The 57,671-nt window shown below is 37.3% G+C and carries 56 protein-coding genes and 1 other annotated feature (1 of these 57 running past the window's edge); of the genes, 51 read left to right on the top strand and 5 right to left on the bottom strand.

Features of this window, described 5'->3' with window-relative positions; all coding sequences use genetic code 11:
- Positions 1-182: the beginning of a YueI family protein gene (locus AC6UD0_RS03975; protein ID WP_500694368.1), read on the bottom strand. It extends 277 nt beyond the left edge of the window; the window shows 182 of its 459 coding nt (coding positions 1-182); it begins with the start codon at positions 180-182; the stop codon falls past the left edge of the window.
- A 108-nt stretch (positions 183-290) separates the two neighbouring features.
- Positions 291-896, bottom strand: coding sequence for a 30S ribosomal protein S4 (gene rpsD, locus AC6UD0_RS03970; RefSeq protein WP_039144319.1), 606 nt, complete (start codon positions 894-896; stop codon positions 291-293).
- A gap of 329 nt (positions 897-1,225) precedes the next feature.
- Between rpsD and ezrA the strand changes: the two genes are divergently transcribed.
- The 33 genes from ezrA (at position 1,226) to trxA (ending at position 39,889) form a co-directional block, all read left to right on the top strand.
- A complete protein-coding gene (ezrA, locus tag AC6UD0_RS03965; protein WP_500708198.1) occupies positions 1,226-2,944 on the top strand; it encodes a septation ring formation regulator EzrA in 1,719 nt (572 codons plus the stop codon).
- Positions 2,945-3,057: 113 nt separating this feature from the next.
- Positions 3,058-4,203 (top strand): cysteine desulfurase family protein, encoded by a 1,146-nt coding sequence (locus tag AC6UD0_RS03960; protein ID WP_500694370.1) that lies wholly within the window; start codon positions 3,058-3,060, stop codon positions 4,201-4,203.
- A gap of 33 nt (positions 4,204-4,236) precedes the next feature.
- Positions 4,237-5,460, top strand: a complete 1,224-nt coding sequence (thiI, locus tag AC6UD0_RS03955; RefSeq protein WP_500708196.1) for a tRNA uracil 4-sulfurtransferase ThiI — start codon at positions 4,237-4,239, stop codon at positions 5,458-5,460.
- Positions 5,461-5,502: 42 nt separating this feature from the next.
- Positions 5,503-5,706, top strand: a binding site (T-box leader).
- Positions 5,707-5,742: 36 nt separating this feature from the next.
- Positions 5,743-8,409 (top strand): valine--tRNA ligase, encoded by a 2,667-nt coding sequence (locus tag AC6UD0_RS03950; RefSeq protein WP_500708194.1) that lies wholly within the window; start codon positions 5,743-5,745, stop codon positions 8,407-8,409.
- Positions 8,410-8,458: 49 nt separating this feature from the next.
- Positions 8,459-9,802 (top strand): bifunctional folylpolyglutamate synthase/dihydrofolate synthase, encoded by a 1,344-nt coding sequence (locus AC6UD0_RS03945; RefSeq protein WP_500708192.1) that lies wholly within the window; start codon positions 8,459-8,461, stop codon positions 9,800-9,802.
- Positions 9,803-9,909: 107 nt separating this feature from the next.
- A complete protein-coding gene (locus AC6UD0_RS03940) occupies positions 9,910-10,914 on the top strand; it encodes a rod shape-determining protein (RefSeq protein WP_500694426.1) in 1,005 nt (334 codons plus the stop codon).
- A 59-nt stretch (positions 10,915-10,973) separates the two neighbouring features.
- Positions 10,974-11,822 carry a rod shape-determining protein MreC gene (mreC, locus tag AC6UD0_RS03935; protein ID WP_500696076.1) on the top strand — a complete coding sequence of 283 codons (849 nt, stop codon included), beginning with the start codon at positions 10,974-10,976 and terminating at the stop codon, positions 11,820-11,822.
- The gene (gene mreD, locus AC6UD0_RS03930) at positions 11,806-12,354 is read left to right on the top strand and encodes a rod shape-determining protein MreD (RefSeq protein WP_500696077.1); all 549 of its coding nucleotides are present in this window, start codon (positions 11,806-11,808) and stop codon (positions 12,352-12,354) included. The genes mreC and mreD overlap by 17 nt, the downstream gene beginning before the upstream one ends.
- 18 nt (positions 12,355-12,372) lie before the next feature.
- The gene (locus AC6UD0_RS03925) at positions 12,373-13,053 is read left to right on the top strand and encodes a septum site-determining protein MinC (protein ID WP_500696078.1); all 681 of its coding nucleotides are present in this window, start codon (positions 12,373-12,375) and stop codon (positions 13,051-13,053) included.
- Entirely contained in the window at positions 13,053-13,856 is an 804-nt protein-coding gene (gene minD / locus AC6UD0_RS03920; RefSeq protein ID WP_500694377.1) for a septum site-determining protein MinD, read from the top strand. The genes AC6UD0_RS03925 and minD overlap by 1 nt, the downstream gene beginning before the upstream one ends.
- 67 nt (positions 13,857-13,923) lie before the next feature.
- Positions 13,924-15,186: an EF-P 5-aminopentanol modification-associated protein YfmF gene (gene yfmF / locus AC6UD0_RS03915; RefSeq protein ID WP_500708190.1), complete on the top strand. Its 1,263-nt coding sequence runs from the start codon at positions 13,924-13,926 to the stop codon at positions 15,184-15,186.
- Entirely contained in the window at positions 15,179-16,465 is a 1,287-nt protein-coding gene (yfmH, locus tag AC6UD0_RS03910; RefSeq protein WP_500696080.1) for an EF-P 5-aminopentanol modification-associated protein YfmH, read from the top strand. The genes yfmF and yfmH overlap by 8 nt, the downstream gene beginning before the upstream one ends.
- A gap of 71 nt (positions 16,466-16,536) precedes the next feature.
- Positions 16,537-17,502: a helix-turn-helix domain-containing protein gene (locus AC6UD0_RS03905; RefSeq protein ID WP_500694380.1), complete on the top strand. Its 966-nt coding sequence runs from the start codon at positions 16,537-16,539 to the stop codon at positions 17,500-17,502.
- A 73-nt stretch (positions 17,503-17,575) separates the two neighbouring features.
- Positions 17,576-18,157 (top strand): CDP-diacylglycerol--glycerol-3-phosphate 3-phosphatidyltransferase, encoded by a 582-nt coding sequence (gene pgsA / locus AC6UD0_RS03900; protein WP_500708188.1) that lies wholly within the window; start codon positions 17,576-17,578, stop codon positions 18,155-18,157.
- 23 nt (positions 18,158-18,180) lie between these two features.
- Entirely contained in the window at positions 18,181-19,419 is a 1,239-nt protein-coding gene (locus AC6UD0_RS03895; protein WP_500708187.1) for a competence/damage-inducible protein A, read from the top strand.
- A gap of 139 nt (positions 19,420-19,558) precedes the next feature.
- Entirely contained in the window at positions 19,559-21,115 is a 1,557-nt protein-coding gene (gene rny / locus AC6UD0_RS03890) for a ribonuclease Y (RefSeq protein ID WP_500696083.1), read from the top strand.
- A gap of 83 nt (positions 21,116-21,198) precedes the next feature.
- Positions 21,199-22,008 (top strand): TIGR00282 family metallophosphoesterase, encoded by an 810-nt coding sequence (locus tag AC6UD0_RS03885; protein WP_500699824.1) that lies wholly within the window; start codon positions 21,199-21,201, stop codon positions 22,006-22,008.
- A 15-nt stretch (positions 22,009-22,023) separates the two neighbouring features.
- Positions 22,024-24,672, top strand: a complete 2,649-nt coding sequence (mutS, locus tag AC6UD0_RS03880) for a DNA mismatch repair protein MutS (protein ID WP_500708186.1) — start codon at positions 22,024-22,026, stop codon at positions 24,670-24,672.
- A gap of 12 nt (positions 24,673-24,684) precedes the next feature.
- Positions 24,685-26,601, top strand: a complete 1,917-nt coding sequence (gene mutL, locus AC6UD0_RS03875; RefSeq protein ID WP_500708185.1) for a DNA mismatch repair endonuclease MutL — start codon at positions 24,685-24,687, stop codon at positions 26,599-26,601.
- A 24-nt stretch (positions 26,602-26,625) separates the two neighbouring features.
- Positions 26,626-27,222 (top strand): Holliday junction branch migration protein RuvA, encoded by a 597-nt coding sequence (ruvA, locus tag AC6UD0_RS03870; RefSeq protein WP_500708184.1) that lies wholly within the window; start codon positions 26,626-26,628, stop codon positions 27,220-27,222.
- 15 nt (positions 27,223-27,237) lie between these two features.
- Entirely contained in the window at positions 27,238-28,251 is a 1,014-nt protein-coding gene (gene ruvB, locus AC6UD0_RS03865) for a Holliday junction branch migration DNA helicase RuvB (protein ID WP_500708183.1), read from the top strand.
- Positions 28,252-28,314: 63 nt separating this feature from the next.
- Complete coding sequence (yajC, locus tag AC6UD0_RS03860; protein ID WP_500706850.1) at positions 28,315-28,692, top strand: preprotein translocase subunit YajC; 378 nt, start codon at positions 28,315-28,317, stop codon at positions 28,690-28,692.
- Between the two features lie 73 nt (positions 28,693-28,765).
- Positions 28,766-29,887, top strand: coding sequence for a DNA polymerase IV (gene dinB, locus AC6UD0_RS03855; protein WP_500694390.1), 1,122 nt, complete (start codon positions 28,766-28,768; stop codon positions 29,885-29,887).
- A gap of 55 nt (positions 29,888-29,942) precedes the next feature.
- Complete coding sequence (locus AC6UD0_RS03850) at positions 29,943-30,899, top strand: DHH family phosphoesterase (RefSeq protein WP_500706851.1); 957 nt, start codon at positions 29,943-29,945, stop codon at positions 30,897-30,899.
- The gene (locus AC6UD0_RS03845; protein ID WP_500708182.1) at positions 30,899-32,260 is read left to right on the top strand and encodes a DEAD/DEAH box helicase; all 1,362 of its coding nucleotides are present in this window, start codon (positions 30,899-30,901) and stop codon (positions 32,258-32,260) included. Before AC6UD0_RS03850 ends, AC6UD0_RS03845 begins: the two co-directional genes overlap by 1 nt.
- Before the next feature lie 260 nt (positions 32,261-32,520).
- Positions 32,521-35,172: an alanine--tRNA ligase gene (alaS, locus tag AC6UD0_RS03840; RefSeq protein WP_500708180.1), complete on the top strand. Its 2,652-nt coding sequence runs from the start codon at positions 32,521-32,523 to the stop codon at positions 35,170-35,172.
- A gap of 57 nt (positions 35,173-35,229) precedes the next feature.
- A complete protein-coding gene (locus tag AC6UD0_RS03835) occupies positions 35,230-35,508 on the top strand; it encodes an IreB family regulatory phosphoprotein (RefSeq protein ID WP_500694394.1) in 279 nt (92 codons plus the stop codon).
- Positions 35,509-35,516: 8 nt separating this feature from the next.
- Positions 35,517-35,942, top strand: coding sequence for a Holliday junction resolvase RuvX (gene ruvX, locus AC6UD0_RS03830; RefSeq protein WP_500694427.1), 426 nt, complete (start codon positions 35,517-35,519; stop codon positions 35,940-35,942).
- Positions 35,943-35,961: 19 nt separating this feature from the next.
- Entirely contained in the window at positions 35,962-36,270 is a 309-nt protein-coding gene (locus tag AC6UD0_RS03825; RefSeq protein WP_500694395.1) for a DUF1292 domain-containing protein, read from the top strand.
- A 96-nt stretch (positions 36,271-36,366) separates the two neighbouring features.
- Positions 36,367-36,621 (top strand): cell division protein ZapA, encoded by a 255-nt coding sequence (locus tag AC6UD0_RS03820; RefSeq protein WP_500694396.1) that lies wholly within the window; start codon positions 36,367-36,369, stop codon positions 36,619-36,621.
- Positions 36,621-37,115, top strand: a complete 495-nt coding sequence (locus AC6UD0_RS03815; RefSeq protein ID WP_500696887.1) for a CvpA family protein — start codon at positions 36,621-36,623, stop codon at positions 37,113-37,115. The genes AC6UD0_RS03820 and AC6UD0_RS03815 overlap by 1 nt, the downstream gene beginning before the upstream one ends.
- 14 nt (positions 37,116-37,129) lie before the next feature.
- Positions 37,130-39,490, top strand: coding sequence for an endonuclease MutS2 (locus tag AC6UD0_RS03810; RefSeq protein WP_500708178.1), 2,361 nt, complete (start codon positions 37,130-37,132; stop codon positions 39,488-39,490).
- A gap of 78 nt (positions 39,491-39,568) precedes the next feature.
- Positions 39,569-39,889 (top strand): thioredoxin, encoded by a 321-nt coding sequence (trxA, locus tag AC6UD0_RS03805; RefSeq protein WP_500694399.1) that lies wholly within the window; start codon positions 39,569-39,571, stop codon positions 39,887-39,889.
- Positions 39,890-39,912: 23 nt separating this feature from the next.
- Here the strand turns inward: trxA and AC6UD0_RS03800 are convergent, their stop codons facing one another.
- Positions 39,913-40,383, bottom strand: coding sequence for a YslB family protein (locus tag AC6UD0_RS03800; protein WP_500694400.1), 471 nt, complete (start codon positions 40,381-40,383; stop codon positions 39,913-39,915).
- A 136-nt stretch (positions 40,384-40,519) separates the two neighbouring features.
- Between AC6UD0_RS03800 and murI the strand changes: the two genes are divergently transcribed.
- Both murI and AC6UD0_RS03790 read left to right on the top strand, forming a co-directional pair.
- On the top strand, positions 40,520-41,329 hold the full coding sequence (murI, locus tag AC6UD0_RS03795; protein ID WP_500708176.1) for a glutamate racemase: 810 nt from the start codon (positions 40,520-40,522) through the stop codon (positions 41,327-41,329).
- Entirely contained in the window at positions 41,329-41,919 is a 591-nt protein-coding gene (locus tag AC6UD0_RS03790; RefSeq protein ID WP_500696095.1) for an XTP/dITP diphosphatase, read from the top strand. Before murI ends, AC6UD0_RS03790 begins: the two co-directional genes overlap by 1 nt.
- A 35-nt stretch (positions 41,920-41,954) precedes the next feature.
- On the opposite strand, the gene AC6UD0_RS03785 is transcribed toward AC6UD0_RS03790, so the two are convergent.
- A complete protein-coding gene (locus AC6UD0_RS03785) occupies positions 41,955-42,938 on the bottom strand; it encodes a mechanosensitive ion channel family protein (RefSeq protein ID WP_500696097.1) in 984 nt (327 codons plus the stop codon).
- Between the two features lie 139 nt (positions 42,939-43,077).
- On the opposite strand from AC6UD0_RS03785, the gene AC6UD0_RS03780 reads away from it, so the two are divergent.
- The 16 genes from AC6UD0_RS03780 (at position 43,078) to AC6UD0_RS03705 (ending at position 56,740) form a co-directional block, all read left to right on the top strand.
- Positions 43,078-43,494 carry a DUF948 domain-containing protein gene (locus tag AC6UD0_RS03780; RefSeq protein ID WP_500701315.1) on the top strand — a complete coding sequence of 139 codons (417 nt, stop codon included), beginning with the start codon at positions 43,078-43,080 and terminating at the stop codon, positions 43,492-43,494.
- Positions 43,495-43,508: 14 nt separating this feature from the next.
- Entirely contained in the window at positions 43,509-43,961 is a 453-nt protein-coding gene (locus AC6UD0_RS03775) for a YtxH domain-containing protein (protein WP_500699836.1), read from the top strand.
- Positions 43,962-44,097: 136 nt separating this feature from the next.
- Positions 44,098-45,099, top strand: a complete 1,002-nt coding sequence (gene ccpA / locus AC6UD0_RS03770) for a catabolite control protein A (protein ID WP_500694406.1) — start codon at positions 44,098-44,100, stop codon at positions 45,097-45,099.
- A gap of 76 nt (positions 45,100-45,175) precedes the next feature.
- Entirely contained in the window at positions 45,176-45,910 is a 735-nt protein-coding gene (locus tag AC6UD0_RS03765) for a YebC/PmpR family DNA-binding transcriptional regulator (protein ID WP_500694428.1), read from the top strand.
- Between the two features lie 62 nt (positions 45,911-45,972).
- A complete protein-coding gene (comGA, locus tag AC6UD0_RS03760; protein ID WP_500708175.1) occupies positions 45,973-46,962 on the top strand; it encodes a competence type IV pilus ATPase ComGA in 990 nt (329 codons plus the stop codon).
- Positions 46,943-47,950, top strand: a complete 1,008-nt coding sequence (comGB, locus tag AC6UD0_RS03755) for a competence type IV pilus assembly protein ComGB (RefSeq protein WP_500699846.1) — start codon at positions 46,943-46,945, stop codon at positions 47,948-47,950. Before comGA ends, comGB begins: the two co-directional genes overlap by 20 nt.
- On the top strand, positions 47,950-48,246 hold the full coding sequence (comGC, locus tag AC6UD0_RS03750; protein WP_500696102.1) for a competence type IV pilus major pilin ComGC: 297 nt from the start codon (positions 47,950-47,952) through the stop codon (positions 48,244-48,246). Before comGB ends, comGC begins: the two co-directional genes overlap by 1 nt.
- Positions 48,230-48,676 carry a prepilin-type N-terminal cleavage/methylation domain-containing protein gene (locus AC6UD0_RS03745; RefSeq protein ID WP_500708174.1) on the top strand — a complete coding sequence of 149 codons (447 nt, stop codon included), beginning with the start codon at positions 48,230-48,232 and terminating at the stop codon, positions 48,674-48,676. The genes comGC and AC6UD0_RS03745 overlap by 17 nt, the downstream gene beginning before the upstream one ends.
- A gap of 146 nt (positions 48,677-48,822) precedes the next feature.
- A complete protein-coding gene (locus AC6UD0_RS03740; RefSeq protein WP_500708172.1) occupies positions 48,823-49,251 on the top strand; it encodes a competence type IV pilus minor pilin ComGF in 429 nt (142 codons plus the stop codon).
- 261 nt (positions 49,252-49,512) lie between these two features.
- Entirely contained in the window at positions 49,513-50,505 is a 993-nt protein-coding gene (locus AC6UD0_RS03735) for a class I SAM-dependent methyltransferase (RefSeq protein ID WP_500699847.1), read from the top strand.
- 21 nt (positions 50,506-50,526) lie between these two features.
- Positions 50,527-51,735 (top strand): acetate/propionate family kinase, encoded by a 1,209-nt coding sequence (locus tag AC6UD0_RS03730; protein ID WP_500699839.1) that lies wholly within the window; start codon positions 50,527-50,529, stop codon positions 51,733-51,735.
- 203 nt (positions 51,736-51,938) lie between these two features.
- Entirely contained in the window at positions 51,939-53,297 is a 1,359-nt protein-coding gene (locus tag AC6UD0_RS03725; protein ID WP_500708246.1) for an amino acid permease, read from the top strand.
- Positions 53,298-53,385: 88 nt separating this feature from the next.
- Complete coding sequence (locus AC6UD0_RS03720) at positions 53,386-54,774, top strand: bifunctional metallophosphatase/5'-nucleotidase (protein ID WP_500701310.1); 1,389 nt, start codon at positions 53,386-53,388, stop codon at positions 54,772-54,774.
- A gap of 1 nt (position 54,775) precedes the next feature.
- A complete protein-coding gene (locus AC6UD0_RS03715) occupies positions 54,776-55,306 on the top strand; it encodes a YutD family protein (RefSeq protein ID WP_500694414.1) in 531 nt (176 codons plus the stop codon).
- An 11-nt stretch (positions 55,307-55,317) separates the two neighbouring features.
- Complete coding sequence (locus tag AC6UD0_RS03710) at positions 55,318-56,103, top strand: TIGR01457 family HAD-type hydrolase (protein ID WP_500708170.1); 786 nt, start codon at positions 55,318-55,320, stop codon at positions 56,101-56,103.
- Position 56,104: 1 nt separating this feature from the next.
- Positions 56,105-56,740 carry a TIGR01906 family membrane protein gene (locus AC6UD0_RS03705; RefSeq protein WP_500708169.1) on the top strand — a complete coding sequence of 212 codons (636 nt, stop codon included), beginning with the start codon at positions 56,105-56,107 and terminating at the stop codon, positions 56,738-56,740.
- A gap of 32 nt (positions 56,741-56,772) precedes the next feature.
- Here AC6UD0_RS03705 and AC6UD0_RS03700 read toward each other — a convergent pair whose 3' ends face one another.
- Positions 56,773-57,426, bottom strand: coding sequence for a VTT domain-containing protein (locus tag AC6UD0_RS03700; RefSeq protein WP_500694417.1), 654 nt, complete (start codon positions 57,424-57,426; stop codon positions 56,773-56,775).
- Positions 57,427-57,671 lie beyond the last annotated feature (245 nt).

The following is a 57,671-nucleotide window of genomic DNA, read 5'->3' as shown; positions in this document are numbered from 1 at the left end:
ATTTCTTTACTTAACTGATCGATTGCATCCTGGTTTTTATCTTCAGAAACCGTAATGGCGAAGTCGACCCGTTCTCGAAAAGTTCCCAAGTATTTTCGTTGCTCATCTGGGTTAATTTGAGGGGAGTTTCCACTCATTGCTTGATCAAGTCGATTTTGAACTGATCCTTTGTCATCTGTCATAATATTTGCTCCTTATTGAGTATTTACTACATTTTAACATTAAAGAAATTGGAGATACAAAAAGGCGGTCTCAATCGAGATCGCCTTTTCTTTAACAGACACAATATTTTAACGGTTGTAGTATTCAACAACTAATGAAGTATCGATGTCTGCATTTAATTCATCTGGTTGTGGATATCTAGTCAATGAACCCTCAAGCTTATCAGCATCAAATGATACATAAGCAGGGCGGCTCACAACTGATTCGACAGCTTCTTTGATGATGCCCATGTCCTTATCCTTTTCACGAACACCGATCACTTGACCGGGCTTTACTTCGTAAGAAGGGATATCAACCCGCTTGCCATCAACGGTAATATGACCGTGGTTAACTAATTGTCTAGCTTGTCGTCTAGTGGTAGCTAAGCCTAAACGGTAAACCATATTATCTAAACGGCTTTCAAGCATAATTTCAAAGTTATCACCATGCTTACCCTCACGGATTTTACCAGAGCGGTTAAACAATGAGTAAAATTGACGTTCAGTTAAACCATACATGTAACGTAATTTTTGCTTTTCACGTAATTGAACACCATATTCTGAAAGTTTTTGACGACGACCTTGGCCGTGAACACCTGGAGCATATGGACGACGTTGTAATTCCTTACCAGTACCTGATAAAGAAACTCCAAGACGACGAGAAATTCTCCAACTTGGACCTGTATATCTTGACATAAATGAATCCTCCAATAAAATATTTGGAGTAAAATAACGATGTACGCTTAGTATTCGTGCATATCCCTCTGAACTTTCGCCTCAGCAGCCAGTGGGTTACTAATTAAACTACAAGTAGCAAGGACATGTTGACGAGCTTACCGCATACTGCTGCATTATTTTACACAAGCCCAATTATATGAAATTAGCACCTAAAAGTCAATGCAACGTTGCAATTGATGATCTTAAAACTCAGAATGCTATCATAAATTTTTCTCATTTATGATATAATTACTTTAATAACGAGGAAAAGTTTATACATAATTAATTTGTTGAAGGACGGGTATTTAATGGTTAACGTCATTATTGGAATTTTAGTTGTAGTAGCTGTAATTTATTGTGCCGTGGTCATGTATCAGCACCATTTATTAAAAATTGCTGAAACAATTGAAAAACGCGTTAAGCGCCTAAATGATTTGAATCTGCAAGATGAGATTAATAAGGTGAAAGATATCGGCCTCACCGGTGATTCATTAAGTAGCGTTAATAGTGCTCAAGCTGATTTTGATAACGTTACTAATAACTTACTTCCTTCCGTCAAAAATAACGTTGAAGCGGTAAAAAGTGACGCAAAGGGAATTAACTTTGTTAAGACACGGGAAGTTTGCTCAGATGCGGAACAACAAATTAAAACCTCAGAAGATGATGTAAGGGTAATTCGTCAGTTTTTAGCTAAAATGAATCAGCTGAATTCTGAACATAAGAAGGCCATTACTGATTTAGAAGGTCGTTATAAAGAACTTCGAAAAGAATTGCTTACTAAGAATGCTTCCTTTGGGCCCGCAATTGATGCGCTTGAAAATCAGTTGTCGACGATTGAAGGGACCTTTGATGATTTTTCTAATCTATCAAAAAATGGTGATCACGAAAAGGCTGATAAAATTCTTGGTGATTTAAATAAGTCAACTAATCAGTTAGAAGCTGATGTGCAACAAATTCCTCATTTATATGCTACTAATAATGTAGAATTTAAAAATCAAATTGATGAGATTAGCTCAACTCATTCTAAAATGAATGCAAGTGGGTATGAATTTGCTGATGATGAATTTGACGTCTCTTTAGAGGAATTAAGAACAGCCGTTTCCGATAACCTTGAAAATATTGCTCACCTTGATTTAAAATTGGCCAAGGATTCTGATAGTGAGATTGAGACCAAGATTGATCGTCTTTACGATTTAATGGAAAAGCAATTAATTGCTAAGAAAAAAGTTGATAAAGGATTTAAGATCACCGGAGAATATATCCAACACGCCAAAAAACAAAATCAGGTTTTAATCGATGAATTAGATCGACTCAGTCATAATTACTCACTAGAACATGGTGAAATTGATAAGGCCAATGCTTTAGGAAAACAAATTGATGAGATTGAAGCTACCTATAAAAAAGATCGTGAGGCAATTGACAACAAGAAAGCCATTTATACTCACATCCTTGACAACGTTACTAGTAGCGATAGTCAATTAACGGAGATTGAAAAGAAACAACGGGCCATTAATGATTCGGTTGCTGACTTTAAAGATGAAGAGCAGAAGGCCCATCAGGTCTTAGATGATCTTGATTTGGAACTTCATGGGATTCAGCGTAAGATTGATGAGCTGAATTTACCGGGTATATCACAGGATTACATTGACTACTTTGGCATTGTGGCTGACGAGATTAAGGATCTTAATCGGACGATGGATAAGGTCAAGATTAGTATGGATGATGTTCAAAAACAGTTAAGCGTGATTAAATCAGATCGGGATACTCTTGAAGAGAAGACTGATGATTTGATTGATAGCTCATCGCTTGCTGAGCAAGTGATGCAATATGCCAATCGTTATCGAAATTCTGATCCAGAGATTAATAGAGCACTGGTAAAAGCTAAGCATCTGTTTGACGATGAATATAAGTATCCTGAAAGCTTAGAAACCATTGCCACTGCGATTGATAAAGCCAATCCTGGGTCCTACAAGCGAATTGAAAATACTTATTACAAAAATAAGCAAGATTCACAAAATCAAAAGTAAGCACGAACAAGCTGAATTAGAGTTGGAACAATTCAGCTTGTTTTTATTATGTTTCAATGCTGGTATAATAAATCTTGTTGTAATTTGGACGAATTAGAAAGAGAGGGTACCAAATGATTTACTTTGATAATAGTGCGACGACTAAAGTAGATAGTCAGGTTTTGGATACCTATAATCAGGTAAGTGAAAAGATCTGGGGAAATCCTTCCAGTCTTCATAACTTTGGTCAACAATCGTTTAATCTATTGAATCAATCAAGAAATCAAATTGCGAGAATTTTAGGAGTAGAACCTAACGAAATCTACTTTACTAGTGGAGGAACTGAAGGTGACAATTGGGTTATAAAGGGGACCGCCAAAGAGAAACATCAATTTGGTAAGCATATCATCACTTCTTCTGTTGAACATGCAGCGGTGAAAAATTCAATGCACGCTTTAGAAGATTTGGGATTTGACGTTACTTATTTACCCGTTGATAAAGAGGGACGAGTTTCAGCAAAAGATTTAGAATCCGCTATTAGACCGGATACTATCTTGGTGTCAATCATGGCGGTTAATAATGAGATGGGCGCTATTGAACCCATCAATGAAATTAGTGATGTCTTAAAACAATATCCCAAAATTCATTTTCATGTTGACGCCGTCCAGGCTGTTGGTAAAGGTCTACACGATTTGGTTTTCAATGATCGAGTTGATTTTGTCACATTTTCTGGGCATAAATTTCATGCTCCCAGAGGAATTGGTTTGATATATGGGAAAAACGGTCGTAAGATTGCTCCATTAATGGATGGTGGTGGCCAAGAACGAGGGCAACGGAGTGGGACTGAGAATCTGCCTGCGATAGTAGGGATGGCTAAAGCACTCAGAATCATTTCGGATCATGAATCTGAAAGCATTGCACGTGAACAAAAGATCAGAGAACGAATTTATGCTCATATTACTAAGTTCAACAAGGTTCATCCTTTCTCCGGTTTATCAGACCACTTTGCTCCACACATTCTTTGCTTTGCAATTGAAGGAGTGAAAGGTGAAACGATCGTGCATGCCTTTGAAGAACATGGGATTTACATTTCTACTACGAGCGCTTGTTCATCCAAAAAAGAGGAAACGGCAGGAACTTTAGATGCTATGGGAGTAGACCCAAGCATCGCTCGCAGTGCCGTTCGAATCTCCTTAGGAGACAAAAATACTTTAGATGAAGCTGATAAGTTTAATCAAGTATTTGATGAATTGTACGAAGAATTCAAAAAGTTAAGTTAGATAATCATTAAAGAATAGTAAAGGAGTGAGGGTGTGAAGTATAGTGAGATTATGGTTCGTTACGGCGAACTGTCCACAAAGGGAAAAAATCGCAGGGTCTTTATTGGGCAGCTGGGACATAACATTAGGCAAGTTTTAAAACAGTTTGATGGAGTCACCGTTGACGCCCAACGGGATCGGTTACATGTCAGTTTGCATGGTCAAGATGCAGCTCCAGTGATGGCAGCCTTAAAAAAAGTCTTTGGAATTGAGACTTTTTCACCAGTTGTTAAGTTGGAAAAAAATACCCCAATTGAAGACATTCAGAAAAAGGCACTTGCAATGATTTCGAATCAATTCCAGAGTGGCCAAACATTTAAGATTTCAACTAACCGCCAGAATAAAGATTATCCATTAAACACTTATCAAGTAAATGATGAGGTTGGCGGGTATGTTTTAGATCATTTAGATGGGATTAAAGCTCAAATGAAAAGACCTGACATTAACTTACAGATTGATGTCAGAATGTCTGGCATTTATTTATCAAGTGAGACGATTCAGGGAGCATTAGGACTACCAGTTGGAACTGGCGGACGTGGTACCATGATGCTTTCAGGAGGCATTGATTCACCCGTTGCGGCGTACATGGCCATGAAGCGTGGGGTAAAGTTAGATATGATTCATTTCTACAGTCCTCCATACACTAGTGAACAAGCGCTAGCAAAAGCTAAGGACCTCACGGCGAAGCTTTCGGCATTAGGTGGAACCGTTGATTTTATCCAAGTCCCATTTGCTAAGATTCAAGAAGAGATTAAAGAAAAAGTTCCAGAGGGATACTTGATGACGGTTCAGCGCCGGATGATGTTGAGAATTGCCGCAGCTATTACCATTGCACGTCATTGTGATGGAGTATTTACCGGTGAGTCGTTAGGACAAGTTGCTTCACAGACTTTAGAAAGTATGCGCGCCATTAATGATGTGACTAATTTGCCAGTTCTACGTCCGTTGCTTTCTTTGGATAAGACTGAGATTATCAAGATTGCTGAACAAATTGACACCTATGATTTATCAATTCTTCCTTATGAGGACTGCTGTACGATCTTTACTCCACCAGCACCGAAAACGAAGCCGGACGTGGAGAAAGCCAGAAAGTTTGAAAAAAACATTGACGTGGATGGTTTAATGAAAGAAGCCATTGAGGGTATTACGATTAGTAAGATTCACCCAAATGATGATTATTTGAACGCTAATGAAGATGTTTTTTCAGAATTACTTTAATGTGATTGACTAAAGATTGTAAATTGAGTAATATTTATTATGTTAAATGCTTTGATCAAGAGGTTGGTTGTTATGACGCGCAGAGAGTGGACACGTGCTGGAAAGTCCATGCGTTAAAATGATCATTGTTGCTTGTGAGCAGTTATGTTGAATGAATTAAGATGTAATCGGTACTAGCCGTTATCTAGGTAAGTTGGAATTAGCAATAATTCAATTTAGGTGGTACCGCGAGCATTCGTCCTATTCTGGACGGATGCTTTTTATTTTAAATGAGGTGAAGAAATGACAAAAGAAGTAGATATGTCAACGAAATATGATCCCAACTCAGTTGAAGCAGGGATGTATAAGAAATGGCTTGATGAGGATGTTTTCAAGCCAAATGGGGATAAAAAGGCAAAACCATATTCAATTGTTTTACCTCCGCCAAATGTGACCGGTAAACTTCACTTGGGTCACGCCTGGAATACCACCCTTCAAGACATGTTGATTAGACAGAAACGGATGCAAGGTTATGATACCGTTTGGATTCCTGGGATGGATCATGCGGGAATTGCAACTCAAGCAAAAGTTGAAGCCATGCTTAACGAGAAGGGGATCTCGCGGTACGATTTAGGTCGTGAAAAATTTGTCGATAAGGTTTGGGAATGGAAAGACGACTTTGCTGATACGATCCATAAACAGTGGGCCAAACTGGGATTATCACTTGATTACAGTCGTGAACGCTTTACGTTGGATGATGGTTTGTCAAAAGCCGTCAGGAAAGTATTTGTTGACTTGTACAATCAAGGGTTAATTTACCGTGGTGAATACATTATTAATTGGGATCCAAAGGCTCGGACTGCTTTATCTGATATTGAAGTTATTCACAAAGATGATAAAGGCGCTTTCTATCACGTTAAGTATCCGTTTGCTGATGATACGAAATTTAATGGAAAGAATTACATTGAAATCGCTACAACTCGTCCTGAGACTATGATGGGTGATACTGCTGTCGCAGTGAACCCAAGTGATGATCGTTATAAAGATTTAGTAGGTAAAGAGGTCGTTGTTCCACTCGTAAATCGGACGATTCCGATTATTGCCGATCAGTACGTTGATCCTGAATTTGGGACTGGAATGGTTAAGATTACCCCAGCCCACGATCCTAATGATTTTAAAGTTGGGAACAGACATGATTTAAAACGGATTAATACCATGAACGAAGACGCTACGATGAACGAAAATGCTGGGAAGTATGAAGGCATGGATCGTTTTGATGCTCGAAAGGCAATGGTCAAGGACCTTGAAGATCAAGGCTTGATGATTAAAATTGATCCCATTGTTCACTCAGTTGGTCATTCTGAAAGAACCGGAGTTCAGGTTGAAGCTCGTCTTTCGACTCAATGGTTTGTAAAAATGAAACCATTGGCCAAAAAGGCAATGGAGAATCAAAAGACCAATGATGCGGTTAGTTTCATTCCAGAACGATTTGAGCATACCTTTATGCAATGGATGGAAAACGTTCATGATTGGGTTATTTCAAGGCAACTATGGTGGGGACATCGGATTCCTGCCTGGTACAATAATGAGACTGGCAAGATTTACGTTGGCGAAAACGCTCCTAAGGATCCCGAAAACTGGACGCAAGATCCAGACGTGTTGGATACCTGGTTTTCATCAGCTTTATGGCCATTTACAACCCTTGGTTGGCCTGATACTGACTCAAGAGATTATCAACGCTATTTTCCTACCAACACGCTTGTAACTGGTTATGATCTGGTGTTCTTCTGGATCTCAAGAATGATTTTTCAAAGTTTACATTTTACCGGTAAGCGTCCATTTAAAAACGTGCTGTTACATGGTTTAATCCGTGATGAACATGGGGTTAAGATGAGTAAGTCTTTAGGTAACGGGATTGATCCAATGGATGTTATTGATCAGTACGGAGCCGATGCCTTGAGATGGTGCCTTTCAACTGGAACAACGCCTGGACAGGACATGAAGTTTAGTTATAGTAAGGTCGAATCAGCCTGGAATTTTGTCAATAAGATTTGGAATGCCAGTCGTTATGTCATCATGAATTTAGGTGACATGTCTAAACCAGAGTTACCAGCTCAATCAGAATGGAATTTATCCGATCGATGGATTCTTTCGAAATTAAACTCTGTTGTTAAGCATGTTACCGAAGAATATGACAAGTTTAACTTTGGTGAAGCCAACCGTTCACTTTATGATTTTATTTGGAATGATTTTTGTGATTGGTACATTGAAATGAGTAAGGAAATTTTGACTGGCTCAGATGAAAAAGCCAAACAAAACACGCGAAATATCCTAGCGTACGTTTTGGATCAAATCTTGCGATTACTCCAACCAGTTATGCCATTTGTTACTGAAAAGATTTGGCTTTCAATGCCGCACGTTGGTGAATCATTGGTGGTAGCTGCGTATCCAGTAACTCATGATGAATTTGATGATAAAAAAGCAGAATCAAATATGAATCATCTGATTGATGTTATTAAAGCGGTCAGAAATATCCGTTCGGAGGTTAATGCACCCCTATCTAGTCCAGTTGACATTCTAGTTAAAACTAAGAATTCCGATTTGAAAAAGGTACTAGAAGATAACAGTGACTACATTGAACGATTTGGTCACCCTGATAAGTTAGAGATTGGTTCTGACATTAATATTCCTAAATTGGCTATGACATCGATAATTACTGATGCTGAGATCAGCATCCCACTGGATGAACTGGTTGACCTCAATGATGAAAAAGAACGGCTACAAAAAGAAGTCCAAAAATTTGAATCGGAAGTCAAACGAGCACAGAAAAAACTAGCTAATAAAAAGTTTGTAGACAATGCTCCAGAGACAGTTGTCAATGAGCAAAAAGAAAAGCAAACCGACAATGAGGCTAAACTTAAAGCCGTTAAAATCCGACTTAAAGATGTAATCGATGCTTTAAATAAGTAAAATACGAGGCTCAGCTAAACAGCTGAGCCTTCTTTTTAGAGGAGTTGCAATGGTGATTGATAGTTACAGTGCAGCATTAAAGTATATCCATGGTAGACCACGAATTAAAAAAGAACCACCTAAAAAGCGGATGGCTCACTTTATGAAGAAATTGGATTTTCCAGAAAAAACGCTAAACTGCATTCACGTAGCGGGAACTAATGGAAAGGGCTCATGTGTTGCCTATTTGAGTAACATGTTAATGGCTTCTGGACTCTCAGTTGGAACCTTTACTTCACCATTTATGATTAAGTTCAACGAGCGGATCAGTGTGAATAATCAACCAATTTCAGATGATGAAATTTTAGAGTTGGTGCGTGAAATTAAGCCGATTGTCGATGAAATTGATAAGAATGATCCTGATTTAGGTCCCTCTGAATTTGAAATCATTTGCGCTATGATGTTCATCTATTTCCGTGATCATCCCGTTGACGTTGTGATTGTGGAGGCCGGAATTGGAGGAAGATCCGATTCAACCAACGTGGTTAATTCGGAAATGTCAATTATTACTACCATTGGGATGGATCACATGGCACTGCTTGGTGATTCGGAAGAAAAAATTGCGGATAATAAGGCTGGAATTATTCGCCAAAACCGTCCATGTGTGATTGGAGGAATCAAAGAAGGTCCGAGAAAGGTGATTGAACGAGCAGCTATAAAATTAGATAGTCCAATTTGGGAATTAAAGCGTGATTATCAATTCGTGCCGGTAAATCAAAATCATTTTAATTTTTCAAGTGCTCATTTGAACATTGATAACATTTCAATGAAACAAATTGGAAGCTTTGAAATGGAAGATGCTGCAATTGCGATTGAAGCTTTCTTGGTTTATGCGTTCAAATATTTAAACATGACAGAACCATCCATGATTTCTTCGGTCAAGACGGGAGTCAGCTCAACAAAATGGATTGGAAGGATGGAAGTAATTAATCATGATCCCACGATTATGATTGATGGGGCACATAATGTCCCAGCAATTCAGAGCCTTTTGTCGTCGCTTCGTGTTAGAAATAGTAAGTGGAGAAATTCTCACCTTACAATTGTGATGGGGGTTTTCGCTGACAAACAGTATCCAGAAATGCTAAAAATTGTTAAGTCTTTGTCTAATAGTGACGTTATTTTGACACGGTTTTCTGCGGGAGAAAAGCGAGCAAGTGCTGACTTTTCTAAACTTGATATCAATAACTTTCCCAATGTTTCATTAGTTAGCGATTGGCATAAAGCACTGAACAAATCGGTAAAAAAGGTCCGTGACAGTAAAAATGATAATCAGTTAATTTTGGTTACTGGATCGCTGTTATTTATCTCGGAAGTTAGAAAATATATTAAAGAAAATGAAGAAAAACTTAAGTAACTAATTTTGGCCTTATATTTCTGACTGATATAAATGCAGTATGATATACTAGTCTTATCAAAGTAATTACTTAAAAATTAAAACTTAAAATTGAAGGGATGAATAAATTGTTCGGATTAGGTACAAAAAACATCGGAATCGATTTAGGAACCGCTAATACCATTGTTTATGTTGATGGAAAAGGAATCGTTTTACGAGAACCCTCTGTGGTTGCTAAAAATACAAAAACTGGCGAGATTGTTGCTGTTGGTCAACAAGCCGAATCTATGATTGGTAGAACGCCTGCCAGCATTGAAGCTATTCGTCCAATGAAAGACGGTGTAATTGCTGATTATGATACTACTGTGACCATGATGAAATATTATATCGATAAAGCATTGGGAAGCCACGGTGGTAAGCCTTATGTAATGGTTTGTGTTCCAAGTGGTATCACTGCTGTAGAAAAGCGTGCCGTAATTGATGCTACTCGAGTTGCTGGAGCAAAGGATGCTTATGTAATCGAAGAACCATTTGCCGCTGCAATTGGTGCCGGTCTACCAGTTATGGATCCAACTGGAAGCATGGTTGTTGACATTGGTGGTGGAACTACCGACGTCGCTACTATTTCTCTTGGTGGGATCGTATCATCACGTTCGGTGAGAATGGCTGGTGATAAGTTGAACGAAGTGATCGTTACCTTTATCAGAAAAAATTATAATGTGCTAATTGGTGAACCAACTGCAGAACACTTGAAATGCACCATTGGTTCTGCATCAATTGGTGCCGCAAAGGACATGAATGATGAAACCGTTCGTGGAAGAGACTTATTGACCGGCCTTCCTAAGTCAGTTGAAGTAACTGCGGAGGATGTGGCTTCTGCAATGCACGAAGACATTCTTGAGATTATCACTACGATTAAAGAAACTCTAGAAGAGACATCTCCTGAAATTTCTGCTGATGTGATTGATCATGGAATTGTTCTTACCGGTGGCGGTGCTCTACTCAAAAATCTCCCAGAAGTAGTATCAGATGCCACTCAAGTTCCTGTGACAATTGCCAAAGATCCGATGGATTGTGTAGCAATTGGAACCGGTGAATCGCTTAAAAGTATTGAGGCAATGAATAGAAAATAAATTGGATAAGCGGGGATGAATTCCCGCTTATTTATTTTAAGCACGTACGGAGGATTATTATGCACAAGTTTTTTTCAAGTCGAAAGCTAGTAATCATTGTCGTTTGCTTAATTATTGGCTTAGGTTTGATTAGTGGGTCAGTGGCAGTGCGAAAAAATCGTGCTACTCCTCCATTGATTCAACAAGTTGGAAATGATGTTGTTGGATTTGGCGATCGAATTGTTAGTATTCCTGCCAATGGCGTTGGCTCATTGTTTGGTGCCACTGATAATTTGTTAAATACTTATCAGGAAAATAATCATTTAAAGGGTCAGGTTGAACAATTAGCTCAAACTCAAGTTAAAAATCAAGCACTGGAAAATGAAAATGAAAAATTAAGACAACAGTTAAATATCAAGGGGACTCCCACGGACTACAAGGCGATTAATGCTAGCGTAATTACTCGGACGCCATCCTCATGGCAAAATCAACTGATCATTAATAAGGGATCGGCTGCAGGAGTTCAAAAGAACATGTCTGTAATTGTTAATTCTGGATTAGTTGGTCGGGTTGCTGAAGTTAATAAGACCAACAGTAAAGTCGAACTAATCACCGACAAAAGTGATACTGCTAGTCGTTTTGCGGTTCAGGTTCAAGGAGAAAAGAAAGTCGTTAATGGATTAATTGACGGTTATAATCGTGATACTAATGAGTTGGTAATGGGAAGTGTTACTAATCAAGACAAGATCAAGACTGGGACGAAAGTTATGACTAATGGTCTTGGTGGCGTGACTCCTAAGGGACTTTATGTCGGAAAAGTTGTTGGAACTAAACAAAATAGTGATGGTATTTCTGAAAAAGTCAACATTAAACCAGCTGCAAACATGGATGATATTGAGGCGGTGACCGTAATTGGCAAGAAGGATTAGAAGAGGAAGTCCAATGAGACGTCCTTCCCGGTTAAAGTTCTTATATCCAATTGGGTTGGTCATTTCATTTCTACTGGAAGGAACGATTTCTAAACTTTTTTCACCAGTACTTTTTGGCAAATTTTCAATGGTACCTTACTTAACCTTATTGTGGTTGGTAATGGCCACTCTTTTTGCGCGCCATGAGAAATTACACATGGGCTGGTGGGCCTTAGGAATTGGAATCGTTTATGATATTTATTACGTTGGAATTATTGGAATCTTTACGTTTGCATTTCCGCTGGTGGTTTATATTAATCGAATGGTTTTAAAATTTGTGCGTGAAAACATGGTCACTTCATCTTTACTTTATGTTGGGGATGTTTTGGTGGTATTTATTTTGAGCTACTTAGGTGACCGAATTGCACATATTGCCTCTCTTAGTGGTGTACAGTTATTGATTTATACTTTAGGGCCAACGTTAGTGTTGAACCTGATCTTATTTGTAATTCTGTATCTCCCAATCAGGGGACTTTTCAATTATTTTAGTTAAACTAGGAGCATTGACTGTATGGAAAATGTAGTTTTAAAGGGTACTCAAAATGGTTATGAAATTAATATTTCTGATACCAGTAGTTTTGATAGTGACATTAATGAATTCAAGAACTTGATGGAACAACTTAGTAGTGGAAAAGAATTAGGGAATGCTAAACAATTTTCTTTTGATGTTTTTACCGGGAATCGGATTCTCACTGGAGTGCAAAAGCAAACGTTAAGAGAGATTGTTTCTAAATATCCAAGGATGAGTATCAGGCGATTTATGGCTGATGTAGTTACTACATCAGAAGCATACCGAATCCGGGACTTAAATAAGGTTTCCGTTATTGGGAGAACCATCAGAAATGGTGAAGAGATTACAGCCAAGGGCGACGTCCTTTTTTTTGGTGCCATTCATGAGGGAGGTAAATTACTTGCGGGCGGTAACGTTTATAATTTAGGATATGTGAGAGGAATTGTGCACGCTGGATTTCCGAACGATGAAGAGGCCATTGTAATTGGCAACTTAAACGATGCCCAGCAGGTTCGGATCGGAGAACAGTTTGATATCGTCAGCGATAATAAGAATAGAATTTCTGAAAACAGCCGTACTGTTATTTACATTAATGACTTACATACTATCGAGTATGGCAATTTAGATCAGATTAAAGACATTAGTCCGAAGTTTTATAATCGAATAGGAGGAACCGAATAATGGGAAAAGCAATCGTTATTACCTCTGGAAAGGGTGGAGTTGGTAAAACAACTACTTCAGCTAACATCGGGACTGCTTTAGCCTTAATGGGGAAGCGCGTCTGTTTGATGGATTTGGATATCGGCCTTAGAAACCTTGACGTGGTTCTTGGACTAGATAATCGAATTATGTATGACATCGTTGACGTTGCCAATGGACGGGTTCCACTGCAAAAAGCATTGGTAAAGGATAAACGCTTTGACGATAATTTATACTTATTACCAGCCGCTCAAAATACAGATAAATCGGCCTTAAAAGAGGACCAAGTTAAAGATATTGTTGATGAATTAAAGCCACAATTTGATTTCGTGTTGATTGATTGTCCGGCAGGAATTGAACAAGGGTTTCTCAATTCTGTTGCTGGGGCAGATAGTGCCATTGTGGTTACCACACCGGAAATTTCTGCAGTTCGAGATGCAGATCGAATTGTAGGGCTATTAGGGAAGCATCCTTTAAAAGAAGCTCCAAGGTTGGTTATTAATCGAGTTCGACCAAGTATGATGGACAATGGCGATGTAATGGATGTTGACGAAATTACCCATCACCTGGGAATTAGTTTACTTGGAGTTGTAGTTGATGATGATAAGGTAATTACTACTTCAAATCATGGCGAACCAGTAGTTTTAGATACTGATGATCCTGCATCAACGGCTTATCGTAACATCGCACGACGCTTGCTTGGAGAAACCGTTCCATTGATGAAAATTAAGCCACAGAAAAAAGGTTTTTGGTCTAAATTCAAACACGTATTTACAAAGAATTAGTTATACTAATTGATAAAGTTCTCTTAGAATTCTTTCTATGGGAGCTTTTTATTTTGGAGGAATTAGTTTGAAAAAAACAATCACAGATGGGGTTCATTTAAATGTTCATGAGAGTAATAAATTCAAAACAACAGCGATCACAATTGACTTTGTTGCCCCGTTAAACTATGCAGATTATTCTGCTAGAACCATGATTTCTGAAATGATGGAAAATTATAGTCACAAGTACGATTCAAAATTAAAGTTGGCTAGAAGACTTTCCGAACTATTTGGTGCCAGTTTTGGCACGAATGTGTTTAAAGTTGGCAATCGCAGTGTGTTGAGAGTGGTTATGAGCTTTGTTAATGATGAATTTACGTTGGATAATTCTGATGTTTTTGACGATGCGTTAACTTTTCTTTCAGAAGTTATTTTTCATCCCAACCTTAATGGTGAGCATTACGTCAATGAACAATTTGAAATTCAACGAAAAAATTTAATTCAGTATCTAGATTCTCTTAATGATGACCATCGTTATTATGCAGCGAAGAGAGCTCGAGAGCTTTACTTTTCCGACCAACCCAATTATGCCAATTCAATCATTGGAAATCAGGAGCAAATTAAAAACTTAGAAAATGAAGCTGTTGTAAGAGAGTGGGAAAGCCTTCTTAAAAACGACGAGATTTATATTTCGATTTTAGGCGATCTCTCGGAGAAACAAACTCAGATGATTGAGACGCATCTGCCGTTTTTGCCCAGAAGGGAATTTAATGAGTCAATGAATCGCAATTTTAGCTCCTTACCGATCAGGACTCAGGTTGAAAAAATTAATGGAGAACAATCCAAGTTTGATTTAGCTTTTGATTTTCCTATTTTCGTAAATGATAATGACTATTACGCGGCAATTGTTTTTAATGCTTTACTTGGGGGAGCCCAACAATCATTAATGTTTCATAATATTCGTGAAAAACATAGCTTAGCATATTACATTTCGAGTAATTATAATTCTACTTTGGGGTATGTGTTAATTGAAAGTGGCATTAACTCGGGAGATGTGGATCAAGTTAGCCAGTTAATTGGTGAGCAAGTTAGTTTAATTCAGAAACAAGAGTATTCGGATCAGCGATTTTTAGACATTAAATCAGCATTGATTGATGGATATTATTCTAAATTTGATAGCCAACGCCGAACGCTTAATGGTGATTTTATTAATGAACTATATGGGATCGATTTGAGCCCCAGTCAATGGATTAATAGAGTTAGAGGGGTTACTAGTGACGATGTAAGTCAAGTAGCTTCGAAGTTTAAATTGCGGGCTAAATTTTTATTGGAAGGAATTAATAATGGTTGAAATTAAGTATGACAAGCTAAATGAAACGGTTTACCGCTATCAATTAGATAACGGAATGAAAGTATTTATTGACTCTAAGCCAGGCTTTCATTCAACCTACGGCATTTTAAACGTTCATTTTGGTGCAATTAATAATTTGATTTTGGAAAATAAACGATCCCGAAAGATGCCGCTCGGAATTGCTCATTTTTTGGAACATAAAATGTTTGATAAACAAAATTATGATTCAAGTGATCAGTTTGGCAAATTTGGATCGGATTCAAATGCGTTTACGAGTTTTGATCAAACCAGTTATCTTTTCAATACAACTAATCATGTTGGTGATAATTTAGATGTTTTAGTTGATTTGGTTCAGCATCCGTATTTTGACGAAAAAAAAGTTCAAAAAGAGCAGGGCATCATTGGACAGGAAATTATGATGTATCAAGATGATCCCGGTTCTAGAATTTATTTTGATACGATCGGAAATATGTATCATAACTCTCCACTTGATCATGATATTGCGGGCACAATTGATTCAATTGCCAAAATTACGACAGAAGACTTGTATGCAATGTATAACCAGTATTATGTTCCAAACAATATGGATTTAATGCTCGTTGGAAATGTCAACGAGAGTGATGCGATTGAAAGGATTGAAAGACTTGAAAGAACCATTCCCTCAATTAGTCAATCTGAGATTTTAACCTTGAAGCGGCAAACGAACGATGCCATTAAGAAAAGCTCGATTATATCAGATGAGCACACTACTATGAATTTGACAAGAGGGAAAGTTGCGGTTGGATTTAGAGGACCTGACGAGATTAGTAGTGGGGTCCAATTCACTAAAAACGAATTATCACTGGGATTGTTTTTGTCGATGATTTTTTCTGAAGATGCTGAGCCATATCAAAAACTCTATTCCAAGGAGATCATAAATGATTCGTTTGGTTATGACTTTGATCTAGAAGATGGTTATCAATTTGTGATCTTTGTAGAGGATTCAAATCGTCCAGAAGAGTTTCGAAAGGCCGTTGAACGTGAAATTAAGAATGGATTAAATGACGACGCAAAATTGTCTAAGATTTTTAACCTAATTAAACGAGAAGAAATTGGACAGTATATTTCACTTATGAATTCCAACTCGGCTATTGCGAATCAAATGGGAGATCCACTAAATGGATATACCAATCTTTTTGATGAAATTCAAATCTTAAACCAACTTTCCGTTCATGAGGTAATTGATTTTGCTAGTAAATTCTTTGACTTTAATAAAACAACTTTGAAGGTTATTTCCTAATGTATATCTTTTTTTAAGGTAACGCGTTGTGATATACTGACAATGAAATCTAAAACGATGGGGTTTTACATATGGATAAAGAAGAAAAAAATCAAAAAAGTGTAAACATTGGTCAATTATTGCGTAAGGCTAGAGTTGACTCAGGAATTTCAATTGATGACGTTCAAAAGAAAACTAAAATTCAAAAACGTTATTTAGAAGCAATTGAACAAGATGACTTTAAGGCACTGCCTGGTGATTTTTACGTTCGTGCTTTTGTTAAACAGTTTGCAGATGCAGTTGGTTTAAACGGAAGCGAGTTTATTCAAAAATATGACTCCGAGCTTCCTGGTGGAGAAAAGTTTGGCTCTTCTGAGGACGATAACGGTGAGGGTCAAAATAACATTAAGGAAAATCCTCAACCAGTTCAGTCTGAGATGCCCAAACAACGTTCTGTTAGACATCACTCAACGAGTCCAGAATCAGGCCCTTCAGGATCTGGTGTGAAGAAACTAATTCCGATTGTTGGAATTGTGGTCATTGTGATTATTATCATTGGCGTCATCTGGGTTGGAGCCGGAAAGTTAGCTCATCACAATTCAGATACTACTTCAAGTACAACGTCTGTTTCCGTATCTTCGGATAGTTCAAGTTCGATGGCCAGCTCGCGTTCGAAGAAGGCCGCTCAGGATAAGGCCAAAGAGGCCAAAACAAAGAATCAGAATAATCAAGGAACCCAGATTGCTAAGGGTGCTAATGAGAACGAGTACAATGTTAAAACCAATGAAAAAGAAACAAAGGTCACTTTAAAGGGAAATGCTAAGTCTTGGTCAGCTGTTTCGGTTAATGGATCACAGGTTTGGCAGGGAACTTTAAATCCCAACCAGACTCATGATGTCACCATTCCTGCTAACACGAAAGAATTTAACGTTAACCTCGGCAATGCCCCCGCTACTGACATCACGATTAACGGTCAAAAAGCTAATTTAGAGAAGCCCGCTAACAATGGGAATGCTCAAGTTAGAAATGTCACTTTTAAAATTACAAATAAACTTTAACCCAAACCTAAATAACGATCTGTTAAAGATAGCAGGTCGTTATTTTAGCGTTTAACCTCAGGAGGATAAACTTTTGAACTTACCAAATAAATTAACTTTATTTAGAATAATTTTAATACCAATATTTTTAATTTTACTGGTTGTGCCAATGGATCTTGGCAGCGTGATGATCGTGGGAACCATGATTCCAGTTACACAGGTTTTAGCTACCGTGGTATTCATTGTGGCAGCGTTAACGGACTTTTTGGATGGTCAAATTGCGAGAAGACAACACCTAGTGACTAATTTTGGGAAATTCGCTGACCCGTTAGCGGATAAGATGTTGGTAATGTGTGCCTTCATTGTCTTAGTTGGTCTTGGCAGTGTTGCTAGTTGGATTGCGGCTATCATTGTTTGTCGTGAATTAGCCGTGACTGGTTTACGTTTAATTGTTGTTGAAAATGATGGTGAAGTTGTTGCGGCTGCGTGGCCAGGCAAGATTAAAACCTTTTTCCAGATGATTGCGATTATTATTATGTTATTAAATAATGCATTATTTAATAACATTAATCTTCCGATGGGCCAAATCTGTTTATACATCTGCTTATTCTTTACCATTTACTCTGGTATTGAGTACTTTTACAAGAACCGAAAAGTTTTTTCTGATTCATTTTAATTAATACAGTTAGGAGTGGTTTGATGAATGCTGAAATAATATCAGTTGGGACGGAAATTCTCCTTGGTGAAATTACTGACACCAGTGCGCCCTTTATTGCGCGTCATCTGGCAAATTTAGGAATTGATGTTTACTTTCAAGACACCGTTGGAGATAATTACAAACGGTTAGAAGCTGTTATAAAGCTTGCTGAAAGTCGAAGTAACTTAGTGGTTTTGACAGGCGGGTTAGGTCCTACCGAAGATGACATTACTAAGATTGTGCTAGCTAAGCATTTGGGTCTTGGGTTAGATACGAATCAAAAAGCACTGGAAAAAATTAATCATTTTCATAAAAATTATCCAATGGAAAAGCCTCAAAATGCTGATATTCAAGCTGAATATATCCACGGTGCGACTGTATTACCAAATGATAATGGTTTTGCTGTTGGTATGTTTCTTACGACTAAAAACTGTGATTACTTGGTTTTACCGGGACCACCAGTTGAGATGCAACACATGTTTACTAAATATGCACTTCCAATTTTGACTAAATTAGCTAGTGGTAATCCCGTTATTGCTTCCAAAGTAATGCGTTTCTTTGGAATTGGTGAAACAGAACTTGAGGACCAATTAAAGCCCTTGATTTCTCATCAAACGAATCCAACTTTAGCAACGTACGCCAAGCGAAATGAAGTTACCCTAAGAATTACTGCGAGTGGAAAGAAAAAATCAGATGTCGATCATTTAATTGATGAAATGATCTTTAAAGTAAACTCAATTGTAGGAAAATATTTCTATGGTTTTGGTGATGATAACTCATTGGCTAAAGTAGCTGTTAATATCCTTAAAAAGAAAGCATTGTCGATCACTGCGGCAGAATCACTTACTGCTGGGATGTTTCAGAGTCGGCTTGGTGATGTCTCAGGTGTCTCTGAGGTTTTCCCAGGTGGATTTGTGACTTATTCGGTTAAAGTGAAAGAGGATGTCTTGCACATTCCAAGCAAAGTGATTGATAAGCATGGAGTGGTTTCATCTGAGACGGCTGTTTGGATGGCTAAAAATTCGAAAGCAATTCTCAATACTGACGTTTCGGTTTCTTTTACTGGAGTTGCTGGACCTGATGAATTGGAAGGACATCCTGCTGGGAATTTCTGGGTAGGAATTTCATTACCTGATGGTGAGGTTAAGACCCGTGAATTTAATTTTGGCAAGGATCGAAATGAAATTCGTGATTACGCTACAAAATGCGGTCTTAAAATGATTTATGATAATTTAAAGTGAAAATAGGAGGATATTGGTTCTCCTATTTTGTACATACTAGTTGACACTAATTTTTCTAAACTTTAGAATTAAGAAGTGAATAACGTTTATGCTAGTTATTTAAATAAATTTTTTATTAGTGATACGGAGGCATATGTAAATGATAGTTACAGTTGTTTCCGCTGTTATCGCTGTCGTTGTTGGTTTTTTGATTGGTCAGTTCACCTATAAGCAGGTATCTGAGAAGAAGTTAGATGCTGCTCATGAAAGCGCAAAAGATATCCTTTCTGATGCTGAAAAGCAAGCTGAGAACTCGCTTAAAGAAGCTAGTTTAGAGGCAAAAGAGAAGGGGAATGCTTATCGACTTCAAGTAGAAAAAGAGTTGAAAAAGCGTCGTCTTGAAGTTCAAAAACAAGAAGATCGTTTGTTGAAACGTGAAGAAACGCTTGATCGAAAGGATAGTGCGTTTGAGAAACGTGATAATTCTTTGGAACGGCAAGAAGAAAAACTTGAAAAAGAAAAGCAAGAACTGACAAAGAAACAACAAAAAGCAGATTCACTTATTGAAAAACGGCAACAGGAAGTTGCCAGAGTTTCTAATTTAACTAAAGAGGAAGCTCGTACGATGGTAATTGATGAGACTAAGCAAGAATTGGCTGATACCCGTGCTCAAATGATTAAAGAGAGTTACGATGCTGCTAAAGAAGCTTCTGCTAAGGATGCTAAAAACTTGATTGTTGAAGCACTTCAACAGAGTTCTGCTGATATTGTCTCAGAGACTACTGTGTCTGTAGTAACTTTACCCAATGATGATATGAAAGGTAGAATCATTGGACGTGAGGGTCGAAACATTAGAACCTTTGAATCATTGACTGGGATTGATCTAATTATTGATGATACTCCCAATGCGGTGGTTTTAAGTGGTTTTAATCCAGTTCGACGTGAAGTCGCCAAAATGGCACTTGAAAAGTTGATTAAAGACGGAAGGATTCATCCAGCACGTATTGAAGAAATGGTTGAGAAGAGTAAAAAAGAACTCGATGCTCAAATTCAAGAGACTGGGGAAAACGTTGTCTTTGATTTAGGGATTCATTCAATGAACCCCGATTTGATTAAATTAATTGGTCAATTGAAATATAAAATTTCATATGGACAAAATGTTTTATCACGCTCCATTCAAGTAGCAAAATTGGCGGGAGTGTTTGCTGCTGAGTTAGGTGAAGATGTTACATTAGCGAAAAGAGCGGGATTGTTGCGTGAGATTGGTCTGTCGTCAAATAGTGGAACTGATGTTTCATACGTTGATGCTGGGATTGATATTGCAAAGAAATATGGTGAGAGCCCAGAAGTAATTGATACAATTCAGTTAGGTGGTCAAAAAAGTGAGCCACATTATATGATTTCAGAATTAGTTGATGTTGCCGATAAGATTTCAATGGCACGACCTGGTGCAAAGAGTGATTCACTTGAAAGCTTCGTTCATCGTTTAGATAAACTTGAAAAAATTAGTAATAGTTTTGACGAGGTTTCCAAGAGTTACGCTGTTCAGGCGGGTCGCGAAATTAGAGTGATTGCCAAACCCGAAAAGATTTCTGACACAGAAGCAATTGTACTTGCCAGAGATATTAAAGATAAGATTGAAAAGGAAATGAATCATCCTGGTCATGTCAAGGTAGATGTGATTCGGGAAGTCCGCTCAGTTGAATATGCCAAGTAAAAGATCAGAGATTATCCTGGTCTTTTTTATTTTGATTTATCAGTGTAAAATAAGGGTATTACAGTAGAAGATGGAGAGTGGATATGCGATTTTTATTTTTAGGTGACACGGTTGGCAATATTGGGGTGGCAACGGTAGAAAAATATCTACCCTTGCTAAAACATGACTTAAAACCACAGGTAACCATTGTGAATGGCGAAAATGCAACAAAGGTGGGACGTGGGATTAATCATGACCTTTATTTAAAAATTATGCATGCCGGAGCAGACGTGATTACTTTGGGGAATCATGCCTGGAATAATCCAGAAATTTTTGATTTTATTAATCAAACCCAAAATTTAATTCGTCCCCTTAACTATCCTGGAAAAGATGTCCCAGGAAAGGGCTACATAGAAATGAACGTTAATGGTAGTAAGGTAGCTGTGATTAACCTTCAAGGTCGCGTGTTTATGGATGAAATTGATGATCCATTTAGTAAAGTGGATGCGCTTCTTGATAAGCTACATACCAATGGGTTTAATATCATCTTTGTGGATTTTCATGCCGAAACTACTAGTGAAAAGAAGGCCATGGCGCTTCATTTGGATGGGAAAATCTCCGCATTAGTGGGTACCCATACCCACGTGCAGACTAGTGATGGGCAAATCTTACCAAGTGGGACGGCCTTTTTAACTGATGCAGGGATGACTGGACCAGATGATGGAGTGATTGGGATGAAGTTTGAACCCGTTATTAATAAGTTTATGACGGCACGTCCTAATCGGTTTGAGGTTCAAGAAACTGGCGCAGCAGTGTTGTCAGGTTGCTACATTGATGTCGATAACAAGTCTGGCAAAGCTAAAAAAATTAAGAATATTTTAATCAACAAGGATCACCCATATCAAGAATTTTAAAGAGGAGCGATGTTAATGGCAAAATCAAAACAAACTACGCCAATGATGCAACAATATCAAAAAGTTAAGGATCAATATCCTGATGCTTTTTTGTTTTATCGAATTGGCGATTTTTATGAATTGTTTAACGAGGATGCTATTAAAGGTGCGCAATTGTTGGAGTTAACTTTAACCAAACGAAGTAGGAAGTCAGATAATCCCATTCCGATGTGTGGCGTTCCTCATCAATCCGTTCAAAATTACATTGATACCTTAGTAGATAAGGGATACAAGGTAGCAATTTGTGAACAGATGGAAGACCCTCGGACTGCTAAGGGAATGGTAGATCGGGATGTTATTCAGCTAATTACGCCTGGAACTCAAACTGATGCCAATGCCGAAAATGCCAAGGTCAACAACTACTTAACCGCGGTTACTTATAATAAAGATGAGCATTCTTTTGGATTTTCTTACATTGATCTTTCTACAGGTGAGTTAAAGGTTAGCTTGTTAGCAAGCGATGAAGCTGTCTTAAACGAAGTGATTAATCTTAATTCAAAAGAGATTGTAGTTAACGACTCGATCGATGATAATTTGATTCATCAACTAAAGGAAATCGGTGTTCTTATTTCAAAAGAGAATCAAACTTCTGAGGTGGGGTCAAATGTCATTACTAATATTGATGATCCAACGCTAATTGACTCCCTTAAAATGTTATTAACTTATATTTCGGACACACAAAAGCGTAGTTTATCTCATATTCAACCAGCAGTTAGATATGAGCCAAGTTCTTTTTTGAAAATTGATCATAATTCGCAATATAATCTGGAACTAACTAAAAACATTAGGACCGGCAAAAAGAGTGGCACGTTGCTATGGATCGTTGACGATACTAAAACGGCAATGGGTGGTAGAAAACTTAAGCAATGGTTAGAGCGGCCGCTAATTAATCGGAAAGAGATTGAGCAACGCCAGAATCTAGTTGGGACGCTCTTAGATAATTATTATGAGCGGAGTGAGCTTTCCGACAATTTGATTAAAGTTTATGATTTAGAGCGACTTTCTGGACGAATTTCATTTGGCGGAGTAAACGGTAGAGACTTGATTCAGCTGGAGACTTCACTTGAACAAATTCCCAAAATTAAGCATGTTTTAAATGACCTAGATACTCCAGAGTTTGATGAAATTTATCAAAAACTCGATGATGTTAATGATGTGTATGAATTAATAAAAGACGCCATCGTTTCAGAACCCCCAATTTCTGTCACGGATGGTGGAGTCATTAGAAATGGTTATAATAAACAACTTGATCGGTATCGGGATGCCATGAAAAATGGTAAAAAATGGTTAGCTGATATGGAAGCTAAAGAGCGTCAGGAAACTGGGATCCATAACCTCAAGATTGGTTATAATCGAGTATTTGGCTACTATATTGAGGTATCGAAAGGTAATCTTGGTAAACTTGATGATAGTAGGTATGAACGTCTTCAGACACTTACCAATGCGGAACGTTTTTCAACACCAGAACTAAAAGAAAAAGAATCGATTATTTTAGAAGCAGAAGAGAAATCTAAAAGTTTAGAATATGAAATTTTTGCACAGGTCAGAGATAAGATTAAAAAGCAGATTCCGCGAATTCAGAAGTTAGCGAGTGGGATTTCACGTTTAGACGTTTTGCAGAGCTTTGCGACTATTTCTGAGAAGTATCAATTTGTAAAGCCCAAGTTTAATAATGGTCATGATTTGAACATTAAAGCAGGACGTCATCCCGTTGTTGAGCGTGTGATGGGGGCTCAAAGTTATGTTCCAAATGATGTGATAATGAATCCAGATATTTCTGAATTATTAATTACTGGTCCGAACATGTCCGGTAAAAGCACATACATGAGACAGCTAGCTCTAATTGTAATCCTGGCACAAATGGGGTGTTTTGTTCCAGCTGATGCAGCCGAGATGCCCATATTCGATCAAATTTTCACTCGAATTGGTGCTGCCGATGACCTTATTTCGGGTAAAAGTACGTTTATGGTGGAGATGAGGGAAGCCAATGAAGCCTTGAAACATGCTTCCGCTAATTCATTGATTTTGTTTGACGAAATTGGACGAGGAACTTCCACATATGATGGCATGGCACTTGCACAATCTATCATCGAGTATATTCATGATAATATTGGTGCTAAAACACTATTTTCGACTCATTACCATGAATTAACCGAATTAGATCAAGAGTTAAAACATTTAAAGAACGTTCACGTTGGGGCAGTCGAAAAAGATGGCAACCTGGTTTTTCTTCATAAAATTATGAATGGACCAGCCGATCGTTCCTATGGGATTAATGTTGCTAAGTTAGCTGGCCTTCCTGATCAGTTGTTGAAGCGGGCTAGCACGGTTCTTTTAAAGCTAGAAGATGATGAGCAACAAAAAAGTAATGATAATCATGCTACTCAAGCTCAAAGTTCCGTTCATAAGGATAACCCAGCATCTACCACGCCATCTAGTTCAATTGATTTAAATGATTCGGAACAAATGGCATTGTTTAAAGTGGATGATCCAAAAAGTGATAAGTCATTAGATAAAAATAAAAGTAAGATTATTGAGGACATTGAGAATACTGATCTTATGAGTAAGACTCCAATTCAGATTATGAATTTGGTGTATAAATGGAAAACTAAGTTAGAAAATTAAGGTGGTGATATTGTGTCCGACATTCATCAATTACCGACAATTCTTTCCGATCAAATTTCGGCTGGAGAAGTTGTTGAGAGGCCAGCATCGGTAGTTAAAGAACTAGTTGAAAATTCAATTGATGCCAGTAGTAGTAAAATTGACATTGAAGTGGTTGATTATGGCCTTAAAAAGATTAAGGTGATTGATAATGGATCCGGAATTGCTCCTGATCAAGTTGAGTTGGCGTTTCGACGTTTTGCTACGAGTAAAATTAATAATAAACGTGATTTGTTTCGAGTTAAATCATTAGGATTTCGTGGCGAAGCGTTGCCTAGTATTGCCTCTGTCTCTGATGTGGAAATGAGGACTTCGGATGGTAGAGAACAGGGGTCTGAAATTAAAATTCATGGTGGCAAGGTTGTAAAGATGGAGCCATCACAGGCACGAAGAGGGACATCGGTCGTCGTTTCTGATCTATTCTTTAATACCCCTAACCGGCTAAAATATTTAAAGGCACCATCTACGGAACTATCTAAGATATCTGATATTGTCAATCGATTGGCACTTAGCCATCCTGAAATTGCTTTTTCTTTGACTCATAATGGTCGAGAACTCCTACGGACTTCGGGTCGAAACAACATGCAACAAGTTATTGCTGGAATCTATGGCAATCGAAGTATGAAGCAAATGATTCCGATTAGTGCTGAAAATCCGGACTTTAAATTAAGCGGCTACGTCAGCTTGCCAGAGTTAACTAGAGCAAGCCGTAAATATACATCTGTGATCGTTAATGGGCGATTTATTCGTGACTTTGGCATTGATCACGCGATTATTGATGGGTACGGATCAAAACTGATGGTTGGAAGATATCCGATTGTCGTTTTAAGTATCGAGATGGATCCAACTTTAGTTGATGTTAATGTACATCCTTCAAAAGAGGAAATCAGAATCTCCAAAAAGAAGGAATTAAGTTCATTCGTCTCACAAACAATTTATGATGCTTTAGCAAAACAAAATCTGATTCCGGATGCTATGAATAACCAGACTTTAAAAAATGGGGTTGCACGTCATAACTCTACGGAAATTTCACTTAATTTAAATCAACTCTATGAAGATCAAAATACACAAAAAAGTTCGATTCCACAGGTTAGTAAGTCAGACTCGATGAAGTCAGTGGCTAATCACAATGCTTATCCAGCTCATCATCAGCCGATTATGATTTATCGAAAAAATGATTTAGATTCGAATTCCGCTCGTAAATTTAAAGCAAAGTACGAAAATGAAGAGGTCGACTTACCGTTTGGTGACAATCAGCAAAGTCCAAATTCGTCTCATGATTTTCCACAATTACGGTATGTTGGTCAAGTTCATGGTACGTACCTAATTGCTGAAAGTTCAGATGGGATGTATGTTGTTGATCAGCACGCTGCTCAAGAACGGATTAATTATGAATACTATCGAAGACAAGTTGGCAATGTGAGTGAAGACGAGCAGAAATTATTGGTTCCAATTGTTCTTGATTACACTTCCAGTGATGCTTTAATTATTTCCAATCATTTGGATCTTTTAGAGCAGAATGGAATCCGTTTAGAGTCATTTGGGAAAAATAGTTTTGTCATTAGGCAGCATCCGGTTTGGTTTAAAGCTGGTCAGGAAGAAGATACCATTAAAGAAATGATTGACTGGGTTTTGAGTAATCAACAGCTTTCGATTGCACAGTTTAGAGAAAAAGCTGCCATCATGATGAGTTGTAAACGAGCAATTAAAGCTAATCATCATCTGGATAAGCGCCAGGCTCAAGCCTTGTTAGATAAATTACCACAGTGTGAGAATCCCTTTAATTGTCCCCATGGCCGTCCTGTTTTAGTTCATTTTTCTAATTCAGATCTGGAGACCATGTTTAAGCGAATTCAGGACCCGCATCAAAGTAGAGATGTGAATTTTTAATCCAATAGGAAATGAGTTGATTGTATGTATGAATACTTGTATGGGATGATTACGGATGTGACCCCCAAGTACATTGTTTTAGATGTTGATGGGATTGGTTACTTAGTTTATGTAGCTAATCCCTATCACTATAGTACTGACCAACAGGTGCGAGTTTATATCCACCAGTCGGTTTCAGACAATGGGATTGCATTATATGGATTTATTTCGTTAGCGGATAAACAACTTTTTGAACAATTACTGAATGTTTCAGGGATTGGATCAAAAAGTGCCTTGGCAATTATGGCTGGTAATGACAGTAATGGTTTAATTAGTGCCATTAATGCTGGAAACATTAAGTATTTAACTAAATTTCCCGGAATTGGGAAAAAGACTGCCCAACAAATTGTGTTGGACCTAAAGGATAAGATTACATCTAATGACGTATTTGTTGGTAGTGTTTCGGTAAATGACGTTGAAGACACTGGAAATAAGCAATTAGATGATGCACTGAGTGCATTACAAGCTCTTGGCTTTAAGCAACGCGAGGTTGATAAAGTTAGAACAAAACTACAGAAAATAGAAGCAGACTATACAACTGATCAATATATTAGTTCAGGTCTCAAACTATTGACTAAGTAGATTAGGAGGAAGTTAATGGCAGATGATCGAATAGTTTCTGGATCAAGTGATGATGAAAACGATGATTCTTTTGAAATGTCACTTCGGCCTCAAAGTTTTGACCAGTATATTGGTCAAGATGATTTAAAAAAGAAACTTAAGATTTACATTCAAGCCGCTAGGCAGCGAGAAGAATCGCTTGATCATGTCTTATTGTATGGACCACCTGGTCTTGGAAAAACCACACTAGCAAACGTGATTGCAAATGAGATGGGCGTTGATATGAAGACAACCACCGGTCCCGCCATTGAAAAAAAAGGTGACTTGGTGGCTCTTTTAAACGAATTAAAACCCGGTGATATTCTTTTTATTGATGAAATTCATCGTTTACCTAAAGAAGTTGAAGAGATGTTATACTCCGCGATGGAAGACTACTATGTTGATATTATCATTGGAAATGACGATTCAACCAAGCACCCCGTTCACTTTGAATTACCACCGTTTACGCTGATCGGAGCTACCACAAGGGCTGGATTGCTTGATTCACCATTTAGAGATCGGTTTGGTATTGTTGAACGGATGAATTACTATAACGATCGTGATTTAGAAAAGATTGTGAAACGTTCAGCTAAAATCTTTCATAGTAAGATTAAAGAAGATGGTGCTCACGAAATTGCGCTGCGCTCCAGAGGAACTCCCAGAGTTGCTAATCGATTGTTAAAACGGGTGAGAGATTTTGCACAGGTGGCCAATCATGATGAGATTGATGTTGATAGCGTTGATACCGCACTTAATGCTTTAGGCGTTGATAAGAACGGATTAGATCGAACTGATCTCAATTTGCTTTCAACGATGATCGACTTTTACGATGGTGGTCCTGTTGGATTAAATACCTTAGCCGCCAATATTGGCGAAGAATCGGAAACAATTTCTGAGATGTATGAACCATATTTGTTACAGATTGGATATCTCAAGCGGACTGCTCGAGGACGGATGGTAACAAGAGCTGGTTATAAACATTTGGGCCGAAAATATCCTGAAGCTAATTAAATTAATTGGAAATTTTATCGACAATTTGGTAAGCTATTGTTAAATAAAGAATGAGGTGAAAACATGCAGAACATATCACAATATGCTGGAATTATTGTATTAATTCTTTTGTTCGTTTTAATGTATTTTATGATGATCAGACCACAAAAGAAGCAACAACAAAAGCATCAAAACACTTTGAAAAACTTGCGTAAGGGTGATCATGTGGTTACCATTGGCAGACTTCATGGAATTGTTGATCAAATTAATAATGAAAAGCGAACGGTTACTTTAGACTGTGATGGTCTTTATTTAGTATTTGACCTCAACGCGATTGCAAGTGCAAGCCGTCCAGGAGAAGATAGTGCTTCAGATGATTCAAAAAAGAAGGATACTTCCAAAAAAGACGAATCAGAAAAAGCATCTGATGTAAGTAATAATTCAAATGATGACAACGCTTAATAAGAGGGTCGGATGAGTCCGACCTTTTTTATTGGATGAACAAGAACGTACGTTTGGGACAGAAGGTGAACTTTTGGAAGAATCAATTCAAATCAATCATTCACGTCGGATTTTACATGTTGATATGGATGCTTTTTTTGCCTCAATTGAGCAACGTGAGCATCCTGAATTTGTTGATCAACCACTCATTATTTCTAAAGATCCAAGGACGACTGGTGGTCGTGGAGTAGTGACCACTGCTAATTACCCAGCGAGAAAGTTTGGCGTTCATTCAGCAATGCCTGCTAGTAAAGCACTTGAACTTTGTCCTAAGGGAATTTTTAAGGCACCCGAATTTGAATTGTATCGAAGCGTCTCGCATCAAATTCATGCGATTTTTCATGAATATACCGACCGAATTGAAACCGTTGCGCTTGATGAGGCTTACCTTGACATCTCAGATAACAAAAAGGGAATTGATAATCCGGTACTGATTGCTCATTTGATTCAAAGTGAAATATGGGAAAAGACTCATCTAACTTCTTCCACCGGGATTTCTTACAATAAGTTTTTAGCCAAGGAGGCTTCTGATTACCGGAAGCCTGCTGGGGTTTCTGTGATCGATGTGGAAGATAGTCACGAATTTTTGATGAAACTTCCCATTGAACGTTATCGGGGTGTTGGGAAAAAGACGCTTCAAAAAATGCAACGATTAAACATCCAAAATGGTTATGATTTATACCAACAATCAGAGATGGATCTTATCAAGAATTTTGGTAAGTTTGGTTATTTTTTGTATCGTCGAGTTCGCGGATCCGATGATCGACCGGTTGAGTATCAAAGAGAGCGCAAATCAATTGGAAAAGAAAGAACTTATGGTCCTGAGTTAAAAAGCCGACAGGAAGTGGAATCACAACTCCATAAGATTTCTGAGATGGTGGAGCAGTCATTAAATCAGCATGAGAAACATGGAAAAGTTTTAGTCTTAAAGGTCAGGTACAGTGACTTTACTACGTTAACCAAAAGAGTTTCGTGGAATGATTTTATGGAAAACGATGCCCGTCTTTTTTATGATTTGGCAATGGAGCTTTTTGATTTGCTTCCTGATGCCACTAATGGCGTTAGATTGTTGGGAATAACACTTACTAGTCTCTCAGACTTAGGGTTTCAAAACGTTAAGCTTCCCTTGTATTCAGATCCTCACTTTGAATTATAGTGTTTGTGGGTTATACTTAACTGTTAAATAATTAAGATTATTAGAGGCTATTTTAATGAATACAAAGCAGCAAATTAACGAAAAAATCAAGGAATATCCGACGATTATTATTCACAGACATCAGAGTCCTGATCCAGATGCGGTTGGTTCTCAAATTGGGTTGGCTAGCATTATTAAAGCATCTTATCCGAATAAAAAGGTTTTGACCGTTGGAAAACAGTATCCAGGCTTTGATTGGTTAGGAAAAGTTACGAAAGCAAGTGACGATGATTACAAGAATGCCTTAGTGATTGTGGTTGATACTGCTAACCAGCCGCGAATTGATGATGATCGTTATACAAAGGGAAAATATTTAATTAAAATTGATCATCATCCAAATGACGATCAATTTGGGGATTTGATGTGGGTTGAACCAGAAGCATCAAGCACTTCCGAATTAATTTATGATTTATTTGCTGCTAATGATGATTTAAAGATGACAGATGATGCAGCTCGTTTATTGTATGCTGGAATCATCGGAGATACTGGTAGATTTAAGTATTCATCGACTTCATCGCATACGTTTGAAGTGGCAGGCAAATTAGACCAGTACGATTTTTCGATTACCGATGTGGCCCAAATTGAAGATGAAATTGATACTGCCCAAGCCCGTTTGGCTGCTTATGTATACAATAATTTGAAAATTGACGACAATGGGGCTGCATATGTAGTTTTGACTAATGAAGTAATTAAGGACCTCAACTTAGGTGATGATAGTACGTCATCAGTGGTTCCGTTGCCCGGTAATATTGGCACTGTGGTTTCTTGGGCGATTTTTGTCCAACAAAAAGAAGGAAATTATCGCATTCGATTGCGTTCTAAGGGACCATCCATTAACGAATTGGCTAAAGAACACAACGGTGGTGGTCATGCGCTTGCAAGTGGAGCTAAAGCTGCTGATGAGGATGAGATTAAACAAGTTGTTAAGCAGCTAGGAGAAATTGTGAAACAGTACAAAAAGGAGAACAATTAATGGGAGCTTCATTTAAAGATTATCATTTTCAACCCTTCATTAGTGATGCCATTCAGGACCTGGGATTTCATAATCCTACTCCAATTCAAACTAAGGTAATTCCAACCATTAAACATGGAAAAAGTGTGATTGGTAAGTCTGCTACTGGTAGTGGAAAAACTCATGCCTTTCTTTTGCCCATTTTTGATGGTTTAGATCTTAATAAAGAAGATGTTCAGGTTGTCATTACAACCCCCAGTAGGGAATTAGCATATCAAATTTATGACAATGCAAAACAAATTGCTAAATTCTCTGATAAAACCATTCACATTGGAAATTATGTCGGAGGAACTGATAAGGAACGCCAAGTTTCAAAGCTTGAGCATGAACAACCACAGGTAGTGATTGGTACTCCAGGTCGAATCTGGGATCTTGTTAAAAATGGTGATCTTGAAATCCATCGTGCTCGACAACTAGTAATTGATGAAGCCGATATGACTCTAGACTTGGGTTTTTTAGATACAATTGACAAGATTGCTTCTAAAATGGCCGCGGATTTACAAATGATGGTATTTTCTGCTACTGTTCCACCGAAGTTAAGGCCATTTCTAAAAAAGTACATGAAGAATCCGGTCATGGATGATATTCCCACCAAAACGGTTATCAATCAGGATGTTTCTAACTGGTTGATTTCGACTAAAGGAAAAGATAAAAATGATTTAATTTATCAGCTGATCACAATGGGTGAGCCATATTTGGTTCTTATTTTTGCGAATACGCGTGAGCGGGTAGATGAAATCTATGATTATCTGAAGCAACGCGGGTTAAAAGTTGCTGAAATTCATGGAGGAATGCAACCACGAGTTAGAAAGCGGGTTATGAAGCAGATTCAAAACCTTGATTATCAATTTGTGGTGGCGTCTGATCTAGCGGCCCGTGGAATTGATATTTCAGGAGTTTCTCATGTTATTAATGATGATATTCCAACTGATCTAGAATATTTTATTCACCGAGTTGGAAGAACCGGTCGAAATGGGATGAAAGGGACTGCCATCACTCTATATGCACCAGGTGAAGAACAAAAGATCTCTGAATTGGAGAAAATGGGGATTAAATTTACTCCTAAAGAAATTAAACATGGAGAAGTAGTTGATACTTATGATAGAAGACGGCGAGCTAAACGTCGTGAGCCCCAAAATAAATTGGATCCTACTATGATTGGTTTGATTAAGAAAAAGAAGAAAAACGTTAAACCTGGATACAAAAAGAAGATTCGCCGTGCTATTAAGAAAAAAAGTGATGAAGATCGTAAAATTGAGATCAGAAATCAAATTCGAGCCCGCAAGAAGCAAAAAAAGCGTAGCTCGCAGCGTTATCAGTAAGAGTCTAATTGACAGTAGTTTATTTTCTGGATATAATTTAAATTAGTTGGATATGTCAAATGAGTGAAGTACTACAGGAAGGTTTGAAAAATGAAAACAGACCGTACTTAGTTATTTTGATGCTACCAAACAGTAGATCGTTTCCCACGTTATAGGGACTAAAGAGGTAATGACAACATCGTTGCAAGTAAAGTGGTACCGCGTCCCGGCGTCTTTGCTAGCAAGGGTGTTTTTTATTTTTTATTATTATGGAGGATATCATGAAAAAGCTCAGCAGTAGTCAAGTTCGTCAAATGTTTCTTGATTTTTTCAAAGAGAAGGGTCATACCGTGGAACCAAGTGCCTCACTAGTCCCAAAGGATGATCCCACTTTACTTTGGATTAATTCTGGGGTTGCCACCATGAAAAAGTATTTTGATGGTTCAGAAGTTCCAAGTAATCCACGATTAACTAGTTCGCAGAAGAGTATTAGAACTAATGATATTGAGAACGTTGGTAAAACGGCAAGACACCAAACTCTGTTTGAGATGCTTGGTAATTTTTCGGTTGGTGATTATTTTAAAAAAGAAGTCATTCCGTGGGCATACGAGTTATTGACTAGTCCGAAGTGGTTTGGATGGGATCCAAATAATTTATACGTCACCGTTTATCCTGATGACAAAGAAACAAAGGAATTATGGGAAAAGGTTGGGATTGCGCCTGATCATATTGTTGAAGCAAAGGACAATTTTTGGGACATTGGTCAAGGTCCCTCAGGTCCTGATTCGGAAATTTTTTATGATCGGGGTGAAAAGTACGATAACTTGGCACCTGATGATCCCGAAAATTATCCTGGCGGGGAAAACGAACGATATTTGGAAGTTTGGAATATTGTGTTTTCTCAGTTTAATCACACGCCTGAAGGAACCTATGAGCCACTTCCAAGAAAAAACATTGATACTGGAATGGGACTTGAACGGGTTGTATCAATTTTCCAAGATGCACCAACGAACTTTGAAACCGATTTATTTATGCCAATTATCAAGAAGACTGAGGAATTAAGTGATGGTAAGAAGTATGATGGTAATCGGAAAGATGACATCCCCTTTAAGGTCATTGCCGATCACATTCGGGCAATTACCTTTGCCATTGGTGATGGGGCCCTTCCCTCAAATGAAGGACGAGGTTATGTCATTAGACGCCTGATTAGACGGGCAACTGTTAATGGACACGAATTAGGTATTAATGATGCCTTTTTGTATAAACTAGTTCCCGTTGTTGGTCAAATCATGCAATCTTATTACCCCGATGTTCTTGAACAGAGTGATTATATTAAAAAGATCGTTAAAAATGAGGAAGAGCGTTTTAACACCACGCTAAGCGATGGCTTGCAACTGCTTAATAACCTTATTTCTGAGACTAAGACCAATTCTAAAAAAGAAATTTCTGGTAAAGATGCCTTTAAACTTTACGATACTTATGGTTTTCCCCTTGAACTTACCGAGGAATATGCTGGTAATGAAGGGGTTAAAGTGGATGAAACTGGTTTTGATGTTGAAATGCAAAAGCAACAAGACCGGGCTAGAAACGCTCGTGGGTCGAAGAAATCGATGAAAGTTCAACGAGATTTGTTACTTGATATTAAAACTCCTAGTGAATACGTGGGATACGATCGACTAACCGTTGATGCTGCTAAACTTAATGATATTATTTTTGATGAAAAGCTGACAAATCAGATCACGCCGGACCAAAAAGAAGCTGAATTAATTTTCGATAAAACACCATTCTATGCTGAAATGGGTGGTCAAGTAGCCGATAATGGTAAGATTTATAACCAAAATGGTGACGAAGTGGCTGAAGTTGAGGATGTCCAAAAAGCTCCAAATGGTCAAAATCTTCATACTGTTAAAATTACCGGTGATATGAAGAAAGGTGAGAAGTACAAGTTAGTTGTTGACCGCAATTTCCATGATCGGGTTGAGAATAACCATACGGCAACTCATCTATTAGATCAGTCACTAAGAAATGTTCTTGGTGGTCATACGCAACAAGCTGGCTCACTAGTTCGGCCTGATTATCTTCGTTTTGACTTTACCCATTTTGGTCAAGTCACTGACGCTGAACTGCAAAAAGTTGAGAACATGGTTAATCAAAAGATTTTTGCTGCCATTCCCGTTCAAACCGTTGTGACCGACCAAAAAACCGGAAAAGAAATGGGCGCTATTGCACTTTTTGACGCAAAGTATGGTGATGAAGTTCGAGTAGTAAAGATTGATGATTTTTCAATTGAGTTTTGCGGTGGAGATCATGTTAAAAATACCAGTCAGTTGGGATTATTTAAGATTGTCTCTGAGACCGGAGTTGGATCTGGAGTCAGAAGAATTGAAGCTGTTACCTCTAAAGATGCTTTTAATCTTTTAAATGATGAGGAACGAATGTTAAAGGAAATTGGAAAGACAGTTAAGTCACCAACAACCGATGAAATTCCCGGCCGTGTTAAACAATTACAAGGTCAAATTAAGGATTTGGAAAGTCGACAAGAATCACTTGAAACTAAGCTAGCTAACCAGGAAGCCGTAGACATTTTTGATGATGTTCAAGACGTTAACGGAGTCACTTTGATTGCAGGACACTTAAAAAATGCTAATATGAGTCAACTAAGAGAATTAGCTGATACCTGGAGAGATAAAAACGCTTCAGACGTTCTTGTTCTTGGGACTGGTACTGATGACAAAGCTAATTTATTAGTTGCAGTTAGTGAGGATCAAGTGAAGGCTGGAATTAGAGCTGGTGATTTAATTAAATCAATTTCTAAAAATATCAACGGTGGTGGAGGCGGTCGTCCTAACATGGCCCAAGCTGGTGGTAAAAATCCAGCTGGTATTGATGATGCTTTAAAAGCTGCCAAGACCTGGATTAAGGAACATAAGTAATAGTTGTTATTTGAAAATTAGTCGTGTATTATCTTTTTTGTAGGGGAGGGATCTATGATGGAGCACAAACAAGAAAACATTTCATTATTTAAAGACAAGTCGAATCTAGATATTCATAAGACGCTGGCGACTGTTTACCAAGCCTTAATTGAAAAGGGTTATGATCCTTATGTTCAATTAGTTGGTTATTTAACATCTGGCGATCCAGCATATCTTCCAAAATTGAATAATGCGCGGACGCTAATGTGTCATTACGATCGAGAAGAAATAATTGATGTGCTTTTACATTCATATTTGAAGGGTAGAACACCATCAATGGATGGGACGTCAGATTAGTGAGGTTAATGGGATTAGATGTTGGATCGAGAACCGTTGGTGTAGCCATGAGCGATGCTTTAGGGTGGACATCTCAAGGAATCGAAATCGTTAAGATCAACGAAGATGAAAAAGAGTTTGGGTTAAAACGAATGAAGGAATTAATCCAGAAATATGATGTCAAAGGAGTTGTCATTGGACTACCTAAGAATATGAATAATACTTCTGGTCCAAGAGTAGAAGCTTCGAAAAATTATGGGGATTTGATAAAGAAAAATTTTAATCTGCCAGTTGATTTTGAAGATGAACGACTCACCACTGTTGAAGCTGAACGAATGCTGATTGAACAAGCTGATGTTTCAAGAGCAAAACGAAAAAAAGTTATTGATAAGGTTGCGGCTGAATTGATTTTACAGAGTTACCTTGATCGTAAGGGTAAGTTATGTAATTTCTAATTAGAAAAGAGGAACTAATATGAGTAAAGAAAACGAGAACAACCAACAAGAACAAGTTACGCTTGTCGATGAAGATGGAAAAGAAAGTTTGTATAATATTCTATTTACCTTCTCATCTGATGATTACAATCGTTCCTATATTTTTATTTATCCAGCAACAGATGATGATAACGATGAAGTAGATATTGAGGCTTATGCATTGCCAAAGGATGATGATCCTGCTAATCCAAGTGGTGGAGAATTAGAACCAATTGAAGATGACAATGAGTGGGAAATGGTTCAAGAAATGCTTGATACATTCCTGCAATCAGGACAAGATCAAAAATAATTAAATAATTAAGTGATGCTGGAAATCCAGCATCCTTTTTTTAATTAAATTAAAGGATTTTCATGATAAAATGGAAGCATTGTGGGAGGTTTTACTTTGGCTGGTAAAAATAGATTTAAAACTAAAATTGGTGGGAAGGAATATACTTTTATTGGGGATGCTTCAGATGAACACATGGAGACAACTGCGCGCATCTTAAACAATCAGTTGGCACAGTTAAAAAACATCTCCAAGGGGGTAAGTGATGAAGATGCTGCCATTTTAATTGCGTTTAATGCAATTTCTGATCAATTAAAAAAACAATTAGAACTTGATAAGATTAACAATAAAGCGGAGGATGACGAAGACTAATGTTATTTACAATTATCATCATAATTATACTAATCTTTTCGATTGTCCATGGTTATCATCGTGGCCTGGTAAATGAGTTATTCAGCTTTATTAGTTATTTGATTGCTGCAATAATTGCGTTTGTTTATGTGATTCCGGTTGCTGATTTTTTAAGAACCGTCTCTAATATGATTTTAGCGACCCATGCTTACAGCAATACTGGCTTCTGGCGGGGACTATCATTTTTGGTAACTTTTGTAGTAGTGGCGGTTATTTTAAGATGGGTTTCACATCTATTGAATCGAATTGTTTCTTTGCCAGTGTTAAGACAACTGAATTCACTCTTGGGTGCGGTTGTTGGCGTAATCATTAGTTTGTTAGTGATAATGTTAATACTTGATGGATTATTATTGACTAACAATAATTGGGTAAATACTGAATATCAAAATTCAACCGTCTCACAGATGATCACGATGAATTCTCCACACTTATTTAATCAAATGATAAATCGGTAAAATGGGATGAAAAAATGAACGAAAAAGTACTTGATACATTAGAATATAACAGAGTGAAGCAGTTGCTGGATCAGTTTCTAACCACTGAAAATGGATCAAGAGAATTAAAACAATTAAGGCCCAGTAGTGATTATGATGTAGTCTCTCACTCATTGGATGAATCAGATGACGGATCACATATTTATCGCCTAAACAAAATGATACCAGTTCCCAGGTTAAATGACATTACTCCATACGTGAAACGATTAGCGGTTAATGCCGATTTAAACGGTACTGAGTTGGCTCAAGTTAGTGCGGTTTTACTTGCAAGTGTGCGGGTTAAAACTTTCTTTGATAATTTAGCGGATGATAAAATTGATTTGAACGTTTTGTACGATGAAGCCAAGAACTTTAATGATCTTCCGGAAGTTTCAAAACGACTTGAGACGTCAATTGACGAAGATGGACGAGTGTTAGATTCGGCATCTAATCAGTTACGTTCCATTAGAAGAGAAATCGCGCGCTTAGAAGCTAACATCAAAACTACCATGAATAAGTTTATCCGTGGCAAACAATCGAAATATTTGAGTGAGCCAATCATCACGGTTCGAGATGGTCGTTATGTTATTCCAGTTAAGGCAGATGACAAACAAAAATTTGGTGGAATCGTTCATGATCAAAGTACAAGTGGATTGACTTTGTACATTGAACCTCAAAGTGTAGTCTCATCTAATAACGATCTGAGAAGATCACAACTAGATGAGCGCAAAGAGATTCATAAAATTTTGGGTGAATTATCCGACATGATTAGACCTTATCAAGAGGAACTCATGGAAAATGCTTCTAAATTAGGCCATTTTGACTTGATCAATGCTAAAGCCAAGTTTGCAGATCAGATGAATGCAACTAAGCCAAGTGTTTCAAGGGATAATCATGTTAATTTAAAAAATGTCAGGCATCCGTTAATTGACCAGCAAAAAGTTGTTGGAAATGATATTTCAATTGGATCTGATTTTCGACAAATTATTATTACTGGTCCGAACACGGGTGGTAAGACGATTACCATCAAAACGCTTGGGATAAATCAGTTAATGGCCCAATCTGGAATTTTTGTAATGGCAAATGAAGGTAGTCAAATTGGTGTTTTTGATAATGTGTTTGCTGACATTGGGGATGAACAGTCGATTGAGGCTAATCTTAGTACCTTCTCGTCTCATATGGATAATTTGATTGACATTTTAAAACACATTACTAAGAGAAGCTTAATTTTAATTGATGAACTAGGTGCTGGAACGGATCCTAAAGAAGGAGCGGCATTAGCTATGTCGATTCTAGATAAAATCGGTGAATCAGGTAGTGAAGTGTTGGCCACCACTCATTACCCAGAACTGAAAGTTTATGGCTACAATCGGCCCGAAACGATCAACGCCTCAATGGAATTTGATGAGAAGACCCTTGAGCCAACCTATCGACTATTGATGGGGGTTCCAGGACAAAGTAATGCTTTAAACATTGCTAAGCGACTGGGATTGGATGAGTCGATCATTTCTGAAGCTAGTTCACTAATGGATTCTAATAGTCAAGATATCAATAAAATGATTAAGCAACTAACAAAACAGACCAAAGCTGCCGATGAACGTGCCCGTAAACTCAAGGTGGAACTGGCAGATAATGAACAATTGCACACTAGGTTAGAAGAGCAACTCACTAAGTTTAATAATAATAAAGATACGATGGTTAATGATGCCAAGCGTCAGGCCAATCAAATTGTTTCAAAAACAAGACGAGAAGCTAACGAAATTATTAATCATCTTCATCACCTTCAACGTCAAAGTAAACAATCAGTCAAAGAAAATGAATTAATTGATGCTAAGGGAAAGATCAATTCTCTTGAACAGCATCCAGAACTTAAACATAATCGTGTTTTGAAACGAGAAAAAGCAAAGCATAACTTTAAAGAGGGTGATGACGTACTGGTTAAGTCTTATGGGCAAAGGGGTGTTCTGCTTAATAAGATTGGTAGAGATAATTGGGAAGTGCAACTTGGAATTTTAAAGATGAAAGTTTCCGAGTCTGACCTTGAAAAGGTTCAAAAAGAGACTTCAAAGCCGAAAAAGCACACGCCTAGTGTGCGGCGAACGCGTTCAAGTGGGATTTCACCAACCCTTGATTTACGTGGTGAAAGATATGAATCAGCCATGCAACAACTAGATCGTTACATTGATTCCGCTCTTTTGGCTGGTTATCCGTCCGTTACCATTATTCATGGGAAAGGAACCGGAGCTCTACGTAAGGGAGTCATAAATTATCTAAAACGCAATCGCCGCGTTAAGGAATTTGGTTTTTCACCAGCAAATGCTGGTGGGGACGGCTCAACTGTCGTCAAGTTTAAGTAGATTGTATGCAACTTAGTTGCATTTGAATCAATACGTGTTTATACTTACTCATAGTAAGAAGTTAAGGAGGCAAATGTTATGGTTAATGAAACTAATGATGCAAACTTTAAAGAAGACACTGCCGATGGGATTTCAGTTGTTGATTTTTGGGCACCATGGTGTGGCCCATGTAAGATGCAATCACCAGTAGTTGAAGACTTGTCTGAGGATCCTGAGGTAGCAGATAAGGTTAAATTCTTTAAAATGAATGTTGATGATAATCCAAACACTTCACGTGAATTTGGAATTATGAGTATTCCAACTTTGATGGTGCTTAAGGATGGCAAGGTTATCGACCAAATTGTCGGCTTTCATTCAAAGGATCAGTTAAAGAAATTGTTGTCTGCATATACAGCATAAAAAAAGAGCCAAATGGCTCTTTTTTATTTTGCGATGATAATTGGTTTAAAATCACTAGGATTGTTGACCGGAGCATTGGGATCAGAAACAACTATAAAGTTCACACTGTTTAATTTAATGGTTGCTTCGCATTCGGTTGCGATTTGATCGATCTGCTGTTTCGTTTGTGCTAAAAAGCCAGCTTCAAGCATAAAATCGGGATCCTTGTTCAGCTTTAATCTGGTTTCGACTTCTGGTCCAGCTAATTTCCAGTTGATTTTTTTGAGACTTTCCTTTTTAAGTTCTAGATTACCAAACTGACTTTGTTTAAAGAATACTTGAAGATCATCATTTGATGCTAGTGGGAACTTAGTGGCAAGATCCTTGCCAGCCCAGTATAAGATGTCGTGAATATCTTGATCCAACAAATCTGGTAAAAGACTATCTCTTAAAAGTTCGATTCCCCAAAAGGGTGAATCAGAGTGTTCTTTGCGAAACTTTTCGTATTTATTCATATCAGAGTCCTCTTCCAAAAAGATACTTTACAAATAACATTTTATCATAGAACACCGTGAAATAAAGGAGAAAGGCAACTTGAACTAAATTTAAAAAAACGCCATAATTAGATTTGAAGTTAATAGGAGGGATAATATGAAATCATCACCAGTAGCTTATATGGATTCTGGAATTGGTGGAATGACAGTTGCAAAAGTGGCACTTTCAAAATTACCACATGAAAACATGATTTATCTTGGAGACGAAGCCCGACTTCCTTACGGCGAAAAAACCGCAGATGAGGTTCGCAAGTACTCAGCTGAGATCGGGAGTTTTTTTGTTGATCAAGGCGCTAAGATGATGGTGATTGCTTGTAATACTGCCACGGCAGCAGCTCTTTCGTATTTAAGAAAGATCCTTCCAATTCCCGTGATTGGAGTTATTGAACCGGGAAGCTTAGCTGCAGTTAAGAAAACTAAAAATCAAAAAATTGGTGTGATTGCGACCAAAGGTACGGTTGCTAGTCACTCTTATCAAGATACAATTAAAGGCATTGATCCTAATATCACTGTGAAAGAAGTGGCGTGTCCGGATTTTATTCCGCTTGTTGAAAGTGGTGATTATCAAAGTTTGACCGCTAAAAAGACGATTATTGAAGGTTTGAAACCGTTTAAGGATAGTGGGATTGATACGTTAGTATTAGGTTGTACTCATTTTCCAATTATTGCGAGTTTAATTGCGGATGTAATGGGCCCCGATGTTACTTTGGTTAATCCTGGATACGAAACGGTTAATGCTGTTAAAAATGAATTAAAGCAAAAGGGTGAACTAGCAAACGTGAAATCTCCTAGTGATCGTTTTTACACCACTGCCGATGTTGAAAGATTTGATAAAGTGGGTAAAAACTGGTTGCATACTGATATTGATGCTAAGTTGATTCCTGTTAAACAATTGGAGAAATACTGATGAAAAATAATCAAATTGTTCTTGCCTCAAAAAATCCTGGTAAAATCAATGAGTTTTCGGAGATGCTTTCAAAATTAGGCTTAACCGTGAAGTCAATTAATGATTTTGAAGATGTTCCACCGATTGATGAGAATGGTTCAACCTTTGAAGAGAATGCAAGTATTAAAGCCAGGGTCGTCTCTGACTACTTAAATTTGCCGGTGTTAGCTGATGATTCAGGTTTGGTGGTTAATGCTTTAGGTGGAGCGCCCGGAGTTCACTCAGCGCGTTATGCTGGCGATCATAATGATGAGGCTAATAAAGCTAAATTGTTAAAGAACATGGCGGGTCAAAAGGATCGTTCCGCCCATTTTAATACAACACTGATTGTGAGAAGACCGGATGGTAAACAACTAGTGGTTGTGGGAAGAGTTAACGGTCAGATTGTAGAAACTCCAAAAGGGACAAATGGATTTGGTTATGATCCTCTCTTTTATCTTCCTGACGTTGGTAAAACTTTGGCGGAGTTAACGGACGCCCAAAAGAATCACTACAGTGCTCGTGGCAATGCCTTGCGTAAGTTAACTAGTGTAATTGAAGATTGGTGGTAAAAAAGAGCCTATCACTATTAGTGATAGGCTCTTTTTTAATTTGTGCTTTGTGGTGGTTCTGGCACCACTAAAGGTGAAAGTGGAAGATTAATTCCGGCCTTATTAATAGCAGTCAGGTATGCTCCTAGATATTCAGCGTTAACGTCGAATTCACGTTCATTCTTAGTGTGTAAGAAAACGGAGATTGCAAGCGAGCCATCTTGTAAGAAGTTAGTCCCGAAGATGACTGGTTTACCAACAATGTCAGGGTCATTGGGACACTTTTCTTCGTTAACTTTAGCAATGATATCTTCGACCTTGTGGATTGGGGTTTCAGGAGTAATTCGAATATTGATGATGGTCATCATTTCTCCACGGGAAAGGTTGGAAACGGTGGTGATGCTACGATTAGGGATGAAATTTAAAGTTCCATTGATACTTGTGATTTGAGTCGTGCGAAGTCCAACGGCTTTAACGTACCCCTCAATATTGTTAATAATAACGCGTTCCCCCACGTCGATTTGATGTTCAGCTAGGATAAAAAAGCCACTAACAATATCACTGACGAATCCTTGTGCTCCAAGTCCAATTGCTAAACTGAAGATTCCGGCTCCTGCGAGTAACGTTCCAACTGGGATTCCAATCATTGACAATAGGGAATATAACCAGAAGAAAACGACGGTGTAGTAGTAAATGTTGGTGGTAAGGGTGTACATCGTTTTATTTCGTCTGGCAGCAATGGGTTCTGACGTTCCGGTTATTTTTGGCAATTTATCCTGTTTTTGCGAGATATCATTTTGACGTTTGTTAAAATAGTGTTTAATAAATCTTCTTCCAACTCTTATTATAATTAAGAATAAAATTGAAACTAAGATAATGCTGATAATCTTGGTAGTAAGATTAGAGAATATTTTAGCCCAGTCAAAACTTCTAAAATACTTAGTTAAAAACGATGGATTTGCTACGTTTTCAACGGATCCTGATTTAAGGGCCGATGAAGCGTTAGCTCCGTTAGCCACTAATTGGATAAATATGTTCATAATGTCCTCCACTCCTAATTTTTCGATTATCAACATTTTAACAGAGACGAGACCCAAATAAAATTAAGCTTTTTAAATTGTCATATGGGCTAGATAATGCTATTCTAAATGGAGAAGAAGCCATTAGGAGGATAATTAAATGGGGATTGGTGAGTTAGCAGCGCTAATTGCTGCAATTGCTTTTTTAGTATTAGTTGTATTTTTATGCTTGTTTTTGGTCCGTTTATCAAAAACGGTTAAAGACTTAAGTAAAAATGTTGATAGTCTTACTAATGATGCAAATCATATTAGCAAAGAGTGTGAGCAGATTATGGTGATTTCAAATACATTGTTAAATAATGTTAACTCAAAGTTGGATCAAGTCGATCCAGTTTTTCAGGCTGCTGCTGATTTAGGTGTTAGTGTTTCAGATTTAAATGAAGCAACTAGAACTGCAACTGAAAAAGTTAGATCGAAGAGTGGTTTGTTAGCCAAGACTTCGGCTTTAACTTTTGCTGGTAAAATGATTGGTAGATTGTTCTCCAAACGCAACAAAAATTCTGAAGGAACAAATTAAGGGGTGGATTGGTTATGAATTTTAAAAAGGGAATGCTTTTAGGATCAGTAATCGGTGGAACTGCTGCATTTGTAGCATACAAATTATTAGATGAATCGAGAAAGCGTGAGATCAAAGACTTTCTTCTTGATACCACTGAAGATGTTAAAGATCGTGCGCTAGATTACGTCTATTACGCAAATGATACTGCTGAAGACCTTAAGGATCTTGCTTCAGATAAGATGGATGATGCTAAAGACTCAGTGCAAAAAGTAAATGAATCACTGGGGGATAAGTTATCTGATTTGCAAGAGGCTGTTAATTCATTAAGGGCGAACGTTGAGGAACATCCTGCTCCTAGAAATGAATTAGATGATCTTGCTAAAGAAAAAGAATCTGATGACATTGTGATTGATCCTGATGATGCCTTTAGTGATCAAGATCGAGCAGAAACAATTTATCCAATTCACGAACATCACGAAAAGTAATTTATTTACCCAAATCGGACGGTAGTCCGGTTTTTTTTGCCTCAAAATGTAACCGATTTCACTTGAATGAGTTCTTTTACTTTGATATATTTATAATAATTAATGGTCTAGTAGTACATAATAGGAGAAACCAAATTTGAAAAAACAAAATGTGACAATTTATGATGTAGCTCGTGAAGCCAATGTTTCAATGGCAACTGTCTCAAGGGTAGTAAATGGGAATCAGAATGTGAAAGATGCTACCAAACAAAAGGTTTTGAGTGTCATTGATAAACTTGACTATCGACCTAACGCAGTTGCTAGGGGACTAGCAAGTAAAAAGTCAACGACGGTTGGAGTTATTATCCCCAACGTTACCAATACCTATTTTGCTTCGCTTGCACGCGGGATTGACGATATAGCAACGATGTATAAGTACAATATTATCTTGACTAATTCGGATGGGAACAATCAGCGTGAACTCACTTCAATGAATACATTGCAAGCCAAGCAAGTTGATGGAATTGTATTTATGGGAAATGAAATTTCTGATGAACTTCGGACTGAATTTAAAAAGTCACACGCCCCAGTTGTTTTGGCAGGTTCAGTTGATGCTAGTGGTAAGATTCCTAGTGTGAACATTGATTATCGCCAAGCCGTGTATTCCGAGGTTACCCATTTGATTAGTAACGGAAACGATCGTATTGCTTTTATCTCCGGACCCTTAAACCGATCGATTAATAAAGATTTCAGGTTAAAAGGGTATAAAGACGCGCTTTCAGATGCTGGAATTCCGTTTGAGAAAGCATTATTATTTGAGACCGATGTAAGCTATTCTGGTGGATATGCTTTAAGAGAGCAACTAAAAAAGAATGAAGTAACTGCGGCAATTGTTACCGATGATGATATGGCTGCTGGGGTGATGAACTCAATGACCGATGACGGTGTCAGTGTTCCCGGGGAATTTGAACTGGCCACTAGTAATGATACTAAACTGACTGAGATGACTAGACCAACTATGTCAACTATTACTCAGCCGCTTTATGATGTTGGAGCTGTTGCCATGCGACTCTTAACCAAGTTGATGAATAATGAAGAAATTGATGAAAACAAGGTCTTTTTACCCTTTGGATTAAAGAAGCGTGAATCGACCAAATAGAACTGTGCTTGATACTAGGGCCACTAATTGATATAATTGTAGAGTTAATATGTTTAAAGAGAGAGGAGTTGTGATCATGTCAGGACATTCAAAGTGGCATAACATTCAAGGACGAAAGAACGCCCAAGATGCTAAGCGTGGAAAGATTTTCCAGAAGATCTCACGTAACTTATATCAAGCTGCAAAAGCTGGTGGAAGTGATCCCGAAGGAAATCCTCAATTAAGACTAGAAATGGAAAAAGCTCGTGAAGCAAACATGCCAAAAGATAACGTTCAACGAGCAATTGACAAGGCTTCAGGAGTTGGTGGAGCTAAATTTGAAGAAGTAACATATGAAGGTTATGGACCTGGTGGAACTGCCGTTATGGTTTCTGCTTTAACCGATAATAAAAACCGAACCGCTGCTGCTATTCGTTCAGCCTTCACTCACCATGGTGGTTCCCTTGGAACTGACGGATCGGTCTCATATATGTTTGACCGAAAGGGTCTTATTACGATTTCAAAGTCAGATACTGATGACGACGAGGATAGTATGTTGATGGCAGCGTTGGATGCTGGTGCTGATGATATGAAATCAACGGATGATGAGTATCAAATTCTTACTGATCCTGCTAGCATGGCTAGTGTTCGTGATGCATTACAGGATGCAGGATACAAATTGGATGCCGAAGTTAAGTTGATTCCACAGAATACGACAGAAGTTCCTTCAGATAAAGTTGAACAGTACAGTGGTCTAATTGATGAATTAGAAGATAACGATGATGTTCAAGATGTTTATGAAGCTGCTGTATTACCTAATCAAGCTAAATAATTAAATTAGTTTATAAAAGATGCAATCTTTAATTAGATTGCATCTTTTTTTCGTATTTAGTTATGAAGGATGTGATTAAAGTGAAAGTGACACAATGGTTGAACAATATTATGGAATTTGCAGTTCAACGACAAGCTTCGGATGTTTTTATTTTACCTAAGGAAAAAGACTATTGTATCAAGGTTCATACGGCCGTTCGGACGATTCAAATTACGGATTTGAGCAAAGACATGGCTAAAAAAGTCATTTCATATTGTAAATATCAAAGTGGGATGTCGGTTACGGATAATCGCAGGCCCCAATTAGGATCGATGGACTATGTAATCAAAGGTCAAAAATTACGTTTACGATTGTCATCGGTGGGTAATTTCAGTCAAGATGAATCAATGGTAATTAGGATTATCTATGACAGTAATCATGTCGATAGTGGCTTTTTTTATGCTGATCAAATTCGAAAGATCGAGTCCTCTTGTAAAAAACGTGGTTTACTTTTGTTTGCTGGTCCTACTGGTTCTGGTAAGACGACCACGATTTATCGAATCGTTAGAAGCATTAGTAAAAATCAGATCGTGATGACAATTGAAGATCCAGTTGAAATTTATGAAGAAAATTTTTTACAACTTGAGGTTAATGATCGGGCCCAAATGACTTACGCTGATTTACTTAAAGTGGGATTAAGACAACGTCCTGATGTTTTTATAATTGGTGAGATTCGTGATCATCAAACGGCCGAAGTGGCAATATCGGCGGCTCTATCGGGACATTTAGTGCTAAGCACAGTTCATGCAAGGTCTCCTGAAGGAACAATTCAAAGATTGCTAGAGCTCGGACTTGATTATGAAAGAATCAAATCAGCTTTGAATTTAGTGGTGTATCAACGATTAATACCAACCGTTTCAAAGAAGACTAAGACTCTTATGACTATTAAAGATAAATTTGGTGATCATGCGCTATTAAAAGACGATATGAATGATTGGAAGAATCGAATTGATGAGCTTTCGAGGAAAGGAATAATTAGTGAAAAAGTTAAAGATGAATACTATTACGGGTAAATGTGTTTCCCTTAAACAACAGTCATTCTTGTTCTCAACCTTGGGAGACCTTTTATCGATGGGATTTTCTATCCGACAAAGCTTGAAGTTTATTAAAGTGGTGTCAACAAAAAATCAGAAAATAGTTACTAGGATCATGCAAAGTTTGGAGGACGGGAATTCGCTGCCAGAATCGATGAGATTCTTTTTGAGTGAATCAATTTATTACCAATTAGAAATTGCCGATAAACATGGAGATTTGATTAATGAGATGAAAGAGGTCGGGGAGTTCTTAAAGTTAAGAATTGCTCAAAATGAAAAGATTAAGGGAGTTGTAATTTATCCAGCATTTTTGTTTGTGGTCTTGTTTAGTATTATTTTTGCAGTTAGGTTTGTGATCATGCCCCAAACTGCTGATTTAACCGGTAAATCAGCTTCTAATGGAAGTCATTTTATTCAATATGTCATTTATGGATTAATATTCATGGCGCTTGTGGCGGGAATTTTTGGTTATCAAAGTTTTAAAAATAAAAAGTGTATTGATCGAATTAATTTGTTGGTAAAGATCCCATTACTTGGTTCATTGTTTAAGTCATATTACCAATATTTTGTGACCTCCAACTTTGCGCTAATGATCAAAGGAGGATTGGACTTAAAACAAGTTGTTTTTAGTTTATTAAAATTTGATCATCAGAGTCTTCTATATGATGTTGGGAAGACCATGCAAGATGGTTTTAACAATGGACTTAGTTTTGGAGCAAGTTTAGCTCATTATTCCTTTGTTTCTGAGGAAATGATTGTGTTTCTATCAAATGGAAGTACTCAGTCTGAATTAGCCCAAAATTTAAAAGCTTTAAGTCAGCTCAGCTTTAAAGACATGATCAAAAAGTCGAATTTACTGATTAAGTTAATCCAGCCGATTTCATTTGCGGTGATCGGCATCCTAATTGTGGGTGCTTACTTGCAGATGTTACTGCCAATGTATAACTCAATGAAAGGAATTTACTAATGAAGAGAAAAGGATTCACACTAATTGAAATGACAATTGTCTTATTCATTATCTCGCTACTGGTTCTAATTATTATTCCGAACTTAAGCAATCAAAAGGATCACGCCAAAAAAATTCATGGATCGGCGATGGTGTCGGTTATTCAAACTCAAATCGATGCTTATGAAGACGAAAAGCATGACGGAAATGTAACCATTAACAAGTTAGTTAGAAGCCATTATTTAACGAGTAAGCAGGCTAAACAAGCTCAAGTGGAAAGAGTGGTCGTAGTAAAAAATCATGCCGTTCAAAGATAATCAAGAGGGTTTTACGTTAGTGGAAAGTCTCCTCGTTTTGTTTTTAACATCCCTTATTTTAGGGATCACCTTGATTGCCGGAAACTATTTGGGATTTTTTGAGGGTAAAGAGGAACGCTTTTTTCAAACTTTAGATTCAGGGTGGAACGACGCGTTACTAGAGTCACAGAATAGTCATCATTCAACGGATGTATTGTTTTATCCAGATGATGAAGTGGTGTTTGCTAAGTGCGGCAAATCGAAACAAAAGGATAAGATAATTAGGATGCCAAAGGGATTAAGCGTTAAAAGTTACCATGATATTGAGATCAAAAGTGATGGATACGTTAAACCGCAGACAATTCGATGGTATTCGCAGAACCAAAAGAAAACGATTTTACAAAAAATTCAACTTGGATGGGGTGCATATCATCTTGAGACTATTAAATAAAATTAGACTTGGATTCACGTTGATTGACTCTTTAGTTGGTCTAATTCTGATTTGCAGCGGTGTGGTCTTTTATTTAAACGTTAATGATTTTGAATATCATTGCTTAAGAAAAAGTCAGTATGAAACACATCAGGTTAGGATGAATTATGAACGTGAATTACTTAAAAAATATAAATGATCGAGCCGGTTTTTCGTTGATTGAGTCCATTTGTTCACTTTTGTTGGTCTCGTTAGCATTTAGCTTGATTATGATTACTAGTCAATTAATTCAAAAGGAAAAGTGGAGTGATAGTCAGGGAACCTTTTATCGTTATCTTGATGTGATTGAATCACCTGATTATCAGTTTAAGATGATTAAAGTCACTAAAGATGCCATTAAATTAAAGAGTAAGAAAGAAAATAAGGAATATATAATGGAACATTATCATGACATGGTTCGATTGCGTGGAGTAAATGGTGGACATATTCCAATCATATTAAACGTTAGTAAGGCATCTTGGTCATTACATCATCATATATTAACTAGTCAAATTAGAATTAATGGGGTCAATTATGAAGCCAAAAGTCACCTGTAAGAGAAGCGGGAGTTTAACGTTAGTTGCAATTTTGTTTTTAACTTTTTTGTCTGGAATAGTTGTTTATCGTTACCAAAAGATTAATTTTCAAATTCAAAATAATCATATTCGAACCGCAAAATATCAAAGACTAACGAAAGAATTGAATAATTCTAATAGATAAATGAGAAATCTTGAATAATATGCGTGAATTCTGGTAATATTAACCCTAGATATATAAGAAGAGGGGTTGATATTCTGTCTGAGAAAGAATCAATATCATTGTTTCAAGTTTTTGATCAATCCAGTAAAGTCTTGAGTCAGGCGTTAGGTACTTCGTATCTAGACGCTTTCATCGAAACCGCCGATAATATGATTGATAACAATACCGTTCGGGTCGAGGATGGTATTCCGAAATCCAACGTTGTTGATGAACTGACTAAGTTGTATCAAACGGTTGACTATAAAAAGATGGATAATGAATCGATTAGACGTGCTATTCAAATGGTTATGATCAAAGCTACTAAAGAAGATAAGATTCAGGCAAATCATCAAATAACTCCTGATACAATCGCTTACATCATGGGATACATAGTTACGCGGATTTATGAACACAAGTCTAGCGTGAGCATCCTTGATCCAGCAGTTGGAACTGGGAATTTACTTACAGCGGTCATGAATCAGCTACACGATTCACTTCATGATACTGTTAAGGGATATGGAATCGATAATGATGATTCAATGATTTCAATTGCTAGTATTAGTTCTGAAATGCAAGATTTGGATGTTGAACTAATTCAGCAGGATAGTATTGAACATCTGTTGGTTCCTAAGGTTGATTTAGTTGTCTCTGATCTCCCAGTTGGTTATTATCCAATTGATGAAAAGACAAAAGGTTATGCGACGCGGTCACAATCTGGTCATTCATATGTTCATCATTTATTGATTGAGCAGTCAATGAATTACTTAAAGCCTGCTGGATTTGGAGTGTTCCTAGTTCCAAGCAATCTTTTTGAAACGAGTGAAGCAAAGGGACTTTTGAAGTGGTTTCAAGATTCGGTTTATTTACAGGGAGTACTGAATTTACCCCAAGAGTTGTTTGGGGATAAAAGTGCTCAAAAAGCCATTTTAATTTTGCAGAATCGTGGTGGAGATAGTCACCAAGTTCAAAAAGTGATGTTAGGAGAGTTTCCTTCGTTTAAGGATACGACTGCCTTTCAAAAGTTCATGGCGGAGATTGTTGATTGGGAAGAAAACGATTTATTGAAGAAATAGTTGAAATTAAGGAGATTACTCATGGGTAAGATTATTGCAATTAATGCTGGTAGTTCGACTTTAAAGTTTAAGTTGTTTAAAATGCCAGAAGAAGAAGTTCTTGGAGAAGGTTTAATTGAAAGGATTGGCTTACCAAAATCACATGTTGAAATTAAATATGATGATGGGAAGAAATTTGAGGAAACATTAGATGTTAAGGATCATGAACAAGCAATCCAAATTTTGTTAGATCAATTACTCGATCTTGATATTATCAACGACTATAACGAAATTACCGGAGTTGGACATCGAGTCGTTGCCGGGGGAGAATATTTCGATCAATCGGTAATCATTACTCCTGAAGTTCTCAAAAAGATCGAAAGTTTGGATGAATTGGCACCCCTGCATGAGCCAGCCAACGTTCTAGGAATTAAGGCATTTGAAAAGGTGCTTCCAAACGTGACTAGCGTTGCCGTCTTTGATACATCATTTCATCAAACCATCCCCGAGAAAAATTATCTGTACAGTCTTCCTTATGAGTACTACGAAAAATATACGGCTCGTAAATATGGATTCCACGGGATTAGTTATCGCTATGTCTCTCAAAGAGCAGCTGAGTTAATGGATAAACCCGTAGAAGATTTAAAGATGATTATCATGCATTTAGGTGCGGGGGCTTCAATTTGTGCCGTTAAGAACGGTAAGTCCTATGATACATCGATGGGATTTACCCCAGTTACTGGTTTAACCATGGCTACGCGTTCAGGTGATGTTGATCCTTCTCTTTTGGCCTACGTTATGGAAAAAGAAGGAATGACAGATATCAACGATATGATTAAAGTCTTAAACACTAAGTCTGGATTACTTGGTATTTCGGGTGTCTCTGCTGATATGCGTGAGGTTGAGGCTGCTCAAAAGACTAATCATCGTGCTAGAATTGCCCGTCAAATCTATGTTAATCGAATTGTTAGATACATTGGATCCTACCTAGCTGAACTTGGTGGTGCTGATGCAATTGTGTTCACTGCTGGAGTTGGTGAAAATAGTATTACCGTTAGACAAGAAGTTACTGATCAATTGTCATATTTCGGAATTGGCGTTGATAAAGAAAAGAACAATGTGCGTGGGGTGGTTAGAGATTTGAGTGCTGATGGCTCAAAGATTAAAACCCTTTTGGTACCAACCAACGAAGAATTGATGATTGCCCTTGATGTTCAGCGACTTGAAAAGGAAAAGAAAGCAAGTAAATAACCTAAAAGAAATCTTGGTAAATCCAAGATTTCTTTTTTATGTCATTGATTTAACCTTTTTTGAAATTTTGGTAGTTTTTCTTACAAAATATCTGTATAATTTCCATAAAAAGTAGCAAACAGCTTCACGTATCCGTGTATAATGTAGGCATACGTAAAGAAAGGATGTTTTTGTTGGAAAAAAATACAAATAATGAAAACCAAATGTCACGTGGACTTAAAAGTCGTCACGTTCAATTAATGGCACTAGGCGGGACCATTGGAACCGGATTGTTTTTAGGAGCTGGTCAATCAATTCATTTGGCTGGTCCATCCATTATCATTGCATATATAATTGCTGGAGTTGCTTGCTTTTTCTTAATGAGAGCACTTGGTGAATTACTACTTTCAAATACGAATAGTGTTTCGTTCATTGAATTTATTAATAAGTACCTAGGAGAAAGAACTGGTTTTGTGGCAGGCTGGACCTACTGGTTTTGCTGGATTGCCATTGCAATGGCAGAAGTAACCGCTGCTGGTCTATACATGAAGTTTTGGTTTCCTGACCTGCCACAGTGGGTAACTGCTGCCTTCTTAATTTTGATTTTATTCTTGTTGAACTCAATCACCGTGTCTGCTTTTGGTGAAACCGAATTCTGGTTTGCATTGATTAAAGTGGTGGCCATTGTGGCGTTAATCATTATTGGAATTGTTTTGGTTTTGATGCATTACAAGACAAGTGTTGGTTATGCACAGGTGTCTAATTTGTATTCTGATGGCTTTTTTGCCCATGGTGCATCTGGATTTGTCCTTTCTTTTCAAATGGTTCTTTTTAGTTTTGCAGGAATTGAAATGATTGGGATGACTGCTTCAGAGACCCAAGATCCGCAGAGAATCATTCCTAAATGTATTAATGAAGTCCCAACTAGAATCATTATTTTTTATGTTGGTTCGTTATTGGCTCTGATGTGTATTTTTCCTTGGCAGTACATTTCAGCAAATTCGAGTCCTTTTGTCCAAGTGTTTTCAAACATTGGAGTTAAGTCAGCAGCTGCTATTATTAATTTCGTGGTCTTGACCGCTGCAGCCTCTTCTTGTAATAGTGCTATTTTTACTACCGGTAGAATGTTATTTTCTCTAACCGACAAGAGCCAAAATAAATTTGCAAAGAAGCTTGGAACGCTTTCAAAAAGGCACATTCCTGCAAATGCAATTTTGTTTTCAACGATTGTGATTGCTATTTCAGTGTTGTTAAACATTTTGATGCCAGACGGTGTTTTTGAATTAGTTTCAAGTATCGCTACCACTTGTTTCTTGTTTGTTTGGTCTTTAATTGTTATTACACACTATGAATATCGCAAGTCACTTAACCAAGAACAGACAAACAAACTTACCTTCAAGATGCCATTTTTCCCATATTCTGACTTTTTCGTTGTTGGATTTATGGTCTTCGTTGCTTTTGTTTTAATTTTCAAAATGCAAACATTGATCGCATTAATTGGATCGGTTGTTTGGCTTCTTGTTCTATATGGATTTAAAGTTTTAAATGATAAAAGAAGAGAAAACAAAGAAGTCGATGATTAAAGTCATCGACTTTTTGATTATAGTTATTGATGGATGTTAAAATAGAAATTAGCGATAGTTACAGAAAACATTTTGAGGAAGTAATTTTATGGATGATAAAGTAGCAATTCTGCATACCAATGATCTTCATTCTCATTTTGAAAATTGGCCCAAGATCAGAAGGTTTATGAAACTAAGAACAAAACAATTGGAAAAGCAGGGTTATCGAGTGTTTAAAGTTGATGACGGTGACGCCATTGACCGATCAAACGCGCTGACTGATGCTACTTCTGGTAAGGCCAACATTGAATTGATGAATTCAGTTGGTTATGATGCTGCCACAATTGGAAATAATGAAGCACTAACAATGTCACATGACGAACTGGCGCATCTTTATGATGATGCCAATTTTCCCGTTGTTTTGGATAATGTGATTGATGAAAGAACTGGTCAACTTCCAAAATGGGCGATCCCGTATCGTGATTTTAAGCTAAAAAATGATGTTCGGGTCCGTTTTATGGGCTTAACGGCACCTTATCCCACGTACCAATACATGGATTGGAATTCACTTCCAATTAAAAGTACCATTGAGCGTTGTTTGAATGATTGGAAGGGGCAATATGACGTTCTGATTTTGCTTTCTCACTTAGGGATTAGCAATGATCGAAGAATTGCGAAAGCATTTCCTGACATCAATATTATCGTTGGGGGTCACACTCATCATTTGTTAGTTCATGGTGAAATGGTTAATCAAACCATGTTAACCGCGGCTGAGAAATGGGGCCACTACGTCGGTGAAATTACTTTTGACGTTAACGCTGAAAAAAGAGTAGAGAACGTTAAGGCACGTGTATATAAAACGTCTGAAATGGAAACCGATGTGCAAGATGCAGAGGAGATTGAGCGTCTTGAAGATCGCGGTGAGAGAATTTTAGCAAGTAGTAAGGTTGCTGACATTCCTCATACAATGACAACGTCACTAACTGATGATAATGAACTGGTTGACTTGGGACTAAAGGCCATTGAAGCTAAAGCTGGGACGACTGCTGCCGTTTTGAACACGGGTTTGTTTTTAGGTGATTTAAAAAAGGGAATTGTTGACAAAAACGAACTCCATAAATTATTACCACATTCAATTCACGTTATGAAAAGTCAATTTTATGGTTATAACTTGTGGGAAATGATTATGGAAATGGAAAAGAACAAGGACTTTTTAGTTCGTTTTGAGCAAAAAGGAATGGGTTTTCGGGGAAAATATTTTGGAAGACTCATTTATGATGGGATTCGATACGACACTAATAAAAAGCAGTTATTCTATCATAATCAACTAGTAGAACCCGATAAAAAATACACGATTGCTTTGATTGATCATTATAGTTTTATTCCGTTTTTCCCGGCGATTAGTATTGTGGGTAAAAATAACATTTTTTATGGTGAAACTTTGCGGGATGTTTTTGGTGATTATCTAGCAAAAAAGTTTCCGATCGAGGGGAAGTAAAATGGATCACAACGAAATTGAGAGTTTGATTGAAACAAGGAATGATGAGAGAGATTCCTTGGCTACTATTAAGCAGGTTGATGAAACAACTTTAAGCATTAATGGCCATGTGTACGTTCTTGAAGCTAATATTAGAAATGCTTTTGATTTAGGTGAATTTGCCAATAAATTTAATCCCATTTTGACACGTTTTGATTACATTGTTGGTGACTGGGGATATAATCAGTTACGGCTAAAGGGTTTTTATGCTGACTTTAGAAATGTTAGTAAAGGTTTACGTCATGCGGCAATTCCAGATTATATTATTGAGGATGCCAATTTTGGTTCTAATTACTTTGTCTTACACAATTTGGAAGCCGAAAAGGAAAAGAATCAAAGCCATAAAACTAGTAGAAAAAGACAACGTGCTGGTGGAAAAAATAGAAAAGCAGGAACTGCAAGCAAGCATAATGCTAATCAGACGTCAAATAATAATTTTAAATCAAAACATTTTAGAGATGGCAAGCGTAGCTTTACCATTAGACAGAAATAGGTGAAATCTTGATGAAGAGTTATAAGGGGTATTTAATTGATTTGGATGGAACCGTTTATCAAGGAAAAAAGCGAATCCCAGCGGCTAAGCGTTTTATTGAAAGACTCCAGAAAAATCACATTCCTTTTTTATTTGTTACGAATAATTCAACCAAGACTCCAAGTGAGGTGGTCCATAATTTGGCACTTAATCACGATATTCATGTTACAAATGACAACGTTTATACTTCTGGGATGGCTACAGCTGCTTTTGTCAGTAAGGATGCGAAGTCACACGAAGATAAAGCTAGAACGGCGTACGTTATTGGAGAAAATGGATTAAAGGAATCCATGGAGAAAATGGGTTTCAGTGTTTTTACTGATAATCCAGATTATGTAGTAGTTGGCCTTGACCGTGACTTAACGTATGAAAAATTAGCCCGAGCAGTGCTGGGGATTGCCCATGGTGCTAAATTTGTTGGAACTAATCCAGATGCGAGGATTCCAAGCGAATATGGGATGCTGCCAAGTGCTGGTTCAATTATCGACTCAGTTCGGTATGCTTCAGGGGTTGAGCCGGTGATGATTGGCAAACCCAAGACCTTAATTGTTAGAAAAGCTTTAGATCAATTGAATTTAAGCCAAGCAGACGTAATCATGGTAGGCGATAATTATGACACTGATATTATGGCCGGCATTAACGATGGAGTAGATACTTTGCTGACTTATACTGGTGTGTCTACCAGAGAACAGGTAAAAAAGAAAGAAGTTCAACCTACTTATGAGGTAAATAGCTTAGATGAATGGAATACTTTATAGTTTGAAAGATTTAGTAGTATTTGTTTTAATACTACTTTTTTTAATAACATTTGCCGTTTTTTTTGTTATCAATGCTAGTTGGCTTTATTATGTTGCATTTTCCGTGTTGAATTTAACTAATCAATTTCATGTTTCAAGTGGATTATTAATGAGTAATTTTTATAAAATGATTGGTTTCATTCAGAATCCATTTGCGCCTAAATTAAGCTTGGACCAGTTTCCAATTTCGGCAAATGGAATGGTACATTTTAACAATGTAAGAGCGTTGGTATTAACTAATAATTTGGTATTGTTAATTGTATCCATGGTTTTACTTGTCATTATGATTCGTTTCCTTTACTTTAAGAAGTTATGGAAGTTTCAGTTGCTTTCAGAGATGACGATTTTATTTATAATTTTTTTTGGAGTCTTTTGTGTTTTGGATTTTCAAGATGTTTTTATTTATTTCCATGATGTTCTTTTTAGAAATCGGGATTGGGTTTTTACGTCAAAGAAAGATCCAATCATTAACGTATTGCCGAATCAGTATTTTTTAATGTGCTTTTTGTTGTTTTTTTTAATTATTCTTTTGGGATTATCTTTGATAATTTGGATTGGTAAAAGACAACTAAAAAAAAGAGTCTGTCTAGAAGATTAAGATCTAATAGACAGGCTCTTTTTGTTTGAAACCTACTTCGATGTAGAAATCTTGCTTTTTAGATATCCAATTAAAGCTGGAATTAGTGAAATTACGATAATCAAAATGATTACTAGTGAAAAGTGTTCTTGAACGAACGGAATATTTCCGAAGAAATACCCAGCTCCACAACAAATCAGTACCCAACTGATACAAGCAATGAGGTTGTATTTAAGGAATTTTTTATAGCTGAAATCTGTGCCAGCGGCTACAAATGGGGCAAAGGTTCTGATAATTGGCATGAATCTAGCCAAAAAGATGGCAATTGCACCGTATTTATCGAAGAATTCACGTGCACGAGTTAGATCTTCTTCCTTGATAAATTTACCAAAAAAGTGGTGTTCAGTTAGTGCGTTTCCAACTTTTCTTCCAATAAAGAAGTTAAGGGAGTCTCCACCGGCAGATGCTAAGAAGAAGATAATGATGAATATCCAGATACTAAGATGATAATTGGAGTTAGCAGATAGGGCAGCGGCTGCAAATAAAAGTGAATCTCCAGGAAGGAAAGGTAAAATGACCGCTCCAGTTTCAATAAATATGATTGCAAATAAGATTAAGTATGTCCAATCGCCAAACATGTTTACGATCGTGATTAAGTGATGATCAATGTGTAATATAAAGTCAATTAAAAATTTAAAAAAATCCATGTTTTTCCTCTTTTTATATAAGTCATTAACTATTTAAGTGTATCAATAAAATGAGGATTTTTGAATTTAATTTTTTCTTATTTAAATTAATTTGGGTTTATTTAAAAAAAGTATTGACGTTAACTGTGATAGATAGTATAGTATTAGTTGTCGTCAAGTGCGGCATATCAATTTGGTTAAAATTAGTCAAACTTTTCTATTGACAATAAATTAACCACATGGTATATTATTACATGCGGCGTTGA

This window comes from Fructilactobacillus sp. X7R9C1 (assembly GCF_059901005.1).
The sequence above is the reverse complement of the archived record's forward strand: the minus strand, read 5'-3'. Positions and strand labels throughout refer to the sequence as shown.

Excerpts from the sequence above, each read along its gene's own strand:
- alaS (WP_500708180.1), top strand. The coding sequence starts at position 32,521 with ATGAAAAAGCTCAGCAGTAGTCAAGTTCGTCAAATGTTTCTTGATTTT.
- AC6UD0_RS03950 (WP_500708194.1), top strand. The coding sequence starts at position 5,743 with ATGACAAAAGAAGTAGATATGTCAACGAAATATGATCCCAACTCAGTT.
- rpsD (WP_039144319.1), bottom strand. The coding sequence starts at position 896 with ATGTCAAGATATACAGGTCCAAGTTGGAGAATTTCTCGTCGTCTTGGA.
- ruvX (WP_500694427.1), top strand. The coding sequence starts at position 35,517 with ATGGGATTAGATGTTGGATCGAGAACCGTTGGTGTAGCCATGAGCGAT.
- AC6UD0_RS03850 (WP_500706851.1), top strand. The coding sequence starts at position 29,943 with ATGAATACAAAGCAGCAAATTAACGAAAAAATCAAGGAATATCCGACG.
- AC6UD0_RS03765 (WP_500694428.1), top strand. The coding sequence starts at position 45,176 with ATGTCAGGACATTCAAAGTGGCATAACATTCAAGGACGAAAGAACGCC.
- ruvA (WP_500708184.1), top strand. The coding sequence starts at position 26,626 with ATGTATGAATACTTGTATGGGATGATTACGGATGTGACCCCCAAGTAC.
- yajC (WP_500706850.1), top strand. The coding sequence starts at position 28,315 with ATGCAGAACATATCACAATATGCTGGAATTATTGTATTAATTCTTTTG.
- AC6UD0_RS03720 (WP_500701310.1), top strand. The coding sequence starts at position 53,386 with ATGGATGATAAAGTAGCAATTCTGCATACCAATGATCTTCATTCTCAT.
- AC6UD0_RS03925 (WP_500696078.1), top strand. The coding sequence starts at position 12,373 with ATGGAAAATGTAGTTTTAAAGGGTACTCAAAATGGTTATGAAATTAAT.
- murI (WP_500708176.1), top strand. The coding sequence starts at position 40,520 with ATGAAATCATCACCAGTAGCTTATATGGATTCTGGAATTGGTGGAATG.
- mutS (WP_500708186.1), top strand. The coding sequence starts at position 22,024 with ATGGCAAAATCAAAACAAACTACGCCAATGATGCAACAATATCAAAAA.
- AC6UD0_RS03895 (WP_500708187.1), top strand. The coding sequence starts at position 18,181 with ATGAATGCTGAAATAATATCAGTTGGGACGGAAATTCTCCTTGGTGAA.
- rny (WP_500696083.1), top strand. The coding sequence starts at position 19,559 with ATGATAGTTACAGTTGTTTCCGCTGTTATCGCTGTCGTTGTTGGTTTT.
- AC6UD0_RS03960 (WP_500694370.1), top strand. The coding sequence starts at position 3,058 with ATGATTTACTTTGATAATAGTGCGACGACTAAAGTAGATAGTCAGGTT.
- AC6UD0_RS03790 (WP_500696095.1), top strand. The coding sequence starts at position 41,329 with ATGAAAAATAATCAAATTGTTCTTGCCTCAAAAAATCCTGGTAAAATC.
- minD (WP_500694377.1), top strand. The coding sequence starts at position 13,053 with ATGGGAAAAGCAATCGTTATTACCTCTGGAAAGGGTGGAGTTGGTAAA.
- AC6UD0_RS03780 (WP_500701315.1), top strand. The coding sequence starts at position 43,078 with ATGGGGATTGGTGAGTTAGCAGCGCTAATTGCTGCAATTGCTTTTTTA.
- AC6UD0_RS03740 (WP_500708172.1), top strand. The coding sequence starts at position 48,823 with ATGAACGTGAATTACTTAAAAAATATAAATGATCGAGCCGGTTTTTCG.
- AC6UD0_RS03905 (WP_500694380.1), top strand. The coding sequence starts at position 16,537 with ATGGATAAAGAAGAAAAAAATCAAAAAAGTGTAAACATTGGTCAATTA.
- ruvB (WP_500708183.1), top strand. The coding sequence starts at position 27,238 with ATGGCAGATGATCGAATAGTTTCTGGATCAAGTGATGATGAAAACGAT.
- yfmH (WP_500696080.1), top strand. The coding sequence starts at position 15,179 with ATGGTTGAAATTAAGTATGACAAGCTAAATGAAACGGTTTACCGCTAT.
- AC6UD0_RS03845 (WP_500708182.1), top strand. The coding sequence starts at position 30,899 with ATGGGAGCTTCATTTAAAGATTATCATTTTCAACCCTTCATTAGTGAT.
- trxA (WP_500694399.1), top strand. The coding sequence starts at position 39,569 with ATGGTTAATGAAACTAATGATGCAAACTTTAAAGAAGACACTGCCGAT.
- comGB (WP_500699846.1), top strand. The coding sequence starts at position 46,943 with ATGAATACTATTACGGGTAAATGTGTTTCCCTTAAACAACAGTCATTC.
- mreC (WP_500696076.1), top strand. The coding sequence starts at position 10,974 with ATGCACAAGTTTTTTTCAAGTCGAAAGCTAGTAATCATTGTCGTTTGC.
- AC6UD0_RS03775 (WP_500699836.1), top strand. The coding sequence starts at position 43,509 with ATGAATTTTAAAAAGGGAATGCTTTTAGGATCAGTAATCGGTGGAACT.
- AC6UD0_RS03815 (WP_500696887.1), top strand. The coding sequence starts at position 36,621 with ATGTTATTTACAATTATCATCATAATTATACTAATCTTTTCGATTGTC.
- AC6UD0_RS03715 (WP_500694414.1), top strand. The coding sequence starts at position 54,776 with ATGGATCACAACGAAATTGAGAGTTTGATTGAAACAAGGAATGATGAG.
- AC6UD0_RS03710 (WP_500708170.1), top strand. The coding sequence starts at position 55,318 with ATGAAGAGTTATAAGGGGTATTTAATTGATTTGGATGGAACCGTTTAT.
- AC6UD0_RS03730 (WP_500699839.1), top strand. The coding sequence starts at position 50,527 with ATGGGTAAGATTATTGCAATTAATGCTGGTAGTTCGACTTTAAAGTTT.
- AC6UD0_RS03785 (WP_500696097.1), bottom strand. The coding sequence starts at position 42,938 with ATGAACATATTTATCCAATTAGTGGCTAACGGAGCTAACGCTTCATCG.
- AC6UD0_RS03810 (WP_500708178.1), top strand. The coding sequence starts at position 37,130 with ATGAACGAAAAAGTACTTGATACATTAGAATATAACAGAGTGAAGCAG.
- comGC (WP_500696102.1), top strand. The coding sequence starts at position 47,950 with ATGAAGAGAAAAGGATTCACACTAATTGAAATGACAATTGTCTTATTC.
- comGA (WP_500708175.1), top strand. The coding sequence starts at position 45,973 with ATGAAGGATGTGATTAAAGTGAAAGTGACACAATGGTTGAACAATATT.
- AC6UD0_RS03700 (WP_500694417.1), bottom strand. The coding sequence starts at position 57,426 with ATGGATTTTTTTAAATTTTTAATTGACTTTATATTACACATTGATCAT.
- AC6UD0_RS03725 (WP_500708246.1), top strand. The coding sequence starts at position 51,939 with ATGTCACGTGGACTTAAAAGTCGTCACGTTCAATTAATGGCACTAGGC.
- AC6UD0_RS03835 (WP_500694394.1), top strand. The coding sequence starts at position 35,230 with ATGGAGCACAAACAAGAAAACATTTCATTATTTAAAGACAAGTCGAAT.
- AC6UD0_RS03825 (WP_500694395.1), top strand. The coding sequence starts at position 35,962 with ATGAGTAAAGAAAACGAGAACAACCAACAAGAACAAGTTACGCTTGTC.
- AC6UD0_RS03945 (WP_500708192.1), top strand. The coding sequence starts at position 8,459 with ATGGTGATTGATAGTTACAGTGCAGCATTAAAGTATATCCATGGTAGA.
- AC6UD0_RS03745 (WP_500708174.1), top strand. The coding sequence starts at position 48,230 with ATGCCGTTCAAAGATAATCAAGAGGGTTTTACGTTAGTGGAAAGTCTC.
- ezrA (WP_500708198.1), top strand. The coding sequence starts at position 1,226 with ATGGTTAACGTCATTATTGGAATTTTAGTTGTAGTAGCTGTAATTTAT.
- AC6UD0_RS03885 (WP_500699824.1), top strand. The coding sequence starts at position 21,199 with ATGCGATTTTTATTTTTAGGTGACACGGTTGGCAATATTGGGGTGGCA.
- AC6UD0_RS03800 (WP_500694400.1), bottom strand. The coding sequence starts at position 40,383 with ATGAATAAATACGAAAAGTTTCGCAAAGAACACTCTGATTCACCCTTT.